Below are 57,671 nucleotides of genomic sequence, written 5' to 3'. Positions count from 1 at the left end.
GCCAGCACCAGGAAGGTGCCCAGCCTGTCCCACGGCAGGACCGTTTCGTACTCCTGCATCGAGGTCGTGGTGAGGCCGCCCGCGGCCCAGGCCAGGAAGGTGCCCGTGCCGATGCCGAGCACCGCGCCGAACAGTGAGATGACCACCGACTCCAGGCGGACCATCTGCCGGATCCCGGCGCGGTCGAGGCCGATGGCGCGCAGCATCCCGATCTCCCGGGTGCGTTCGAAGACCGACATGGCCAGGGTGTTCACGATGCCGAGGATCGCGATGGCAACGGCCATGCCGAGCAGCCCGTACATCATGCTGAGGACCGTGGTGACCGACTCATTGTTGTCCTTGACGAGCTGCTCCTGGTTTCGGACCTTCAGCAGCGGACTGTCGCCGAGTGCGGCACGGATCTTCCGCTCCAGGCCGCCGGCCCTACCCGGCTCGGCCTTGACCAGCAGCCTGTCGAGCTGCTTCGTCACGGAGTACGGGAGGACGTCGTCGAGCGTGCCCAGGGCCTCGTCGACGGTGCGGGTCTTGGCGTAGATACCGACGACCGTCAGCTTCTTGCTGTTTGTGTTCTTGCTCGCCGTGCTCGTCGTGTTCTTGTTGTTCGTCTTGTTCGCGTTGGGGGCGTTACCGCTGTCCATGCCGCCTCCCATCTCGGCGTCGAGGGTGGCGCCGACATGGAGCCCGGCTCGCTTGGCGAACTCGTCGGAGACCGCGATCCTCCCGGGGCCGATGTCGTGCGGCGAGCCGGCGCGGAAGTCGAGCCGTACGGCCTTGCCGAACGCCTTCGGGTCCGTGCCGGTGATGACGGCGGACTCCCCGTGGGTGTCGAACTGCGCCGTGGCGACGGGGGCGGCCGCGGCGACTCCGGGCACCCGGGCCAGCTCGCCGGTGGCATCCGCGTCGAGTCCGCGGGCGGTGCCGTAGTTGACCTTGTAGTCGGCGGTCAGGCCCTGGGTGGCCTCCTTGGCCATGGCCTGCTGGGAGGAGTGAGCGCCGACGGTCAGGCCCGTGATCAGGGCGAGCCCGATCATCAGGGCGGAGGCGGTGGCGGCGGTGCGGCGCGGGTTGCGCAGCGCGTTCTCCTTCGCCAGCTTGCCGCCCACGCCGAAGAAGCGCGTGGTGACCCGGCCGGCCAGGGTGATCAGCGGGCGGGAGAGCAGCGGAGCCAGCGCGATCACGCCGAGGAGGGTCAGCGCGGCGCCGAGCATCGCGACCATCAGGTTCGACGGGGCGCTGGTCTTGAGCGTGGAGACGTACAGCATCACCAGGACCCCGGCCCCGGTGAGCAGCGTGCCGAGCACATTGCGGACCCTCAGGGCGCGGGCGGGCGGGGCCTGGTCGACGCTGCTGAGCGCCGCCACGGGGGCGATCTTCGCGGCCTTGCGGGACGGCAGCCAAGCGGCCAGGACGGTGACGAGGACGCCGAGCGCGAGCGAGGCCAGCGGGGCCGCGGGCGTGATGACCAGCGGCCCGTCGGGCAGTGCGGCACCCGTCGTGTTGAGCAGCGGGCCCATGGCGGCGGCGATGCCGAGGCCGAGCGCGAACCCGCCGACGGAGGACACCAGGCCGAGCAGGGCGGCCTCGACGAGGACGGAGCGGACGACCTGGCGGCGCGAGGCACCCACCGCCCGCAGCAGCGCGATCTCCCGGCTGCGCTGGGCGATGAGCATGGTGAAGGTGTTGGCGATGAGGAACACGCCGACGAACAGCGCGACGCCGGCGAAGACCAGCAGCGTCTTGGTCAGGTATCCGGTGTTCTTGGCGATCTCGGCGGACTGCTCGGCAGCCAGCTCGGCACCGCTGGTGGCCCTGGCACCGTGGTCGGGGAGCAGCGCCTGCACCTGATCGGTCAGCGCGTACGCGTCGGTGCCGGGGTCGGCCGCGACCGCGATCTCGTCGAACCGGCCGGGGTGGTGGAAGAGCGTCTGTGCGGTCCGGGTGTCGAAGAGAGTGAGGGTGCCGCCGGCGGTGACCTGGGGGTTGTCGGTGGAGACGATGCCGACCAGCTTCTTGGCCAGGGCGGGCCCGTCGGTGGCGAAGCGGACGGTGTCGCCGATCCGGTAGCCGGCCTTCGCGGAGGTCTGCGCGTCCAGCGCCAGCTCATCTGCGGTGGCGGGGCCGCGGCCTTCCTTCAGCGGAAAGTGGCTGTCCTTCAACGGGGAGTGGCCATCCTCCAGCGGGAAGCCGCTGTCCTTGCCGTCCTTGCCGTCCTGGCCGGGCTGGTAATTGGTGGCCAGATTCTGCCGGTTGGTGTCGGCGTTGACCGGGCGGCCGTCCTTACCGGCCAGGGTGACCTGCCCGTGGACGAGGGGACGCACCGAGGCAACGCCGGGCAGCGCACGGATCTTCCGCACCAGCGCGCTGTCGAGGACGGAGTTCTGCCGGCCATCCACAGCGCCCGCCATACCGGGGGCAGCCGCATCGGGGGCAGCCGCATCCGTTGCGGTGGTGGCCGCCTCCGCCCGTACAGAGACGGCCACGCCCTTGAGGCTCTGGGCCGAGGCGTTGCGGAGGGCGTTCGCCGTGCTGTCGGCGAAGACGAGGGTTCCGGAGACGAAGGCGACACCGAGCAGGATCGCGAGCGCGGTCATGATCAATCGGGCTTTGTGCGCAAGGACGTTGCGCAGGGCGGTACGCAGCATGGCGGTATGTCAGTCCTGAGGTACGCGGTGGGGCGGGGAGCCTTGTGTGTGTGGGGGGGAGAGGTGCGCGGTGGGGGCAGGGAGCCACGTGGGAGGAGAAACCGTGCCGGAGGGGCGCGTCAGCTCGTCCGCCCCTTGGCGTCGAAGAGCCGCATACGGTCCAGCACGGTCTCGGGGGTGGGGGCGGGCAGATCGTCGGTGACGCGTCCGTCGGCGAGGAAGAGCACCCGGTCCGCGTAGGAGGCGGCCATCGGATCGTGGGTGACCATCACCACCGTCTGCCCCAACTCCCGTACGGAATCGCGCAGAAAGCCCAGGACCTCCGCGCCGGAACGGGAGTCGAGGTTGCCGGTCGGCTCGTCCGCGAAGATGATCTCCGGACGTCCGGAGAGCGCACGTGCCACCGCCACCCGCTGCTGCTGGCCGCCGGACAGCTCCGACGGACGGTGCCGCAACCGCCCGGACAGGCCGACCGTCCCCACGATCAGTTCCAGCCACTCCTGGTCGGGCTTACGGCCGGCGATATCCAGTGGCAGCGTGATGTTCTCCAGGGCATCCAGCGTGGGCAGCAGGTTGAACGACTGGAAGACGAAACCGATCTTCTCCCGCCGCAGCCTGGTCAGCTGACGGTCCTTCAGTCCGTGCAGTTCGACATCACCGATCCGGGCAGAGCCACCGGAGATGGCGTCGAGCCCCGCCATGCAGTGCATCAGCGTCGACTTGCCGGAACCGGACGGCCCCATGATCGCGGTGAACCGACCACGCCCGAACTCCACGTTCACCGAGTCAAGGGCGACCACGCGGGTCTCGCCCTCGCCGTAGACCTTGGTCAGTCCCGTCGCACGGGCGGCAACGGGGGCGGGGATGCGGAGGCGGGTGGTGGCAGTGGCAGACTGCGGCATAAGTGCTCCTGGAACGGGGTGCGAAACTCCCGACCATCGTGGCCGCGGCACACCCCCGGATCCGTCGCCCTCAGGTCGCGAATGCGCCCCCTGCCGATCGGCAGACCCGCGGCAGCCTCATCACCTTCACGGACCACGGCCCCCTCTACCCAAAGAGAGAGCCGACAGCTCTACCCGATCTACCCGAAGACCGCGCGGACGGCACCGTCCCGCAGTCCAGGCACCTCAGCCAGGCACTTCAGCCAGGCAGCCTCAGCCCATCAGCCCGGCCTGGTGCGCCAGCAGCCCCGCCTGTACCCGGCTGCCGCAACCCGTCTTCTCCAGAATCGACCTCACGTGGGTCTTGACCGTCCCCACACCGATGCCGAGCCGCCTGCCGATCTCCGGGTTCGACAGCCCCTCCCCCAGCATGACCAGCACCTCCCGCTCCCGGCCCGTCAGCCCCGCCACCCTGCTCTCCGGGGCGGCGTCACCGGCCCCGCCGCCGCTCAGCATCCGCCGGATCACGGCCCCGGTGACGCCCGGCGAGAGCACCGCGTCCCCTGCGGCCGCCGCCCACACCGCGCGGATCAGCTCCTGCGGCCCCTCGTCCTTCAGCAGGAAGCCGGTGGCACCGGCCCGCAGGGCCCGGGTGACGTTCTCGTCATCACCGAAGGTGGTGAGCATGACGACCTGCGGTTTGGGGTCGAGCGCGATCAGCGGTTCGATGGCCGCGAGCCCGTCGAGTACGGGCATACGGATGTCCAGGAGCACCACGTCGGGCCGGTGTTCGGCGGAGAGCCGGACGGCCTCGGCGCCGTTGACCGCCTCGCCCACCACCTCGATGCCCTCGGCGTGCCGCAGGATCAGCCGGATACCGTGCCGGATCATCTCCTCGTCATCGGCGAGGAGGACTCGTACACAGGGTGCCGGCCGGTGGTCCTGAGGCATCTCGTCCATGCGCCCAGGCTACGGGGAGCGTCCGAGTTCGGTGCGACAGGAAGCCCCGCCCATGCGCCACGGGGTTCAGCGCACGGACGGGACCAGTCAGAGGGCTATCCCACCCAACCGTCCATGACGCACCGCAGTCCAGACAGCTGTACGTCTTTCCGTCGTACGTGACGACGCTGCAAGAACCGCAGCTGGCGCAGCTTGAGTTTCGCAGGATGAGGGCGGATCGAATTGCCGTGCACAAACGCTTCATCACACTCACCTCTTTGAGTCACTCGTACTCGTGCGGTGCGCCTCCGTGCTGGTCCTGGGGCCATGCAACGCGGCAGTCCAGGCAGGTGAATCGCCAGAACATCTCCCCGGTATCGGGGTGCCGCGCTTCGGACAGGATGACATTGGCTTCAAAGCACTTGACGCACCGAACTGGTGGGTTTTTCGGGGCGTATGGGCGGTAGATGTCGCTCATGGCGTCACTCTGTCGGCACAGTCGCCCACTCCGCAACTGATGCTTAATCCTTTCTGTAGACGGAGAGTTGGTGCCCCGCCTCGGCCGACCGAACGTGCCATGACAGGGCGGGAACCTTGTGGCGGTCGCCCGGCCCGCTAACCGGGCGACCGCTTCGCGCTCCCACGTCTCCGCACTTGGGGGAAGGAGACGGAGCGCACCCCGGCCCGACTCTGCCGGGGGTTGCACCCCGACCGGCCGCCGAGGCCCTCAGTGGTATCAGCGGCCGGCCGGGAGATCAGGAGGTTGTCAGGTCGTCATCGCGTTACGCCCGCCCGTTTGCGCTCTTCCGGGCTGGCCAGCCGTAGGGCACTCGGCTTGGCGTCCCACTCGCGGCCACCGCCGGGCGGTCGGAGCTGGACTGCCCCGTGCCTGGTGTCCATGATCTCTCCGACCCGATCAGTCTGTGTGTCCATGAGCCACACGCCACGGCGGTAGGTCATCACGACGACTCCTCTCTGTAGCCATTCCGCTACCGGGAGGCCTCAGCGTGGCCTACAGTCGAGAGTCACTCAACGTGTCAGATGGGGAAGATAGGTTGGTGAAAGTCCCTTGAATCGCAAGGAGTTGGAGCCGGACAGCTCACCCCAGGCGGCCTATGGGGCACGTCTGCGCAGCTCGCGGGAGGCGCGCGGCTGGAAGCAGGAAGGCTTAGCCGACCAGATGGGATATTCCAGCTCGCATATTTCAGCGGTTGAAACTGGGCGGAAGATTGCAACTTTGCGGTTTTCGCGCAGTGCAGACCGTGTCTTCGGCACCGAGGGCACGGCAGACACGTTCGAGCGTCAGTGGCGCGAACTTCGGAACGGCAGCCTGTTGGAGGGCTTCCCGGAGTACGTGGGTTACGAAGGCCGGGCAGTGGAGATCCGACTGTTCGAAGTCGGGATCATCCCCGGCCTGTTGCAGACACCTGAATACGCACGGACGTTGGCGGGTGGAGACGTACAGCGCGGAGCCATCACGCCCGAACAAGCCGAGGATCGCGTCTCCTTCCTCGCGGAGAGGCAAGCCGCGCTGGTGCGACCCCGGCCCCCCATGGTGCTTGTGGTGATGGATGAAAGCTGCCTCCGTCATGCGGTTGGCGGCGCCAAGGTCATGGAAGCTCAGCTTCGGCGATTGGTCGAAGTCGCCTCCCTCCCCAACTGGGTACTACAGGTGTCGCCCTTCGAGATAGGAGCACGGCGAGCGTTCAACCTGCCGGTTAACCTCCTCACTCTGGCCGACCGATCCGTGGTCGCGTATGCCGAGTCACAGGCACGGGGGCATTTGGAGCGCGAAGCCACTGCCGTGCTGCCCATGCTGACGGCCTACCATCAGTTGCAGGCCGAAGCGTTGTCGCAGGCGACATCCGTGGCCATGATCGAGCAGGTACGAAAGGGCATCTCGTGACGACCGATTCCCCTCGCTGGTTCAAGTCCTCCTACAGCAGCAACGGCGGTAACTGCATCGAGGTTGCCGCCAATATCCCGGACGTCGTTCCCGTCCGGGACAGCAAGGACCCGAACGGCCCCCGCCTCACCCTGACTCACGAGGCGTTCGCCGGTCTCCTGCAGTTCGCCAAGACCCACGGCTGAGCCTCAGCCGTCCCGGCTCCCGAGCAGAGCCCCACCACTCCACCCGCTCGGAGTGGTGGGGCTTCCTCGTGTCCGCTCCGTCCTACGGGCGGGGCGGTTGGGTTGCCTTTTCGGTCACCATCGGGACCGTGAAGCGGTCGATCGCGATCAAGATGTCGGACCGGAAGCAGTAGCGGACGAGCTCCAGCCGCCCGCCCCTGGCCTTCCCGGCCCCCCACGGGTACGTGCAGTCCGTGGCGGAAGCCGGCCGCGGCGGCTCGCGCCCGGCGGCGGCCGCGCGCACCGTGACGTCGTCGCCGGACGTGGACCGCTGCACCTGCTCTCTCGTCATCCCCACTCGGGGCTCTTTGTGGCGCTGGTACTCGGGGGGCTGTGCGTTGACCACCAGCAAGACTCCGAACAGCATCATCACGCCCACCCCCGCCAGGCCCAGCAGCCCGGTGACGGCGCCGGCAACGCACCGCTGGACAGCGGAGAGCCCGCCGCCGGGCTCGTCGACGCCGTCTGCCGCCCCCTTGCCGGCCGGTCCCTTGCCCTCCGACACCGCGTCCGCCGTCTCCGCGCTGGGGCCAGGGCCGGAATCGGGACCGGAATCGGGACCGGAATCGGCGGGCATGTCGGCCGTTACGGCGAAGCCGCCGCCCGGCGTGCGCCCCGCCTCCAGGCCGCCGCCGAGCAGCGTCACCCGCTCCCGCAACCCGATCAGCCCGCGCCCGGTACCGAGCCCGGTCGCGGCGGCGGGCGGCACCGGCGGCACGCCGTTGCGTACCCGCACCACCACCCGTTCACCGGCGTGCGTGACGGCGACGATCACGTGGGCCCCGGCCGCGTACCGGTGCACGTTGGTGAGCGCCTCGCGCACCACCCGGTGCACCGCCCGCCGCACCCGGGCCGGCCGCGCGTCGAGATCCGGCCCCTCCCAGACCAGCTCTACGGGGATGCCACCGCCGCGCGACTCCTCGACCAGCGCCTCGACATCCGCGCGGGTACCCGTCGCGTCGGTCAGCGCATCGGTGCCGGTGTCCCGCTCCAACGGGCCGAGAACCCCGAGGACCTCCCGCAGCTCCTGCATGGCATCACGGGCGGCACGGCCCACCACGGCTGCCTCGTCCTGCAACCCGGGGGCCTCTTGGCGCAGCGCCATCTCCAGCCCGCCCGAGTGCAGGGACACCAGGCTCAGCCGGTGCCCGACCAGATCGTGCATCTCCGCAGCGATACGTGACCGCTCACGCACCCGTGCCTCGCTGTCCGCGAGTCGGCGTGCCTCCTCCGCGGCGGCCGTCCGCTCCCGCAGCGCCCGCACCAGCCGGTCCTGCTGGCCCCCGGCAGTGCCCGCCAGACCCGGCACCACGACCGTGGTCACCGCGAGCACCGCACCCAGAGCAAGACCGAAGGACCAGCTGCCCGGCCCCAGCACGGGGGTGAACACCGCGCACGTGACCATCGCCGAGGGGGCCGCCACCAGCAGCAGTCCCATCCGCCGCCGCGGCGTCTCCCGCTGCCGGGCCGCGGTGTAGGCGGCCACCGCGGTCAGCAGCGCCACCGCGGGGACCGCTCCCGTCAGCACCGCCAGCCCGACCACACTGGCCAGCGGGTAGCGGCGCCGTACCAGCATCAGTCCGGTACCGATGAGCCCCAGGGTCACCACCGCTGCCCAGCCCGCCCTCAGCCGGAGGTCGATCTCCGACTCACCCATGTAGACGAGCAGCACCAGCGCCGCGGCCAGCACCGCCTCACCCGCCGCCCGCCACAGCTGCCGCCCCCGCTCGTCAGGCCCCGCGAAGGGGCTGCGGGCCAGGTGGTTCTCGATTCGGTTCTCGATAACTGGCGGTGCGCTGGACGACATACCGCCGATTATCAAGGCCGCCGCACGGAGCCTCCCTGCACCTTGGGGACGACTCGCCTCTGCCCATGGACAGAGGCCCCGCGTCGGGTCAGTCAGACAGAAGCCCCTCGTCACAGGCCGCGCATCACAGGCCGCGCATCACAGGCCGCGCATCACAGGCCGCGCGTCACAGGCCCCGCGTCGGGTCAGCGGCCGGCCAGTGCCCGTTCCGGGCCGGGGTGACGGGCGGGCAGCGGCGGGTGACAGACAGCGGGTGGGGGGTCGCCGGCAAGGTAGGGGCGCAGAGCCTGCTGAGCGGCGAAGAAGGCCGCCTCGGCCGCCGCCGTGCCGAGCTGCGGTGCGACGGACAGGGAGACGGTCAGGGGTTCGGGCGTCGGCAGGGCCTCGGCGGACAGTCGCTCGGTGGACAGTCGCTGCACGCCCCTCGTGTCGAGCCCGGCAGCGGGTAAGCAGGTCACGCCCAGGCCGGCGGCGACCGCGGCCCGCAGTCCCGTCACGTCGGGGCCCTCGTAGGCGAGATGCCAGGGCTGGTCATGAGCGGCCAGCATGCCGAGGATGTGGCGGCGCAGGTTGCACGGCTCACCGCACAGCGCGATCGGTACGGAGTGGCCGGACGCGGACGCGGACGTGGACGTGGACGCGGCTGACGGGCCGGTGCCGTACCAGGCGAAGGGCAGGGTGCCCACGGGTTCGGAGTGGGGGTCTCCGGGGTCGCGGGACGGGCGCAGCAGCAGCGCGACGTCGATGTCGCCCTCCGCCACCCGGGCCGCCAGCGGTTCGCTCAGCTCGGTGTGCACGGTGGGGCGGGTCCACGGCATCAGGTCTGCCAAGGCGGAGAGAAGTCCCGGCAGGGCACCTTCGAGATAGGGCGAGACACCGATCCTGAGGCAGGTCTGCCGGCCGGCGGCGGTGATCCGGGCGGCGGCCTCGTCATTGAGTGCGACGATGCGGCAGGCATAGTGGTACAACTGCCTCCCCGCGTCGGTGAGTTCGAGGCGGCGGCCGGTACTGGCGAAGACGGGGCCGCCCAGAACCGCCTCCAGCCGCCGTATGTGCTGACTGACGGCGGGCTGGGTGAGCGATAACGCTTCCGCCGCCCGCCGGAAGCCTCCGGTACGCATGATGGTGATGAGCGTGCGGAGCTGACCGACGTCCAGATTGCGATACACCGGCGGCCCCGCCTCCTCGTAACTGATCATTGCCCTCATTGCCCTCATCCTCGCCGTCGGCACGACGATCCGCGTCGCCCTCGGCGCTTATGAGAACTTCTTTGCCTGCCCTTTCACTTTTCATATGGCTGGGCGATTGATTTCAGACAGGTGCAGAGTACACGTTTGCGCCTACGCCGCCCTGGGATGACGCCGTGATGCTGGATTTGGAGTGCGGAGGAAAATGGCCAAAAGTCGCCCGCGGCAGGGCGTCGAGAGGGCGTCGGGGGGGCGCCGAGAAGGCATTGAGAAGGCGTTGAGAAGGAGCCGTGGATGCAGTCGCGTGAGCACTTTTACTGATCGAACCGATAAGGAAGAAGAGTTTGCCGTGATCATCAGACCCCCCTTAGCCTGGCGGCGGTTTGCAAGAAATTCCAATTCCAAGTAATGCGCGAATACCGGAACTCATTCACGGCAATTTAACGGGGAAGGTTCAACCATGTCGCAGACGACGACTGCCACGACTGCCTCCAGCGCCTCCGCCGGCACCGAACTGTGGAACCCGGAAACCTATGACGCGCTGCGCAGGCAGCTCATCCCGTCCTTCGACCTGCTCTACGACAGTGCGGTCGGCGCCGTGGCCATGGCGGTGGGACCCGCGCCGCGCATTCTGGACCTGGGCGCGGGCACCGGTCTGCTCAGCGCCGCGCTACGCGAGCGCCTTCCCGGCGCGGAACTGCTGCTCCAGGACCGCTCGGAGCTGATGCTCGGCCAGGCACGGCAGCGCTTCGCCGCGGACGACCAGGTATCGGTACGGGTGGCCGACCACCTGGACGAACTGCCCGCCGGCCCCTTCGACGCCGTGGTCTCCGCGCTCTCCATTCACCATCTGACGCACGAGAACAAGCAGGATCTGTTCGCGCGCATCCGCACGGTCCTTCGCCCCGGCGGCATTTTCGTCAATGTCGAGCAGGTTCTGGCGCCGACCCCCGCGCTGGAGAAGATGTACGACCGGCAGCACGAGGCGCACGTACACGCCTCCGGAACTCCGGCCGAGGAATGGGCCGCCGGCCGCGAGCGCATGAAGCACGACATTCCCATCGATGTCGACACCCAGCTCCAGTGGCTGCGCGAAGCGGGCTTCAGCACCGTCGACTGCCTCGCCAAGGACTGGCGTTTCGCCACCTACGCCGGCTGGAACGCGGCATGAACCCGTACGGACCGGCCATGGAGCGGCCCGCGCACTCAACACACCCCGCGCAGTCATCACAGCCCGCGCACTCATTGAGGTGAAGCGTGCTCTACCAAGCCCTGTGCGACATCGCGGCGCGGCGGCCGGACGCCCGGGCCGTCACCACAACCGACGGCCCGGCGGTCAGCTACGCGGAACTGGTCGAGCTCGTCGACCGCACGGCCGCCGGGCTGCGCGGTCACGGCGTCGGCGCCGATGACGTCATCGCCTGCTCCCTGCGCAACAGCATCGGCTATGTCGCGCTCATCCTGGCCGTGGCCCGTACCGGCGCCCGGTACGTACCGCTGATGAGCAACTTCGACGCGGCCGACACCGCGACGGCGCTGCGCCTGACCCGGCCCCGGCTGATCGTGACCGACCCCGAACCCGGTCACGGATCCCACCCCGAACCCAGTCACGGACCCCACCCCGAACCCGGCCACGACCGCGAGTTCCCCGACGACGCCCCGCCCCGGGTCCGGCTCGACGCCCTCACCCGCGCCGAACCGTCTCCCCGCGAGCCCGCCGAGACGCACGCCGGCCTCTTCCGCGCACTGTGGACGTCCGGGTCGACGGGCTTTCCCAAGCAGATGGTCTGGCGGCAGGACCGCTTCCTGCGCGAGCGCCGCCGCTGGCTCGCGGACACCGGCATCACCGCCGAGGACGTCTTCTTCTGCCGCCATACCCTCGACGTGGCACACGCCACCGACCTGCACGTCTTCGCCGCCCTGCTGTCCGGCGCGGAGCTGGTGCTCGCGGACCCGCACGCCGCGCCCGGGGTGCTGCTACGGCAGATCGCGGAGTACCGCGCCACCGCGATGAGCGCGCTGCCCCGCCACTACGAGGAGTACGTACGGGCCGCGGCGGCCGACGGTCCGGCACCGGACCTGTCGCGGCTGCGCCGTCCGCTGTGCGGCGGCGCCTACCTCAGCTCGGCCCAACTGGACGACACTGCCAGGGTATTGGGCATCCACATCCGGCAGATCTACGGATCGACCGAGTTCGGCCTGGCCCTCGGCAATATGGCCGACGTCCTCCAGACGGGCATCGGCATGTTCCCCGTCGAGGGCGTGGGCACCCGGCTCGAACCCCTCTCCCGCGACACCCCCGGCCTCGGCGAGCTGGTGCTGATGTCGGACTGCACGAGCGAGGGGTACGTCGGAAGCGACGAGGCCAACGCCCGTACCTTCCGAGGCGCGGAGTTCTGGACCGGCGATGTCGCCCAGCGGGAGCCGGACGGGTCGCTGCGCATCCTGGGCCGGGTCACCGAGACCCTGGCGGCCTCCGGCGGGCCGCTGCCCGCGCCGATGCTGGACGAGGAGATCGCCGCCGGCTGCCCGGTGCTGGAGTCCGTGGCACTGCCCGCGCGCCCCGGTGAGTACAGCGACGAGGTCCTGCTGGCGGTTCACGGCGATCCGGGACGGCCCGAGGGCGAGGTCCGCAAGTCCGTCAAGGCGGTCGTGCGCGGCCATGGTCTGCGGGGCACCGTCCGCCTGACCGACGACATCCCGCACACGCCGGTCGGCAAGCCGGACAAACCGCTGCTGCGTGAGCGGTGGGAGCAGTGGGAGAACGAGGCCGAAGGGGACGAAGGGGAGTACGTGATCCGGAGCGATGAGAAGGACGGGCATGCCTGAACTCGCCCTGGATGACGGGCAGATACTCCACTTCGAGGACACCGGCAGCGGGCCGCCGCTCCTTCTCGTCCACGGTCTCGGCGCGCCCTCGGCCTTCTTCGCCCGTACCGTCGCCGACCTGGCCCGCGACCACCGCGTCCTCACCGTCGACCTGCGCGGCCACGGCGCCACCCCGCAGGGGACCGAGCCGGTCACCGTGGACCGCTGTGCGGCCGATCTCCACGCCCTCGTCGAGAAGCTGGACGTACGGGGGCTGACCCTGCTCGGATGGTCGCTCGGCGCCACCGTCGCCTACCACTACCTGGACCGGTACGGATCCGACCGGGTCTCCTCCCTGGTCTCGGTGGAGCAGACGCCGTACCTGCTCACCGAGGGCGGCTGGCAGCACGCGGCTTTCGGCTGCCTGGACGCCGCCGGCGCGGAAGACATCGGCCGTGCGCTCGGCTCACCGGACCGCGCCACGATCGCCGGTCTGGTCGGCAGCTTCTTCGCCCAAGGGGACTCCCCCGTAACGGCGTTGCTCGACGAGCTCACCGACGCCGCGGCCGCCTGCCATGCCGACGCCAAGCGGCAGCTGTGGCAGGACGCCCTGCGGCAGGACTGGCGCGGCCGACTGCCCTCGCTGGGGGTGCCGACGCTGTTCCTGCACGGCGCCCTGAGCCAGGTCTACCCGAGCCCCGTCGGGGCCTGGCTGGCGGACGCCGTGCCCGGGGCACGGCTGGAGATGTTCGAGCGCAGCGGCCACCTTCCGTTCCTGGAAGAACCCGAGAGGTTCCACCGCGTGATCCGCGCCTGGGTCACCCGATGACGGAGCGGAAACGGAGCGGAACAGGCGGCCCGAGGAGACGAGAGCGGAACAGGCGGCCGGCCCGATGACGAAAGCGGAACAACGGAAGCGGAACAACCGAAGCGGAGCGTTGAGGCGTTGATGACTACTGCTGCTGCACCCGCTGAGCAGGCCGCCGGCCGCCGGCTGTGCTGGATCTACCCGGACCGCGGCACCGAGCGGATGCGTACCAAGGAGTGGACGCACGTCTGGGGGATCTACGAGGAGGTGGCCCGGGAGCGCGGCTGGGCGCTGTCGCTGCACCAGCCGGACGAGGTGTCCGTGGACGCCTCCGCCGAGGGCGGCCCACGGGTCTTCCTGGACGGTGCGGCCGTCACCCCGCAGGACACCGTGTTCGTGACCTCGCTGTGGTCGCTGGCGCACCATGCCCCGGACGTCTGCAACCAGCTCTACCTCTACACCATCCTCGAAGCCGCCGGCTTCCACCTGCCCATTCCGCCCCGGCTGTCGTTCATCGCCAACGACAAGACCGCGACCATGCTGCACCTCGCGGACAGCCCGCTCCCCCAGGTGCCGACCGTGCGGATCGGGTCCGGCCGGGACTCGCCGGCCAGGACGTACGAGGCGGCGCTGAGCGGGCTGAGCTATCCGCTCATCGTCAAGCCCGCCTACTGGGGCATGGGCCAGGGCGTGTGCCTGGTGCGCAGCGCCGAGGAGCTGAAAGGGGTGGTCGGGCTCGCCGCCGGCGCGGAGACCGCTCTGGTGTGCCAGCCATATCTCGGCGAGGGCATCAACGACTTCCGGGTCTACGTCATCGACGGTAAGCCGCACACCGTGCTGCGGCGCATCCCTCAGGGCACCTCGCTGACCGCCAACCTCTCGGCGGGCGGCGGGATGCAGCATGTACCGCTGCCGCCCGAGCTCGCCGACGCCGTCGACTACGTCGCGGCCAGGATGCCCATGCCGTACCTCGCCGTCGACTTCCTCCACGACGGGGAGCGGTTCTGGCTGTCGGAGGTGGAGCCCGACGGCGCGGTCGCGTTCCCCGGCTCCGAGCAGGCGGCGCGCGAGCAGCGGGAGATCATCGCGGCGCGCTTCGACGCGTACGGCGCCGCGCACCAGGAATTCCTGCGCCGGAACCACAGCCACAGCCACAGCCACAGTCACAGCCAGAACCAGAACCAGAACCAGAACCAGGACCAGGACCAGGGCCAGAACCCGTACCAGAACCGGAATCAGGGGACGAGCACACGATGATCGGGCACATCCCCACAGACCTCCTGCTGGCGCACGCCAGAGATCTGGCCGCGGCCGGCGGTCCACCCGTACCCGAGTCCGCGCGGGAGGTGACCGACCTCGCCGTCACCGGCCCCGTGGAGATCTACGCCCACACCCGCGCGGCCGCCGCACAGGGCACCGGCAGCGTGCTGATGTCCAGCGGCGGCACGACGGGCAGGCCCAAACTGACCCATGTACCGCACGGCATGGGCCTGGAGCGCCTGCTGGACTTCTGGCGGCCGCTGCGGCCGGGCGACGTCCTGCTCAACCTCTTCAACGCGGGCCGCATGTGGGGCTCCCACTACTACATGCAGACACTGGCCGAGAAGAGCCACTGCACGGTCATCCCCTCCGGCCCCTACTCCCCCGAGGAAGTCGCCGGCTGGCTGGAGATGTTCGAGGAGGTCGGGGTGAACGCCCTCGCGGGCACCCCGACCGGACTCGCCGACTTCGCCCAGGGCGTCCTCGACGCCGGTACGAGCATCCCCGCACTCCCCGTACGCACCATCATCTGGATGGCCGAGCCGTGGACCGGCAACAAGCGCGACCTGGTCCGCGAGGCGTTCCCCGACGCCGGCCTGTGGGGCAACTACGGCTCGGTGGAAACCTGGGTGATGGCCGCCAACCAGCCCGGCTGCGACGAGACCACGCTGCATCTGCTGCCCAGCCAGATCATGGAGCCGGACGAGGACGGTGCCCTGCTGAGCCGGGTCGGCGACGGCTGGACCGTCCCCGTCGTGCGCTACCGCCTCGGCGACCGGGTCGCCCCGGCCACCTGCCGGTGCGGCCGCCCCGACGCGCTGACGGTGCTCGGCCGGGCCGACGACTCCCTCACCCTGCGCAGCGCGCTGTTCAAGGTGAGCGAGCTGATCGACCTGGTGCGCGAGGAACCGGGCGTCGTGGAAGCCCAGTTGAGGCTCACCCGCAGCACCGATTCGGCCAGGGCGGCCAGTGCGCTGACGCTGGACTTCACCGGCACCGCCGCCCCGGAGGCCGTACGCGCCCGCCTGACCGGCGAGTTCTACCACCTGGCGGCGGTGGCCCGGCAGTACCCGGACGCCCTGCGGGCACGCCGGGTGAGCCGGCTGGCCCGTATCGAGCGCACCAACAAGGTGCCCGCGATGGTGTGGCAGGAGAGCCCGGCGAACGAGAACCCGGCGAACGAGCGCACGGAGCACGAGCGCACGGAGCACGACGAGAAACCGCACGGCGACAGGAAGGGCGAGAACGCCGCATGAGCAAGGGCCGCATGAGTGAGGGCCGCATGAGCAAGATCCGAGGCAACCCCTGGGCCATCCTGGTCGTACTCTCCCTCGGCTTCTTCATGACGCTGCTGGACCTGACGATCGTCAATATCGCCATCCCCAGCATGATCGACAGTCTGCACGCCTCGTTCGACGAGGTGCTGTGGTCGATGAACGGCTACATCCTCGTGCTCGCCGCGCTGCTGATCACCGCGGGCCGGCTGGGTGACCTGCGCGGTCCGCGCCAGCTCTTCGCGGTCGGCGTCGCGCTGTTCACGGTCGCGAGCCTGGCGTGCGGTCTGGTGGACAGCCCCGCCGAGCTGATCACCGCCCGCGTGGTGCAGGGCCTGGGCGCGGCGCTGCTCGTCCCGCAGACCATGACCCTGATCGTCGGTGCCTTCCCCGCCGAGCGGCGCGGCGCGGCCCTGGGCGTGTGGGGTGCGGTGGCCGGTGTCGCCGCCGTGGCCGGCCCGGCGCTGGGCGGGCTCCTGGTCAGCGGGCTCGGCTGGCGCTGGATCTTCTTCGTCAACGTGCCGGTGGGCGCCCTCGTCCTGGCCGCGCTCTTCCTCGTCGTCCCGGACATCCGCCAAGGGGCCACCCACCGGCTCGACTTCACCGGTGTACTGGTGTCCTCGGCCGCGGTGTTCTGTCTCACCTTCGGCCTGACCGAGGGCGAGCGCTACCACTGGAACGGCTTCGTCTGGGCCCTGCTCGCCGCCGCCGTGGTCCTCTTCGCGGCCTTCGTCGTCCAGCAGCGGCGCCGCCAGGACAACGAGCCCCTGGTGCCCTTCGCCCTCTTCCGCAACCGCAACTTCACCGCGATGAACTTCGTCTCGGCCTCGGTCTCGGTCGGCGTCCTCGGCCTGATGCTGCTGCTCTCGCTCTACTTCCAGAACGTCCTGCACTTCAGCGCCCTGAAGGCGGGCCTCGCGCTCGCCCCCGCCTCTCTGGTCTCGATGGCCCTCGCGCCGTTCGCCGGACGGCTCACCGACAAGATCGACGGGAAGTACGTACTGTTCACGGGCATGCTGCTGACGGCCGTCGGCATGCTCTGGAACGCCCTCGTCATGGGCCCGGACACGGCATGGGCCGCGTTCCTCGCCCCGATGATCGTGGTCGGCATGGGCAACGGCTGCCTGATCGCCCCCATGGCGGCCGTGGCGATGCAGGGCGTGGACCCGAAGGTGGCAGGCGCGGCCTCGGGCGTGCTCAACACCGTGCGGCAGCTGGGCTCGGTCGTCGGCACCTCGGCGGTCGGCGCACTGGTACAGACGCAGACGGCGGGCGGCCACGGCGGAGTCACCGCGATGCGCACGTCGATGGCGCTCCCCATCGGCGTCATCGTCCTCGGCGCCATCGCCTGCGCAACGGCCCGCCGCAAGGACGCGCCCGCCGACCGGCCGGCGGTTCCCGCACAGACCGAGCAGGCGACGGTGGCTGACTGACCGGCTCGCGGCCGGCCACCGCGCCCGGCCACCGCGCCCGCCGCGAGCCCGCCCCGCTCAGCCGCCGTAACCCGAGGAGTCGTAACCCAAGGACCCGTAACCCAAGGAGCGGTAACCAAACGATCCGTACCCCAACGATCCGAGGAACTCCTCCAGGGCAGCCGTGACCTCCGACGGCCGCTCCAGCGGCGGCAGATGACCGGTATCGGGAAGCTCGAGGCGCCGGGCCCCGGCAATCCCCCGCGCCAGCAGCGCGGACACCTCCAGGATCTCCGGCACATCGGCCAGCCCGCTGATCACCAGCGTCGGGGTCGCCACCTCGGCCAGCCGTTCCTTCGCCGCCGGCCGCGACCGCGGTTCGACGGAGGGCGGCCCGCTCCACATCCGTTCCCGCGTCAGCCGGTTCATCGCCACGGCCGGCTCCCAGACCTCGGGACGGAGCGCCGTACGGTCCCTTCCCTCCCCCGCCACCAGGAACTCCGCCTCCGCCTCCGCGACGGCGTCCAGGTCGGCGGGATCGATCCACTCGGCGGCGCCCTCCTCGTAACGCCTCAGGCGCTCGGCCGGGACCGCGCCGTGCAGGCACTGCCGCGCCCGCTCCACCATCGAGTCGGGCCACCGATGCCCCGACAATCCGGCGGCGATCAGAACCAGCGCCGCGAACCGGTCCGGTGCCGTCAGCACGGCGTCCAGCGCGATCCGCCCGCCATCCGACGCCCCGACGACGGCGGCCCGACCGACACCCAGCTCATCCATCAGGTCGATCAGATCGCGATGGTGTACCACCTCACCGGCCGCGTCCGCGGACTCGCCCCGCCCCCGCCAGTCGTAACGGATCACCCGGTACCGCGCCGCCAGGGCCTCGAACTGCGCCTGCCACATACGCCGATCCGCACACCCGGCGTGTACGAACACGACGGGCTCCCCGCTCCCCGCCACCTCGTACACGATCCCCGCCCGCGTCGTCCGAGCCGCTACGACGCCCAATGCCGCCTCCCAGACATCCCGTACCGCTCCGTTCCGTGCGGTCTCTTCCGTCTCTTCCGTCTCTTCCGTGCGGTGGATCTACCCCTGGCGATGGGCGGGCCCCGGCGGTTTCTCTCCGGGTGAACGGCGTGGTGCACGTGGTGCGCCGCTCGGCACCGGTCCCTCCCCTGTGAGGACCGGTACCGAACGGCGCGTCCAGTTTGTGTGGCACTGGGCGTGATCCTGCCCGCTGAAGCGACCGCTGAGAAGGTTCCGGCTCCGGAACCAGGGCGTATCCACAGGTCAGCGAGCTAAGGTGAGTTTTCCGGTCCGGATGTCCACGTACTGGGGAAGTACTGGGTGCGGGGGAAGCAACCGAGTGCGGGGGAAGTAAGGAGTGGGCACCTTGAGTTCCGACTCAGGGGCACGTACAGCCTTCGCGGAACGTCTCGCGCTGCTGTACAAGGAAGCCGGCAACCCTCCCCTCAAGAAAGTGGCCGAGGCGGTCGTCCGGCTTCGGCGGGTCGACGAGCGAGGGCGGCCCGTACGGGTGTCCGTGCAGCGGATCAGTGACTGGCGGCGGGCCAAGAACGTGCCCGCGCAGTTCGCCGCCCTCGCGGCGGTGCTGCACGTCCTGATCCCCGAAGCCCGGCGCTTGCGGCCCGTACCGGTGGTCGCGGACCTGTACGACCTGGCCCAGTGGCAGCGCCTGTGGGAGCGAGCGGTCACCGGCCCGGCCGCCGCCGACCACGCCGTGGCGTCCACGCAGGGAGAGGAGCGCACCCCGGCCGAGGCCGCGGCCGTCCCCGGTGTGTGCCCGTACCGTGGGCTGGCTTCGTACCGCCAGCAGGACGCCCGGTGGTTCTTCGGCCGGGAGCGGAGCACGGCCGCCCTGGTCGCCCAACTCCGCGCGGCGGAAGAAGCGGAAGAAGCAGAGGAAGCGGAGGAATCGGAGGAATCACAAGGACCGGAGAAAGCCGGGAAATTCGATAGAGCAGAGGAAGCAGGGAAAGCGGAGAAAGCAGGCAGGGGAGAAGCCGGCACGACGGGCGGCCTGGTCATGCTCGTCGGCGCTTCCGGGGCGGGAAAGTCGTCCCTGCTGCACGCCGGCCTGGTGCCCGCGGTGGAGAAGGGCGCGCTGGGCGACGGGAACAGCCAGAAGGGGGAAGCCCGCAAAAGGGAAGTACTACAACTCGTACCGGGAGGCGATCCGCTCGCGGAGCTGACCCGCCGGATTCCCGAGCTAGCGGCCGTCCTCTCCGCCGCGAAGGGGGCGGCGGAGCAGGTGGCGGCAGCACAGGCACGGGTGGCGGCAGCACAGGCACGGGTGGCGGCAGCACAGGCACCGACAGCCGTGGACCCGAGAGCGACGGAAAAGACGGAAAAGGGGCCCGGCACCCCACACTTCGCGCAGGCGGTCCGGGAGGCCGTCACAGCATGGGCGCGACGAGAGACACCCTCCGCGCCCCGCCCGGTCGTGGTGGTGGATCAGTTCGAGGAGGCGTTCACCCTCTGCTCCGACGAGACGGCCCGGCGCACGTTCGTCCAGATCCTCCATGCCGCATGCACACCCGCCGTCCCCGCCAGCCCCGGCGACCCCGGCGACCCCGGCGACCCCGGCGACCCCGGCGGCCCCGGCGGCCCATCTCCAGCCAACGCCCCCGGCCCCGCCCCCGCCCTGGTCATCATCGGCATACGCGCCGACTTCTACGAACACTGCCTCGGGTACCCCGAACTCGCCGACGCGCTCCAGCACCGCCACATGGTGCTCGGCCCGCTGACCGCCACGGAGCTGCGCGAGGCGGTGACCGGCCCGGCCAAGGCCGTGGGCCTCGAACTCGAACCGGGACTGGCGGAACTGATCGTCCGGGAGGTGAGCGCCGACGGCCACGGCGGTGCGCACCACGCGGGGGTGCTGCCGCTCCTCTCCCACGCCCTGCTCGCCACCTGGCAGCGCCGGAAGGCGGGACGGCTGACGCTGTCCGGCTACCGCGCGGCGGGCGGAATCCAGGGGGCGGTGGCGGCGACCGCCGAGCGGGCCTGGTCCGGTCTCGACCCGACGGCCCGTACGGCCGCGCGGCTGCTCCTCCTCAGGCTGGTCCGGCTGGGCGAGGACACCCAGGCCACCCGTAGGCGGGGGACGCGGCGCCAACTGGCGGCCGAGTCGACAGACCCGGACAAGACGGAGGAATCACTCGAAGCCCTGGTCCACGCCCGGTTGGTGACGCTCGACGCGGAGGCCGTCGAGATCACTCATGAGGCGCTGCTCCACGCCTGGCCGCGCCTGCGCGACTGGATCGACGAGGACCGGAACGGCAATCTGCTGCGCCAGCGGCTGGAGGAGGACGGCCGGGCCTGGGAGACCTCGGACCGCGACCCGTCCCTCCTCTACCGGGGTTCCCGCCTGGACCAGGCCCGCACGTGGGCGGAGTCCGCCGGTGACACCCTCCTGACCCGCAGCGCGGTGGAGTTCCTGGCCGCTTCGGCCAGACTCCGCAAGCGCTCGGTCCGGCTCCGGCGGGGTGCGGTGGCGGCGCTGGTCGTCATGGCGCTGCTGGCCGTCGGTTCCGCGGTGGTCGCGTGGCAGCAGCGGGACGACACCGTCTTCCAGCAGGTGCTCTCCGAAGCCGATCGCGCCCAGTACACGGACCCGTCGCTGTCGGCCCAGCTCGACCTGGTGGCCCACCGCCTGCGGCCGGGCGACGAGGGCGCGAAGAACCGCTTGATCTCGATCGTGAACGCGCCCCTGGCCACACCGCTCCGGGGCCACACCGGCGCCGTCTACCTCACCTCGTTCAGCCCGGACGGACGAGTCCTGGCCACCGCCAGCTACGACCGGACCGTCCGCCTGTGGGACGTGGCGGACCCGACCCGGCCCAAACCCCTGGGCACCCCCCTCACCGGCCACACGAGCTGGGTGAGCACCGCCGTCTTCAGCCCGGACGGGCGCACCCTCGCCAGCGCCTCGGACGACGGCACGATCCGGCTCTGGGACGTACGCGATCCCCGCCACCCGCGGCCGCTCGGGGCTCCCCTGACCGGCCATCACGGCGCGGTCTACCTGCTCTCCTTCAGCCCGGACGGAGCGGCGCTGGCCTCCGCCGGCGACGATCGCACCGTCCGCCTGTGGGACGTACGCGACCCGCGCCGGCCGGCCGCGCGCGGCGCCCTGACCGGCCACACCGACGCCGTACGCTCGGTGGACTTCAGCCCCGACGGGCGGACGCTGGCAGCCGGCGGCGACGACCACACCATCCGGCTCTGGGACCTGACCGACCGGAGCCGCCCCACCCCCCTCGACACCGTCCTGACCGGCCACACGAGCACCGTGCACTCCGTCGCCTTCAGCCCCGACGGACGCACGCTCGCCAGCGGCAGCTCGGACAACACCATCCGGTTCTGGAACGTGGCCACCCCGCGGGACGCGGCGCCGCTCGGCCCGCCGCTCACCGGCCATACCGGCCCCGTGTGGTCGGTGGCCTTCAGCCCCGACGGCAGCATGCTCGCCGCCGGCAGCGCGGACAGCACGGCGAGCCTGTGGAACGTCAGCGATCCGGCCTACCCGTCGCAGGTCGGCGAGCCCCTCGCGGGCAGCAGCGGCGAGATGTTCGCCGTGGGCTTCAGCCCCGACGGCCGGACGCTCGCCACCGGGACCGGTGACAGCAAGATCCGCCTGTGGTCGATCCCGACGTCGAACATGGTCGGCCGGGTAGGGGCGTTCCGCCCGGACGGCCGGGTGCTCGCCACGGCCGCCCTCGACGGACGCGTCCGGCTGTGGGACGTGACGGATCCCGAGCAGCCCGCACCGATGGGCCGGCCGTTCATGCCCGGGGACGGCGGCCAGCGCGCGCAGGTGTTCTCCCCCGACGGACGCACCCTCGCCGTACTGACGGGAAACCGCGAGGTGCACCTGTGGAACGTCACCGACCCGGCCCAGCCCGTCTCCTACGGACCACCCCTCCGCCTCCGGACCCGGTTCATGGGAGCCGACGCACTCGCGTACAGCCCGGACGGACACACGCTGGCGACCGCCTACGACGACCGCACCATTCAGCTGTGGGACGTCACCGACCCCGCCCACGCCGTTCCGCTCGGCGCACCCCTCACCGGCCACAAGGGCTACGTCAACTCCCTGGTCTTCAGCCCGGACGGGCGCACGCTCGCCAGCGGCAGCGCCGACGCCACCATCCGGTTCTGGAACACCACCGACCCACGCCGCACCGTCCGGCTCGGCGCGCCGCTCACGGAGCACCTGGGCCCCGTCAACACGCTCGCCTACAGCCCGGACGGCCGCACCCTGGCCAGCGGCAGCGAGGACAACACCGTCCGCCTCTGGAACACGGCCGGCCTCAAGGATTCCAAGGAATCCAAGCCGACCCGGCTGGGTGCCCCGCTCACCGGCCACACCCAGGCGGTCGTGTCGCTGACATTCAGCGACGACGGCCACACCCTGGCGAGCGGCGGCGACGACAGCACGGTCCGATTCTGGAACGTCACGGTCCCGTCCCGGGCCGCCGCGATCGGCCAATCGACCAGTCCCAACGCCAAAACGGGCAACTTCCTCTCCTTCAGCCCCGAAAGCCACCTGCTCGGAGTGTCGAGCGGCGCCGGCACCGTCCGGCTGTGGAACCTGGACGCCGACACCGCGATCCGCCGCATCTGCTCAACCACCCGAGGGGTCCTGACACCCGAGAAATGGCACGAGTACCTGCCCCATCTCCCGTACGAACCGCCATGCGGCACGTAACGGCCTACGCCCGCACCGGAAACATCCGGAAACATTACGTGACTCCGATCACAACTCCTGGTTCCAATCTGGCAGTTGGCTCCCACCTGACCGTCAGCCTTGATAGGCTTGGGTCCAGCCCGATCGCTGGTGCATCCCCCGTCGCCAGCGATCGGGCACTTTTGTTCTCTACTCAACCGTTCTCTGCTCAACCTTTGTTCGCTCAACTTTCGCTCTTTGCAAAGAAACTGCTCCCGGCTCAGAAAATGAACGAAATCCGCCATGACCTGCATGAGCTGCATGAGCTGCGTGAGCGGCATGACCTGCATGAGATGCACGAGCCGCACGAGCCGCACGAGCTGAGGTTCACCACTCCCCCGGAAAGGTGGTGAGTGCCGTGCGCCGGCGCATCATCATCATCACCGCCGTCCACGCGCCCTCCGCGCACTTCCTGGCGGAGGCCTACACGTCGCTCTGCCACCAAGAACTCCCGGACGGCTGGGACTGGCACTGGCTCATCCAGGAAGACGGAACCACCGACGCCGTCGCGCCCCACGTCCCCGATGACGACCGCGTGACCTTCCGCCAGGGCCGACCCGGCGGCCCCGGCGTCGCCCGCACCCTCGCCCTCGCCCACGCCGACGGCGAGTACGTAAAAGTCCTGGACGCCGACGACCAGCTCACGCCCGGCACACTCGCCCGCGACCTGGCCGCCCTCGAAGCCGACCCGAGCATCGGCTGGGCGACCTCCCGGGCCCTCGACCTCCTGCCCGACGGCACCACCACCGGCTTCCCCGGCGACCCCGCCCCGGGCCCGATCGAGCGCGGAACCGTCCTCGACTCCTGGAAGACGAACGACTTCCGCGCCCCGGTCCACCCAGCGACCCTCTTCATCCGCCGCGACCTGCTCCTCGCCCTCGGCGGCTGGATGGCCCTCCCGGCCTCCGAAGACACCGGACTGCTCCTCGCCCTCAACGCCACCAGCCGCGGCTGGTTCTCCCCCGAGGTCGGCCTCCTCTACCGCAAATGGCCCGGCCAGGCCACCGGCCAGCCCTCCCACACCGACACCACCGAACACACCGCCCGCATGACCATCGCCGAGGCCCGCGCCCGCCAGCTCGCCCACCTCAACTGGCGCTACCCAGCCGCCGATTGAGTCACTATCCGACGACTACTGAGGACTACTGACGACGCCCCCGTCCACCCCGACCGCCCCGTCCGCCCCGTCCGCCCTGTCCACTCCGTCCGACGGACTTCGCGCGGTGCAAAACTGCCGCCATGACTATGCACCTCATCTCCGTCATCGGCAGCAGCCCCGGTGTCGGCAAGTCCACCCTGTGCCGTGCGGTGGCCGAGTGGCTCACCCGCGTCGGCGCATCGGTCGACCACTTCGAGGAGGCCGACATTCTCACGCGGCCGGCCTTCCAGCCCGTTGCGGAGGAGTTCGCCGGTGGGGCCGGAACCGTTCGGCCCGCGACACTGGTTGAGTGCACTCGCGCCTACGTCGCGGAGTCAATCACGGCGGGCAAGGACTACTTGATAACCGATGCCCTTCTGCCCTTTATTCCGTCTCTTGTGGCATGGGGCCACGACGAGAAAACTCTCGTACGCGTCATGGGAGAACTGGCCCGGGCCGTGGAGCCGGCCCAGGTCACCGTGGTGTACGTCCACGACAATCCGGAATCCGCACTGCGGCGCGCAGTCGAGCGAGAAGGCGATGCCTGGGAAGACTGGTACGTACGGAAACTTGCCGGCTCGCCTGGCACCCGAGCTGTTCACGACCTCTCGTCGGCCGCCGCCCATCTCCGCTCCGAGGCCGAACTGACCAGTCGTCTCCTCAAACAGACCCCCTGGCACGTTCTGAGCGTGGATGTGGAAACACTCAACGCGCAGGAGACATACGCCCACACCCAGCGCCACCTGATAGAGGTGCTGAAGTTGTCAGAACGCCCTTCAACGTAGCAGTCACCGTAGCCGCAGGGCCCCCGCCGAATGGTGGCGGTGGCCGTGCGGCTGGGGTGCCGGAATTCTCAGGCGGAGAACTCTCCGCCCTTGACGGCGGCGACGAACGACGACCAGCCGTCCGCCGCGAAGACCAACGCCGGACCGTGCGGGGCCTTGCTGTCTCGAACCGGGACCATCCCGGGGAAGTCGTCGGCGACCTCAATGCAGTTGCCACCATTGTTGCTGTAGGACGACTTGAACCAGCTAGCGCCCTCCAGATGCAATGCCATCGCCGTGGCAGGGTGAGTCTTCATTCTGTGGTCTCTCTCGATAGTTGGTGCAGAAATTTCGGGGTGTCACTGGGAGGCAGCGCGGCAGCGACCATGGCGTCGAACATGCGGGAGAACCGCCCGACGTCGCGCGGTTTATCTGTGACAGCGACGGTGCTCCATGCCGTGTCCGTCTGGACTGTGGTCGGCAGACCGTCACCGAGAATCATGATGTTGACATCGTGGAAAGCAACGTAACCACTTCCCGCCCGAGGGAGAACTTGTATGGTCACGTTCTCTCGGGCGGCCCATTCGGCCAGGGCGGCATACTGCTCCCGCATGACGTCTGGCCCTCCAATGGGGTAGCGGAGGGCTGGCTCGTACAAGACAGCCCACACTTTTTGGGGGTCGTCGTCGCGTGTCATGCCCTCCTTTCTCTTCATGCGGATCTGCACGCTTTGCTGCCCGAACTCCGTGGTCGTCTCGTCGATGGGCTTGTGAAGGTCGTGCACAGCTTGCGCATACGCCTCGGTCTGGAGCAGCCCAGGAACGGCGGTCGGATGAAACATACGGATTTCCCTGGCCGCGGACTCGACGCCAAGGAATCGGGGCATGCCCGACAGCATGGTGGTCCCGATCCCCGTCCACCATTCGCGGCTGGCCCCCTCCCGCTGGAGAGCCACCAGCCTGTCCACTTGCTCTTCATCGGTGATGCCATAGCGCTCCAACAGCTCTCGCAGGTGCCCCGCCTGTCGAAAGGACTTCCAACCAGTCTCGACGCGCTGAAGCGTGCTCTCGTCGAAGGGCATGCCCTCTACTGACTCCGCGATCGTCAGACCGGCCGCCCTGCGGAGCTGGCGTAGTTCGTGTCCGAGTCCGATCCGCCTGGCGGTTGGCTGTGGTCGTGCGGCCATGCGCTCTCCATTCTGACGCAGTCGTGCGCCACTGACTGCCTTGTGTTCAGCCTGGCATCCGTTGTGCGCGGAGCGGAAGCTATGCGCATGGCTTGGCATGTGCCACTTCCGATGCTGAGGCTGATTTCCAGCAGATTCTCTTGCGCCCAACTGTGCAACAGGACACGGTGGTTGAGCCACGGAAGCGCCATCTTCAGCACTAGACACGACGGCAGCGCCATGGCGAACGGGAAGGCCAGACGCACTGGCCGCAAGGACACCTGCCACGTAAGGACCCCCGCGACGGGCGAACGTCCGGGGGCGTGGCCCTCAACCCCTGGGAGGTTGACGACATGCGCAAACATAGCGCGTGGGTCTTCGAATCTCTGTTGCGTGCGCTACTGGTGGTGGGCTGATGCCCCGCAACTGCCGCCCCGTACACCTGAAGGAACCGGCGACTGGGCCGGATCCCCAGCCATTTGCCGGGTGCGACGTGTGCGACGCCCTTGCCCGGCAGCGTGCGAAAGCCAACGCCGTAGGAGACAAGTCCAAGGCGACCGACTGCACCATCGAAATCCGCAACCACCCCCACCCCAAGGGAGTGGGCTGATGGTGACCAAGGCGCGCGCAGCCGCCCAGGCCGGCACGTGGAAACGGCTGCGCTACCGGGCCGAGCAAGCGTGGAACCGTCACGTGAGATACCGGGAGTTGTACCGGCAGCTTGATCGTATGCGGGCGGAGATCCAGGACCGTACCGCGTGGGTGGATGAGCTGACCGAGGAGGACCTCGCGGAGATGCTGCATGGTCTCACCGAGTGCATCGACGCCATGGGGGAGGCAACGGGCAGCGACGGCCCGGGCCGTATGGCGGACACGTCATGAGGGCGCGCTACCGATTCGCCGAGTGGACCCTGACAGTCATACCGGGCATGGCACTGCGCTACGTCGGCAAGTGTCTGACATGTGCGGAACACTCCGTCGACACCGCCGACGCGGACGACGGGCAGGTGTGGTGTCTGAGGCACGCACGCGGGCGCCACCGGCCACGCCAGCTATGAGATGGCGGCGTTCCAGTTCTTCGACGCCACCCTGACTGACCCGGCGGCGGGCGGTATCCCGCAAGGGTGATCAGGGCCGACCGCCACAAGTTCCCGTCCCTGCCGCCCTGGCACGTTCGGCCGGCAGGGACGGGGTTCCATCGCAAGACTCCGACCGACCTACGAGAGGAAAGACACGCGATGTTCAACCATGCAGACCGATTCCCCACCGGCAGCCCCCTGCCGCAAGGCCACCTGACCCCGGCCCCCTGGGCACTGCGGCGACTCGCCCCGTACCCGTCTGTCGAGGTGCCGTCGTATACCCGAGTCGAGCTGGACGCCGCCACGCAGACCGCCTGCTACCTCGACGCCCAGGGGACGGTCGTCATGGCGCCCGGTCATGGCACCTCGTCCGGCACCAACCCTCCCACCGGCACCACCGGCCAGGGTGACCGCAACAGCGACTCGCCCGACAGCGACACGGGGAACGACGCCGACCAGTGACCACCGATCCCCGCCCGGTACTGGTCGTCACGAACCTTGACGACCCAACCGCGGATCTTGTGATTGCCGAGCTGCACGGCCGGGGTGTCCCGGTCGTGCGGCTCGACTCCGGAGACTTCCCCGCGACCCTGTCGTGCTCCGCCTACATCGGCGGAGACTCGGCACAGTGGGGCGGAAGCGTGGCGACCCCGACCCGCATCGCCGACCTCGGCAACGTACGCGCCCTTTACTACCGGCGCCCCTCCGGGTTCGCCTTCCCGCACCTCGACCCACAAGACGCGAGGTTCGCCGCCGTCCAAGCTCGGTACGGACTCGGCGGCGTCCTCGCGTCTCTGCCCCATTGCCTGTACGTCAACCACCCCAACCACATCGGCGACGCCGAATACAAACCCGCCGGCCTCGCCGCCGCGGCAGCGTGCGGCTTCACCCTGCCGCCCACTCTGATCACGAACCGCCCCGACGACGCCCGAGCCTTCATCAAGAAACACGGGCCGGTCATCTTCAAACCGCTGTCCGTGCCGCTCTACCTCGTCGACGGCACCTCGCAGACGGTGCCTGTCGAGGAAGTCGACGCCGACGAGATCGACGACAGCATCGCCGGCACCATGCACCTGTTTCAGGCACGCGTCGACAAAGTCGCCGACATCCGCGTGACCGTGATCGGCGACCGCATATTCGCAGTGCGCATCGACTCCGGCCTACTCGACTGGCGCACCGACTACAGCACCCACGCCTACACCCCCGTCACACCACCGCCGGACGTCGAACGCGCCCTGCTGGCCTATCTGCTGCACTTCGGGCTCGTCTTCGGCGCATTCGACTTCACCCTGTCCGCATCCGGCGAGTGGACATTCATCGAGTGCAACCCGTCAGGACAGTGGGCATGGCTGGAGCCACCGACCGGCCTACCCATGACCGCGGCCCTCGCCGATCTCTTGGAACGAGGCACCCATGACCGACCCTGACATCGACCTCGCTGCCGCCAAGCTACGGCAGCAGCTCGCCGACCACCTCGCCGCCGGCGGTTGGCTGCGCTCCCCCACATGGCGCGCCGCCGTCGAGGCCATCCCCCGGCATGTCTTCGTCCCCCGCTTCTACGCGGAGACCGACGCCCCCGGACTGACCACGTGGAAACCCGTCACGCCTCAGCTCGTCGGCGTCGACAAGTGGCTGCGGCAGGCATACGCCGACGAGACCCTGATCACGCAGTTTGGCGGGCGGGAAATCGACTGGGCCGATCCGCAGCCCATCAGCAACGCGCGCCCGACATCGTCCTCGACGCTCCCCGCCCTGGTCGTGCGGATGCTGGAAGACCTCGACGTGAATGAGGACACGACCGTGCTGGAAATCGGGACCGGCACCGGGTACTCGACCGCACTGCTGTGCCACCGCCTCGGCGCCCATCGCGTCACATCCATCGAGACCGATCCCGCCGTCGCTGCCCGCGCCCGAGGGCATCTCGCCCATTGTGGATACCGCCCCAGACTGCTGACCTGCGACGGCCTACTCGGCTACCCCGAGGCCGGACCGTACGACCGCGTGATCGCCACCATGGGCGTGCGCAGCATCCCCTCGGCATGGATCAAGCAGACCCGCCCCGGCGGGCTCATCGTGGCCACCCTCCGCGGCTGGATGCGGTCCCTCGGGCTCGTCCGACTCACCGTCGACGACAACGGCACCGCACAAGGGCACTTCCTCTCCGGCGATCCGAGTTTCATGATCGCCCGACAGCAGGATGCCCCCGAAAGCCTCGGCATGATCCCCGCCCCGGACGAGGGCGAGACCCGCGCCACCGCACACGGCCCCGAGCTGCTGACGATGGCCGACAGTGGGTTCGTGGCGCAGCTCGCCATGCCGAATGCCCGCTTCTTCTCGATGCCGGCGGATGACGGCACCGTGAGCACGTACGTGCTCGACGCCACGAACGACGCGTTCGCCACCCTCACACCCTCGGGCGACGAGTGGACCGTACGGCAGGGCGGACCGGTCAACCTGTGGGACGACGTCGAGCGATCCCTCGCACTCTGGCAGGCAGCGGACTCGCCCGCCCCGTCCGAGTTCGGCGTCACCGTCACCCCCGACGCACAACGGGTATGGCTCGGCTCATCCGACGGGCCAAGTTGGCACCTGCCTGGGTGAGCCATGCACTGACGGTCGCGGTAACACGGCGGCGCCCCCGCCGGGTTCTCTGACGCTGTTGGCCGTTCCAACTCCGCACGTAGGGCAGGGCCACCGACGAAATGCGTCGCTGCAGGGTGACGGTAAGGCGCAGGCAGTGCGTCAGCTACCGGTCCGTTGGCCCGGTTGTTCTCGCGCATATCGGGTAGGCGAGCCGGTTCGCCCACCCCGCCCCCACACACCACCGGACATGCGGGCCCGCATCCGGCGGGTCTCAGAGGGACAAGAAGGTCTCGGTGAATACCCGACAAAGGCGGTGCGGAGAATGTCGGGTGAGGAGGATCGGTGCCGACGCACGATGGGGGCATGGATGACACGACCTTGGTATCCCGCTTCCTCCGCGACGGCTTCGTGAAGTTGGAGGGCGCCGTCGCACCGCGCGTGGCCGCGGACTGCGCGCGGCTGCTGTGGCGAGAGACGAGCTGCGACCCGGACGATCCGGCGACCTGGACGCAGCCCGTGCACTGGGTGGCCGGCATGGCGCAGGGGCCGTTCGCCGCCGCACCCAACTCCCCCTCCCTGCATCACGCGTACGACCTCCTCGTCGGGGCGGGACGCTGGGAGCCGCGCTACTCGCTGGGCACGTTCCCGCTGCGTTTCCCGCACGAGGAGGAGCCGGACGACGCGGGCTGGCACATCGAGGGGAGCTACCTTCCGGAGGGCGAGAGCTGGTACTTCACCAATCTGCGCTCCCGGGGCCGGGCCTTGCTGATGCTGTTCCTGTTCAGCGAGGTCGGTGAGGAGGACGCCCCGACCCGGATCCGGGTCGGCTCACACCTCGACGTGCCGAAGGTGCTGGAGAAGTACGGGGAGGACGGGGCGAGCGGGCTGGCCCTTGCGCCCGACCTGGTGGCGGCGTCCGACCACCGGCCAGTCGCCCTCGCCACCGGGGCCCCGGGCGACGTCTTCCTGTGCCATCCGTTCCTGGTGCACGCGGCACAACCGCACCATGGGGTGCGGCCGCGCTTCATGGCCCAGCCACCGCTGATGCCGGCCGCACCGTACGAACTGGAGCGCGCCGACGGCGCCTACTCCCCCGTGGAGATCGCGATCCGTCGGGGCCTGGGACAGGACGCCCCGGTCACCAGCCTTCGCGAGAAGCGCTCAACCTGAGCACTGCGATAGGCAGCGAGAAGACTGTCCGCGCTGTCACCCTCGGAGAGAGCCATACCGACAGTTGACCTCGCCGAGCTCCTCAGCGCGACACAAGGAAGTGGACCTCACGGGGCCTGACCTCCAGGTCGCTCAAGCCGTCGGGGGTCGCACCCATCTCGCGGGCGACGTCGGACGCCGCCCGGAATGCCTCCTCGGACTCGAACGTGCCGGTGGTGACGACGGCCTCGCCGTCCGGCGTGACCCAGACCCCGACGGAGAGAAAGCCCGGCTGCCGCCGCGCCGCCTCGGCGACCTGGTGGCACTCGCCGACGAACTCCTCGACGTGCTCGGCGGCCGGGTAGTGGAAGGCAACGAAACCGAATGACATGACGTGTCCCCTCTCGGGTTATACGATGCCGTACAAGGTGAGGCTAGACCTGTTGTACGTAGCCGTACAACAGGTCTGACTGGGTGAGGTGGGCCACAGATGGGCGCATTGCGCACCCCGCGCGAGAAGTGGGTCGAAGAGGGACTTCGGGTGCTGGCCGCGGGCGGAGTGGAGGCGGTGCGGGTCGAGGCGCTCGCCAAGGCGCTGGGGGTGACCAAGGGGGGCTTCTACGGGTACTTCGCCGACCGTGACGCTCTGCTGGCCGAGATGCTGGACACCTGGGAGCGCGAGAGCGTGGACGCCGTAGTGGACCGGGTCGAGCGGGAGGGCGGCGACGCACGGAACAAGGTCCGCCTGGCCGGGCGGCTCACCTTCTCCAGCGATCGCCTGCTGCCCATCGATCTGGCCATCCGCGAATGGGCCCGCCGTGACCACGCCGTCGCAGAGCGACTGCGCCGCGTGGACAACAAGCGCATTCAGCTGGCCCGCGACGCGATCGGCACTTTCTGCGCCGACCCCGACGAGGTCGAGGCTCGCGCCCTGCTCGCCTTCTGCGTGGCCATCGGCAGTCACTTCCTCGCCGCCGACCACCCCGGCCGCACCCGCGCCCCGGTCATCGCCCGCGCCGCCGACATCATCCTCGACGTCCCGCATGACGACCACGGCGCCTGATCCCTTATCCCTTCCCGGGCCCCTGTATCCCTTCCCGGGCCCCTTATCCCTTCCCGGGCTCCTGGCAGCCGCCGAGAACGCCGGGGGCATTCCCGGGGCCGGCATGAATTCCCGGACTCTGCCGAGTGCTTCATCTGACGATCGGCGCCAGATGAAGCACTCGGCAACAGTGAGCCACCTTGCCGACTCGCTCGCGGAATCGCGGTCAGCAACTGGTCATGGTGGTCTCAGTCCATGCGCTTGCCGTCGGCGAGACGGCCGTTGCCGGCACCGGCGTAGAACTGCGGAACGCCGTCACCGCGGATACCCACCACATCGGCCCTGCCGTCACCGTTGAAGTCCCCGCCCAGCAGTGCCTTACGGCTGCCCCAGGAGGTGTCCTTCCACAACGGCCTGTGCGTCCGCTCCAGCTCGCCCGGTCCCGAGCCGGGGTACAGGCGGAAGCTCCCGTCCTGGTGGATCCCGGCGAGATCGGTGTGACGCGTTTTCAGCAGCATGTTGCCCACCAGCGGGAGGTCGAAGTCCCCGGCGACCAGGTGCTTCATCCGCTTCCAGGAGGTGTCGTGCCACAGGGTGCGGCGCTCGGAGAAGGCGGCCAGGGTGCCGTCGGCCCGGGTGGGGTAGAAGTACAGCCCACCGTCCCGGGCGATGGCCACCAGGCCGTCCCGGCCGCTGCGGTCATCGCGCATGGCAGCGAAAGTCCGCACGTTCTTCCAGGAGTTGTCGGGCCAGATGCGGCCCCGCGCCTGTACGTGCCCCTCGCGGGTGCCGGTGTACCCGCGCAGCCGGCCATCGCGCTGCAGCCCGATCACATCGCCGATGCCGTCGCCGTTGAAGTCTCCACCGACGATCCGCCGCATCCCGCCCCAGGTCTTGTCGTGCCACAAGGCCCGGCCGTACTCCAAGGTGCCGTCCTTCTTGGCGTAGAAGGCGTGCAGGGAGCCGTCCTTGCGCACCGCCGCGATGTCGGTACGGCCGTCACCGTTGAAGTCCGCCGAGGTGACGAGATCGGTTACGTCGTCGAACAGGCGAGGCTTCGGCTTCGGCTTGGGCTCGGGGCCTGCCGCAGGCTTCGGCTGGGGGCCCGCCGCGGGCTTCGGCTCGGTGGGGGCCTTCTGCGGGCCTCGTACATCGAGGTAGTTGCGGTCGACGTGGATGGTGACGCCGCCGTGGGTCTCCTTGAGCGGCTTGTTGTTCTCGTCCGTGCCCTTGTACTGGTGGGCGCGCTGCCCGTCCCACTGGCCCCGGTCCAGACCCATCGACGCGTCGGAGACGTCGGCCTTGCCGTTCCAGTTGGCGGTCCAGATCACATCGGGCATCGTGTAACGGCCCTTGGCGAACTCGGACTTCAGGGCGCGGACGCCGGAGGAGGCGTTGACGTACGCGCCCGAGCGGTACCCCAGCTCGTGCAGGCGCTCGGTCCAGGCCGACAGGTACGCGCGCACCGGGCCGTCGAAGACGTTGCGGTCCTTGACGTCGTAGTTCTCGACGTCGTTGTACAGGGCGGCGCCCGGCCCCAGGCCGAGGCCCTTCGCGGCCTGCGCCGCGCCGTTCGCCGCCTCCCGGCCCTGGCGTGCGGCGCCGGCCTCGTCCTTGATCAGGCGGTTGGCGGGGTTCACCGCCCGGTGCCAGGGCTGCGGACCGACCCAGATCGGCATGAGGTGCCAGCCGTCCGCCGCCTGCTGGCGTATCCACTCCGCGGTGAGCTGGGGCTGTGCGCAGGCCCGTGCGCTGCCGCCGATGTAGACCCCCACCGCGCGGTACGGCGACGCCTTGCGCCACGCCTTCATCTGGGGCGCGCTCGGGGCCTGGCAGGCATCGAACCCTTCGCCCTGGTACGCCCCCGGCACCACCTGGGACGTGGGCGGCTTCGGCGGCGTGTACGGGGCCGGGGCCGGGGCCGGGGCCGCGCGCTTGCGGCGCTTGTTGGACGAGTCCCGGGTGGCGGACTCCAGTACGCCTTCGGCCACGGTGGCATCGTCCGCGTACGAGACGGTGGCCATCAGACCGAGCTCTTCGAGCGCATAGCGGATTTCGCCACTGGGGGCGTCGGGGCGCTCCTGCGGGAGTTCGGTGCCCGAGGACACCACCACCGTGGGGATGTCGGCGCGCTGCGCCGCGCCTGCCAGCGGCTCCAGGTGGACGGTCCCGGTCCGTTCGCCGACGGCGCCGCCCGTGCAGCGCGCCTGGTCACCGACGCGGCCGAGGTAGAGCGCGGCCCGGTCCAGGCGCAGGCACTCCTCGGGGGAGCGCTCCAGGTCGACGACCTGCCAGCCGTCGGGGACGGCCAGCTTCCAGCCGCCGTAGCTGACGGACCCGGCAGAACCGGACGAGCCCGGAGAGCCAGAAGAACCGGCGGAGGGCTCGTCCGCCGCTGCCGCGACGGGGGTGGCCAGGGAGAGGAGCGCGGCGGCGGCGACGGTTCCGCCGACGAGCCCGTTGAGCCGGGGGAGTTGACGGTGCGGGGGTATGAAGGAGGGCATGGGGAGATTGAAATGCGCATGCAGCGGAATTTCTGTGCACCAAAGCCCTTATCCGGTGGACTCTGGACTTGTACCGACGAAACGGAACAACCCGTTGGTAACCGCTGTTGCGCAACAAAGGATGACGACGTCATCAACTTCGGGCCACAGGGCCCACATCCCCTGCCTCCGTCGGGCTACGGGACCCCCATCCCCTACCTCCGGTCGAACGGCAGATCAAGCATGCGGATGGCGTTGCCGCGCAGCAGCTTGTAGGCGATGTCCTCGGGGAGGTGGCCCACGTGGTCGGCCGCCACCTCCTTCGTGTGCGGCCAGGTGGAGTCGACGTGCGGGTAGTCGGTCTCGAACGTCGCGTTGTCGACGCCCACCGTCTCGATCGCGTCGATCCCGTGCTTGTCACGGAAGAAGCAGCAGAAGATCTGCCGGTAGTAGTACGTGGACGGCGGCTCGGGGATCAGGTCCTGCACCCCGCCCCAGGCCCGGTGCTCCTCCCAGACGTCGTCGGCCCGCTCCAGGGCGTACGGGATCCAGCCCATCTGCCCCTCGCTGTAGGCGAGCTTCAGCCGTGGGAACTTCACCAGTACGCCGCTGAAGAGGAAGTCCATCATCGAGGCCATCGCATTGTTGAAGCTCAGCGACGCCTGCACGGCGGGCGGCGCGTCCGGTGACGCCGCCGGCATCTGCGACGAGGATCCGATGTGCATGTTCACCACCGTGCCCGTCTCCTCGCACGCGGCGAAGAACGGGTCCCAGTACCCGGAGTGGATGGACGGCAGCCCCAGGTAGGTGGGGATCTCGCTGAAGGTCACCGCCCGTACGCCGCGCGCGGCGTTACGCCGGATCTCGGCCACCGCCAAGTCGATGTCCCACAGGGGAATCAGGCACAGCGGAATCAGCCGGCCGCCGCTGTCCCCGCACCACTCCTCCACCATCCAGTCGTTGTACGCCCGGACGCAGGCGAGCCCGACCTCCTTGTCGTCGGCCTCGGCGAAGGTCTGCCCGCAGAAGCGCGGGAACGTCGGGAAGCACAGCGACGCCTCGACATGGTTGAGGTCCATGTCCGCCAGCCGGGCCTTCGGGTCCCAGCAGCCGCGACGCATCTGCTCACGCGTGATGCCGTCGAGGGTCATCTCGTCGCGGGAGAAGCCGACGGCGGCGATGATGCGCTTGTACGGGAACAGCTGCCCCTCGTACTCCCACCAGTCCGTGAGCTGACCCTCCGGATCCGTGGTGAACCGGTACTTCCCGCCGATGTACTCCAGCTCACCGATACCGGCGGTGAGGGGCTTCGGCCCCTTGTCGCGGTACTTCCGCGGCAACCAGGCCTCGAAGAGGTGCGCGGGCTCGATCACGTGATCGTCCACACTGATGACCTTGGGAAGCTCCGCCGTGCTGCGCTCGTCGCTGATCACGCTCTCCCCCACCTCTCCGCCACCTCTCCGCCGGTGTGCCACGCCAGGTCCCCACCACCCGCTCAACTGACGGGGCGTCAGTTATGACGTTATGGGCTCGCCCTCGCGGCGACAAGAGGCCGAGTGCAGCGGAGGTACAGCGGAAGTACAGCGGAAGTACAGCGGAGGTACAGCGGGGAGGTACAAACGCCGCCTTGTAGCCGGGCGTACGGCCCACCCAGCGGTACACCAGCCGCTGCCAACGGGGCGGACGCACTCAGTGCCGCCAACGGGGCGGGCGCACTCGGTGCTGCCCCACGGCGCTGTCCGAGACGAAAGTCTCCAAAAGTCCGACCAAGGTATCGTCCACCGGCCGACCAAGGTACCGTCCGCCGGCCGTCCCGCCCTCAGGAAGAGATCAGGCCAGTAAAGTCCCGGCTGTGCCCGACTCCGTGACCGCTTCCGCGCCCGTCCGGCGGAGTCCACGGGACTGGACCGTGGACACCGCTCTCTTCCTCGCCGCGGTGGCCTACGGCGTCGCGACCGCGAGGAGCAGGGGGCAGACAGGCCCCGAACTGCTCGGCCTGAACTGGCTGTACTGGCTGTACATCGAGCAGACAGCCGCGATGTTCGGCTGCGTCCTGCTGTGGCTGCGCCGGCGCAAGCCGGTCGAGGTCGCCCTGGCGCTGATCGTCCTGTCGGTGCCGTTCGAGATGGCCTCGGGCGCCATGCTCGTCGCGCTGTTCTCCGTCGCCGTACACCGCACACCGCGGACCACCGCGACGGTCTACGCGGTGAGCCTGGTAACGGTGGTCTCCGATGCCTTCATCCGCCCCGCCGCCGTCCTTCCGGCCCTGCTGTTCTACCTGCTCTTCGGGGCCATCGCCCAAGGCAGCGCGGTCGGTTGGGGCCTCTTCATCCGCCACCGCCGACAACTCCTCGAACGGGTCGCGGCGGAGGCCGGGCTCCGCGCCGAACAGGCCCAGCTGCGGGCCCGTGAGGAGGTCGCCCGGGAGATGCACGATGTCCTCGGTCACCGGCTGTCGCTGCTGGCCCTGCACGCCGGCGCGCTGGAGTACCGGCCCGACGCCCCCAGCGAGGACGTCGCCCGGGCGGCGGGGGTGATCCGGCAGAGCGCGCACCAGGCGCTGCAGGACCTGCGCGAGGTCCTGACGGTGCTGCGGGCGCCGGACGGTGAACTGCCCCAGCCGACCCTGGCCGATGTGCACCGACTTGTCGCAGAGTCGTGTGCGGCGGGGATGCCGGTACGGCTGCTCAAGGAGATCCCGGAAGCCGTACCGGAGCTGACCGGCCGTACCGCCTACCGGGTCGTCCAAGAAGCGCTCACCAACGTCCGCAAGCACGCCCCCGGGGCGACGGCGTGCGTCCAGGTGACGGGCACGGCCGATGAGGGGCTCGGCGTCGAGATCACCAACACCGCGCCCGGCCCCGGGCAGGCCGGCCGGCCGGACGCGTCCCCGGGGCAGGGCCTGGCGGGGCTGGCCGAGCGGGTGTCACTGACCGGCGGACGGCTGGAGTACGGCCCGGCCGGCGACGGAGGCTGGGAGGTCAGGGCGCGGCTGCCGTGGCCGCGGGAGCCCTGGCCAGACCCCTCTTGATGAACACGACTGATACATACAGCGCGTTCTGTCTGCGCATGCCCTCTACGGACGAGCTTTTCGATGTCTGCGATGTCTGCGATGCCTTCGGGGCCTTCGGGGCCAAGGGGGCCGGTCGCGGCGTACCGATCTACGAATGGGAGTGACCTAGCTGTGCCGGATGAGCCGAACCCCAAGGCCGACGAGCCCACCATGATCTCCGAGCCGCTCTGGGGCCAAGTGCTGGTGGTCCTCGTGTTCGGGTTGATCGGAGCGGGGATCTTCTGGCTGATCAAGCTGCTCGCGAAGTGGCTGGTGACGCTGCCCTGGGCGCCCATGCAAGGCCCGGCCAAGCTCGTGGCGTCGATTCCGGAGCCCGGGCTCACCATCGGGGCCATCGCGGTGGGCGGGGTCCTCGGCCTGATCGCGGGCGCGCTCGTCAAGTTCCACGAGCTGTCGGTCAGCGTCTCCGGCAGCGAGGTCGTCCTCACCCGGAAGGGAGAGCCGCGCACGTTCGCGGGGGACGACGTCGCCCTGGCCTTCCGCGACGGCAAGCACCTCGTCCTGCTCGGCCACCGCACCGAGGAGCTCGCCCGGGAGGAGTGCGACCAGGACCGTCGCCGCCTCGCCGAGGCCTTCACCGCACACGGCTACTCCTGGGCCGACGAGGACCCGTACCAGAAGGAGTTCCAGCTGTGGGTGCCGGACAGCAAGAAGCTCCCCTCGCACGCGCATGTCCTGCTGAAGGCCCGCCAGGAGCTGCTGAAGAATCCCGGATCGGCCGACCAGCTCCGGGAGTTGCGCGGCGAGCTGGTGGAGGCCGGTGTGGTCGTGCGCGACAAGGACAAGCGGCAGTACTGGCGGCTGCTGCGCGGCTGACGCAGTGGCGGACGGTGGGCCGCACCGATGGCGGACCTCAGGCGCCGGCGCCAGGTCACCGCCCTCCGGCCCGGGTCGCCATAGGCTCCTTCGCGACCCGGCGAACGCCGCCTGTCGGGACAGCCCTTAGTCTGACGGCATGACCACAGCCGAGTCCTCCACCGCCGAGTCCTCCACGGTCACTACGGTCAATGTGCTGATCGCCGACGACGACCCGCTGGTCCGCGTCGGGCTGTCGGTGATGCTGGGCGGCGCCGGAAACCTGCGCGTCGTCGCCGAGGCCGGTGACGGCGCCGAGGCGATCAGACTGGCCCGGCAGCACCGCCCCGATGTGGTCCTGATGGACATCCGGATGCCGGTCATGGACGGGCTGACCGCCACGGAAACCCTGCGCGCCATGAGCGACGCACCGGAAGTCCTCGTCCTGACGACGTTCGACGCCGACCACTACGTACTGCGCGCACTACGTGCCGGCGCTGCGGGCTTCGCGCTGAAGGACACCCCGCCGCCGGAGATCGTCGCGGCCATCCACCGGGTGGCACAGGGCCATCCGGTGCTCTCCCCGACCGTCACCCAGCGGCTGATCGACCAGGTCGTCTCCCTGCAGGACCACGCGCGGCGCCGCCAGGAGGCCGAGGCGCAGCTGGCGTTGCTCAACGACCGGGAGCGCGCGGTCGCCCTCGCCATCGGCCAGGGCAAGGCCAACGCGGAGATCGGCGCGGCGCTCTACCTCGGGGTCTCCACGGTCAAGACGCACGTCTCCAACATCCTGACCAAACTCGGCCTCAACAACCGGGTCCAGGTCGCCCTTCTGGTGCACGACGCAGGGCAGCTCGCAAACGACCGATGAGTCCGGGCGGCCGCCAGTCCCGGAATCTCCTGCGCGGCCGGGTCAAGGCCGCCCGCCCGGCAGTCGACGCGCCCTCGCCCGCAGCGGCGACCGGGCCGGTGATGCGCCAGGCCGGTAATGCGCTAGGCCCGGTAATGCGCCAGGCCGGTAATGCGCTAGGCCCGGTAATGCGCCAGGCCGGTAATGCGCCAGGTCAGAGATCGATCATCCCAGAGACCGATATCGATAAAATGTGCTATCAATCAACTGGGAAGGTGTGGCATGGACTGGTGGTGGATGTTGGTCCCCCTCGTCATCATGGGCGGGGGCTGGCTGAGCGACAACGTCCGGAGTGCGCTGAAGACCCGGCACAAGCGCAAACTGGCCCTGCTCAAGGCCACCGAACAACACCAGCTCGCACTGGACACGGCGAACCGCCCGCCCGAGCCGGTCTGCGGCTGCACTCACCACCTCGCCAAGCACGACAAGGCCGGCCGCTGCCATGAGGTGGTCGAGGCGCCGACCGCCTGGGACGCCGAGCGCAAACCGCTGCGTTACGAGCCCCGCCCGTGCAACTGCCAGCAGTACATCGGTCCCGAACCACTGGGCACGGTCTTCGCGGCGGAGATCGTTGACCCACGCTGATGACTGTCTTCTACATGCCAGACGCGCCTTACAGGTGAACGATGGCGCGTCAATCGCCTCGCGTGAGCGCAAACCCGTTGGAGCAGTGGGGAGTTGGACGTCGACTGGCCGGAAACCGCCTTACGTCGCCTACGCCGGCCGCCTAGCGTTGACTCCGTGACCAGATTTCGAATCCGGTCACAGAGTCAAGAGAGGTCAAGAGAGAAATCCTCAACGGCCTTGACGGCCTTGACGGCCTGACGGCCTGACGGCCTTAGCAGGCAAGGCAAGACACACGGCAACGGGGACGACCTGTCCAGGCAAAGGCTCAAAGGGGGACGGTCCGTGGTACGCGCGGAACGCGCCGAACGCATCCTCACGGCAGCGGCCGATCTGCTGCTCGCCTGGGGCTACCGGCGGGTGACGATCGACGAGATCGCCCATCGCGCCAAAGTCGGCAAGGGAACCGTCTATCTGCACTGGAAGACCAAGGAATCACTGTTCCTGGCCGTGCTGATCAAAGAGCAACTCCAGAGCCAGTACAGCCAGTTGGAGATGATGCGGAACGACCCGCTGGAGATCCTGCCCAGCCGGCGGGCCGGCGGCCTCTTCCGCGAGTTCCTGAGCCGCCCCGTGCTGCGCGCCCTGTACACCGACGACTCCGACCTCCTCGGCCGGCTCAACGACACCGCGAAGAAGGAATTCGCGCACCTGATGGCCGAGGGCGACCAGATGGCACGCCGCCAACTCGAAGTACTCCGCGAGCACGGCCTGTTGCACGTCGACGCCGACGTCCGCCACCAGCAGTACTCCCTGATGGCGATCATCACCGGCTTCTTCACCGCCGAGGGCCTGCTCGCGGAGCGTGCCCCCGACACCCCGGAAGTACGGGCCGAGCTGCTCGCCCGCACGGTGCACAGCGCGCTGGAGACCTCGGCCCCCGATTCCGCACGTGCCACCGCGGCAGCCGCAGCCGCCCCCGAAATCATCCGGCTCTACGAGCACTTGGCCGATCTCAGCGCGCAGGAGATGAACCGTCAGCTCCGCGGCTGAGCCGGATCTCCGGGGCTGAGGCCAGATCTCCACGGCTGAGAACAGCCCGCGCGATCCGGCCCGAGCCCCACCCGAGTCCCACCCCAAGCTCCACCCGAGCCCCACCCCCGACTCTCCCTGTCACCCACTCCCACCGGAGGAGGACGCACGATGTCGGCATCACCCTCGCCGCTCACCGAGCACGTCGGGAAACACCCGGACGAGCCCAACATGATGGACCCGTCACTGCTCAACGACCCGTTCACCGGCTACGGCAGGCTGCGCGAGCAGGGCCCGATCGTCCGCGGGCGGTTCTTCGACGACGCACCCGTGTGGTTCGTGACCCGCTTCGAAGAGGTCCGCCAGATCCTGCGCGACCCGCGGTTCGTGAACGACCCGGCGGCGCCGGCCCTGAACCGCGCAGCCGAGGAGTCCCCCGTATTCCGCTTCCTGGAGCAGATGGGCTTCCCCGAGCACCTCCGCCCGTACATGACCGGGTCGATCCTCAACCAGGACGCCCCCGACCACACCCGGCTCCGCCGCCTCGTCTCCCGCGCCTTCACCGCACGGAAGATCACCGACCTGCGGCCACGCGTCGAGCAGATAGCCGACGAGCTGCTGACCCGGCTTCCCGAGCACGCCGAGGACGGTGTCGTCGACCTGATCAAACACTTCGCCTACCCGCTGCCGATCACGGTCATCTGCGAACTGGTCGGCATCGCCGAGGCGGATCGCCCGCAGTGGCGGAAGTGGGGCTCCGACCTGGTCTCCCTGGAGCCGGACCGGCTCGGCACCACGTTCCCCGAGATGATCGACCACATCCACGAGCTGATCCGCGAGCGGCGTGACTCCCTCACCGACGACCTGCTCAGCGAGCTGATCCGGACCCATGACGACGACGGCAGCCGGCTGAGCGACGTCGAGATGGTCACCATGGTCCTCACGCTGGTCCTGGCCGGCCACGAGACCACCGCCCACCTCATAAGCAACGGCACCCAGGCCCTGCTCACCCACCCCGACCAGCTGCGCCTCCTCAAGGACGACCCGGCTCTGATGCCGCGTGCCGTCCACGAGCTGATGCGCTGGTGCGGACCGGTGCAGATGGTCCAGCTGCGCTACGCCACCGAGGACGTCGAGGTCGCCGGCACCATGATCCACAAGGGCGACAACGTCCAGCTCATCCTGGTCTCGGCGAACCGCGACCCCCGCCACTACACCGACCCGGAACGCCTCGACCTGACCCGGCACCCGGCCGGGCGCGCCGAGAACCATGTGGGCTTCGGCCACGGCGCGCACTACTGTCTGGGCGCCGGCCTCGCCCGGCAGGAGGCCGAGATCGCCTTCAGCAGACTGCTCACCCACTACCCCGACGTCTCCCTGGGCGTCCCGCCCGAAGGTCTGGAGCGGCCGCCGCTGCCGGGCAACTGGCGGCTGGCGTCCCTGCCACTACGGCTGCACTGACCACTGCGCTGACCACTGCACTGGCCACTGCACCGACGGCTGAATCGACCGCTGAGCTGCCCCCCCCCGGTGATCGGCCCCGATGACCGGGGGGGGGGTCGGTCACCGGGTCGGTCACCGGATCGGTCACCGGGCCAGTCACCGGATCATTCACCGGGCCGGTCACCGGGCCCGGCTCGCCCGCAACGAGTACATCAGCGGGATCCGCGGCCGATCGCCCGGGAAGCGGTAGTAGCCGTCGTCATCGCGTCGCAGCGCACCGAACCGCTGGAACAGCGTCATGTCGTGTTCGTGCAGGAAATCGATGCGCAGACCGGCCCCGGCCAACGCGGAGACGACGTCCCCGAGCGGATGCTGCCACTCGACGCTGCGGTTGTTGACCGTCGGCGCGTCGAAGTCCGTGTACGTGCCGGGCGTATCGCCGACCCAGGCGTCCCGGCTGAAGTAGTCGTGGACGATGCGCGTGCCGGTCTGGTCGTCCAGGGCATCGGTCAGCGGATGGAATTCGGCGAGGTAGAGAAAGCCACCGGGGGCGACGAGCGAGGCGGCGATATCGGCCCAGCGCTCGAGGTCCGGAAGCCAGTTCAGCGCCCCGAGGCCGGTGTAGACGATGTCGTACGCATCGTCCGGGACGGCCTCGGCGGCGTCATACACATCCGCGGCGACGAACGCCGCCCGGTCCGGACCGTAGCCGAACTCGGCGGCCAGTTCGCGGGCGGTCTCGACGGCCCGCTCGGAGAAGTCCAGGCCGACGACGCGGGCGGCACCGCGGTGGACCCAGGACAGGGTGTCCTGGCCGAAGTGGCACTGGAGGTGGAGCAGGGACCGGCCGGTGACCTCGCCGATCTCCGCGACCTCGAAGTCGCGGATCACGTCCCGGGCCCGGCGGAATCCGTCCTGGTCATAAAAGTCGCTGGCGGTGTGGATAGCGACGCGCTCGTCCCACCTGGCGCGATTCGCTTCCCGCCAGTCGTCGGGGCCGGTATGTCCTCGCATACGGCGAAGTTATCCACAGACTGGTGCCCCTCACCAACGCTTTTCCCGCGCCGGCCGCAGAATGGGCCCATGACTGACGAGACGACCGCCGGCCCTGGCCCCGGCCCCGGCCACCGCTCCACCGACCCGACCCCTCCGACGACCGGCCCTGCCCGCTCCTCCAGCGTGGCGACGGGCCCGGCCGCCCCCATAGCGGGCGCCGCAGCGGCCGCGACGGCCGAGAGCACAGACGCGGGAGTTTCCGAGGGCATGCCCGACTTGCCCGACTTGCCTGACCTGCCCGACTGGGAGAAGCGCTTCCGTGCCCCACGGATCGGGCTGCCGGAGTGGGCCGAAGACGCCCCCGCCCGCTCCCTGTTCGTCTCGAACGCCACCGGCACCTTCGAGCTCTACGCCTGGGACCGCGAGACGGGCGGACAGCGGCAGGTCACGGACCGGCCCAACGGCACGACGGACGGCACACTGTCCCCCGACGGCGAGTGGATCTGGTGGTTCTCGGACACCGACGGTGACGAGTTCGGCATCTGGATGCGCCAGCCCTTCGCGGGCGGCCCGGACGAGCCCGCCGCCCCGGACCTCGCCCCCTCCTACCCGGGCGGCCTGGCGATCAGCCGGGACGGCACGTCGGTCATCGGCCGCTCCACCGACGAGGACGGCTCGACGATTCACCTCGTCCGCCCGGGACAGCAGCCTGTGGAGATCTACCGCCACCGCGAGTCCGCAGGCGTCGGCGACCTTTCGCACGACGGCTCGCTGATCGCCATCGATCACACCGAGCACGGCGACGCGATGCACTCCGCGATCCGCATCGTCCGCCCCGACGGCTCCACGGTCGCGGAGCTGGACGACACCAACGGCGGCACGGAAGAGCTGGGCCTGGCGGTGATGGGCTTCGCTCCCGTGGACGGTGACTCCCGTCTCCTGGTGGGGCACCAGCGCCGAGGCCGCTGGGAACCGATGATCTGGGACCCGCTGACCGGTGTGGAAACGCCGCTGGAGATCGACCTTCCCGGCGATGTGGGCGCCGACTGGTACCCGGACGGCTCGGCCCTGCTGGTGGAGCACGAGTACCAGGCGCGCACCGAACTGTGGCGTTACGAGCTGGACGGTGCGGCTGACGGCCCCGCTCTCGTCCGGGTCGACACCCCGGCCGGTACGGTCTCGGGCGCAGCGGCCCGGCCGGACGGAACGGTGGAGTTCCTGTGGTCGTCGGCCGCCCAGCCCCCGGAGGTGCGCTCGACGAACGGCAAGGTCGTTCTGGACCCGCCCGGGATGACGGCACCCGGCTCGGTGCCGGTGCGTGACGCCTGGGTGGACGGTCCCGGCGGCCGGATCCACGCCCTGGTCCAGCAGCCGGCGGGCGAAGGCCCCTTCCCCACCCTCTTCGACGTACACGGCGGCCCGACCCACCACGACAGCGACGCCTTCGCCTCGTCACCGGCCGCCTGGGTGGACCACGGCTTCGCCGTCATCCGCGTCAACTACCGCGGCTCGACCGGCTACGGCCGGGCCTGGACGGATGCGCTCAAGCACCGCGTCGGCCTGATCGAGCTGGAGGACGTCGCCGCGGTGCGGGAGTGGGCGGTCGAGTCCGGTCTCGCCGACCCCGAGCGGCTGGTGCTGGCGGGCGGTTCCTGGGGCGGCTACCTGACCCTGCTGGGGCTCGGCACACAGCCGGACGCCTGGACGCTGGGCCTGGCCGCGGTCCCGGTCGCCGACTACGTCACGGCGTACAACGACGAAATGGAAGCGCTCAAGGCGATGGACCGCACCCTGCTGGGCGGCACCCCCGAGGAGGTCCCCGAGCGGTTCGAAGCCTCGTCCCCGCTGACATACGTGGACGCCGTACGGGCACCGGTCTACATCTCCGCCGGCGTCAACGACCCCCGCTGCCCGATCCAGCAGGTCGAGAACTACGTCAAGCGCCTTGAGGACCGCGGCCACCCCCACGAGGTCTACCGCTACGACGCCGGCCACGGCTCCCTCGTCGTGGAGGAGCGCATCAAGCAGCTCCGCCTGGAACTCGACTTCGTCCAGCGCCACATGCCCATACCGGCACAGAACCAACAAAACCCACAGAACTGAACCAGCAGGACTGAACCAGCAGAGCTCAACCAGCAGAGCTGAACCGCAGGGCCAAGGCACCACAGGCGGCCAGGCAACCCGCGAGGTTGGCCGGTCAGAGCGCCAGGCGGCCAGGCCGCCAGGTGCTCAGGCGGCAGGCGGTCGGGCCGTAGGCGCTCAGGCCGCAGGTGGTCGGGCCGCAGGTGGTCGGGCCGCAGGTGGTCAGCCGGCGGCGTGGTGGGACAGGGCTGCGTGCGGGTCCGTGCCCTCGCTGGTGTGGTCGGTGTGGACGGTCGCGGCGGTGAGCCGGGGGAGCGCGTGGATGAGGGCATGTTCGGCGGCGACGGCGAGCGCATGGGCCTGCACCACGGTCAGCTCCGCGTCGACGACGATGTCGGCCTCGGCCCGCAGGGTATGGCCTATCCAGCGCATACGGACCTGCCCGACGCCGCGAACGCCGTCCACCGCACGCAGGGTGGCTTCCGCCGTGTCGATGAACTGGGGATCGACCGAGTCCATCAGGCGCCGGTAGACCTCCCGGGCGGCATCGCGCAGGACCATCAGGATGGCGACGGTGATCAGCAGACCGACAACCGGGTCGGCCAAGCGCCAGCCGAGCGCCGTACCGCCCGCACTGAGAAGAACGGCGAAGGAGGTGAACCCGTCGGTACGGGCATGCAGGCCGTCGGCGACCAACGCCGCGGAGCCGATCCTGCGGCCCGTGCGAATGCGGTAGCGAGCCACCCACTCGTTACCGATGAACCCGGCCACCGCGGCCATGGCGACGGCCCATAGGTGGGTGACGTCCCGAGGGTGCAGCAACCGATCGATGGCCTCGTAGGCGGCCAGGAAGGAGGAGACGGCGATGGTCAGCACGATGGCGATACCCGCGAGGTCCTCGGCGCGGCCGTAGCCGTAGGTGTAGCGGCGGTTGGCCGCCCGTCGGCCGAGGACGAAGGCGATGCCGAGCGGGACGGCGGTCAGGGCGTCGGCACCGTTGTGGATCGTGTCACCGAGCAGCGCCACTGATCCGGACAGCACCACGATCACCGCCTGGATCACAGCGGTCAGCCCGAGGACACCCAGCGACAGCCACAACGCCCGCATTCCGGCCCGCGAGCCCTCCATCGCCGCATCGACCGTATCCACCACCGCGTGCCCATGCGGCGTCACCACATGCCTGTCTCGCACACGCCCGACTCGGCGCCACCACCGGACCCACCGGCCGGAACGGTGCGGGACACGCAGGTGGTCATGCTGGTCATGACCATGCGGGCACGGGCCATTGCCTGCCATACGACCTACCGTGGCACGCCGATCCGATTGCGGCTACCAAGCTCATACACCCGAAAACCAGGTGCGACACCGCCGCACCACTACAGACAGCGCGACACCATCGCACGACCGCAATCACTGCGACGCCATCGCACATCTGCAATCACTGCGACGCCATCGCACATCTGCAAACACTGCGACGCCGTCGCATCACTACAAGCGGTGCGACGCTTTCGCACCGCTGCAAAAAAGCAGAAACAGGGGGTGGGGAGGGGCGGGAGGGGGCGGGGGGGCGGGGGGACCCCCCAGAGGCGAGGTCGCCGCTCCAGTCTTCCCCCAGTCCCACCCCGACCCGCCCCACCCCCAGCCCAGCCCCACCCAACCCCGCCCTGCTCAGCCCCGTGCGCTCAGGCGTCGGCTGCGGCGTCGCTGCGGTCCTGACGCTTGTCTCCCGCAGCTGCGGCATTACTGGGGGCGTTACCGGGGGCGCTGCGGAGGCTCTGTTCCTCTCGCATATCGTCCAGCGGCTCCTCACGCATATCGTCCAGCGGCGCGATGCCCAGTGCCGCGTCCCTGGCGGCTTCGGATTCGCGGCGGAAGAGGCGGAACCACATGAAGACGACGAAGCCGGCGAAGACGAACCATTCGCCGGTGTAGCCGAGGTTCTGGAATGCCTTGAGGTCCAGACCGCTGCCCTCGGCGGCGGCCGGAGGGACGGCGCGCAGCGGGGGCTGGGCATCGGTGAGCGTGATCCATGCGTCGTAGACGTCGTACGGCACGACGTTGACCAGCGACGCCGCGCTGATCATGCCGAGCTGCCCCGGCGGCAGCCCGCCGCCCGCGTGGACGCCGTCGGTGCCCTGGTTCTCGGACGCCTGCAGCGCCCCGGTGACCGTCACCTCGCCCTTGGGCGGCGCGGGCACCTTCGCCGTATCGGCTACGGCATCGGCGTCGCCGGGCAGCCAGCCGCGTACGACCGGAAGGGCCTTGCCGCTGTCCGTACGCAACAGGTTGAGGACGTAGAAGCCCTGCCGATCACCGTGCCCGTCCTTCAAAGTGCGGGCCGGTACGAGCAGTTGGTGTCCGGTGTCGTAGTGTCCGCGAGCGCTGGCCTGGCGGCCGGAGGTGACCTTGTCGACGGGCAACAGGCTGTCGACGGGCCGGGCGGCCGCGGTCTTGGCCCGGGCGGAGCGGTCCGCCTGCTGCTGGTGACTGTCGACCCGGTCCTCGAAGCGGCCCAGCTGCCAGCTGCCCATGAAGACGCAGAAGGGAATCGCCAGTACGGCGAAGACGTTGATCCCCCACCACCGCGGGGTCAGCAGGAACCGGTACACACCATCAACGGTACGGGGCCCCCACGGCGGGTCCGCACCGCCCCCTCCCGGGCCGCCGAGCACCAACGCGCAACCAAACGCGCAACCATCGGCCGCCAACGCGCAGCCGCCGACAGTCAACGCGTCATCACCGATCGCCAACGCGCAGCGGCAGCCGGCCGCCGGCGCGCAGCGGACGTCACTCGGCTGTCAGTGCCGCGCGAACGTCACTCGGTCGTCAGTGCCGCAGCGGACGTCACTCGGTTGTCAGTGCCTTTGTGCGGTAAACCGTTCCGGCGCACGCGTCGGCGATCTTGGCGTCGGCCGCGGCAGGCTCGCCGGCCTCGGGCGTGTGACTGAGTACGATCCCGCCGGACGCGGCCCCGCCCGTCTCGGACCCCGTATCGCCGCCCGCCTGACCGGTGCTCGTGTCGGGCGGCGGGGCTCCGCTGTCCGCGGTCTGGTCCGGGCTCTTGGTCGGCTGGGGCGTCGGCGAGGGCTTCGGAGCGACGCATCCCGTGGGGCCGCCGCCGGCCTCCGGGATCCAGGCGAACTGGACCTCGTACGCCTCACCCGGCTTGAGAACCAGCTGGTCAGGGGCGACGGCCGGATCGGGCAGCCCGGTCGCGTCGTCGCCCGAGGTGTGGTCGACGACGTGGATGCGGTCGGCATGCGTGGTGCCCTGTGCCACCACACCGACGGCGCCGCCGCCCTCGACGGAGCAGGCCGCATTGGAGGTGTTGACCACCCGGAACGAGCCGTAGACACGGCCCGAGGAGTCCGCCGGCCGGACCGTGCTGCTGCCCTTCCCGAGCTGATCGCGGCTGCAGACCGGCGAGGCGACCTCCATGGTGTTGTCCGGCGCGGGGGTGCCGCCGACCCCGGGCACGGCCTCGGCGCTCTGGCCAGGGAGGTGCCGCTCGGCCTCCTTGCCCTTCTCCGGGTGCTTGACGTCGTCGGGCTTGGCGGGGCCGGTGCCGGGCGCCGGCCGCGGACCGGCCTGCTCGGTGCCCTCGCCGTGTGCGCCGTCGGTACCGGCGTGCGCCCGCTGGCTGCTCGCGGTGTTGGCGGAACGGTCCGTGGAGCCGCCCGTGCTCTCCGCCACGTGGACCATGGCGGGGATGGAGGTGCCGCCGAACAGCAGCGCGGCTGCCGCACCGACGACGACATGCCGGCGGCGCTGCCGGCGGGCGGGAACGGCACGGTGCAGCCGTTCCAGTGCGTCGGGTGAGGGCTCGAGGTCGCCGACGCGGGCCTGGAGCAGCTGTCTCAGCTCGTCCTCGCCGCCGGAATCACCGCCGAAGCCTCCGGTGGGGTGGCCACGGCCGTTGCGGCCACCGTCGTCACCATCGCCGCTGCCGCCACCGCCGACGACGGTGCCGAAGCCGCCGAACGCGACATCGGCCCGTTCATCACGCTCGTGCACGTCATGCCCGTGCACGTCAGACCCATGCACGTCAGGCCGACGCACATCCCGTTCGTACGCAACGTCCTCGTACGCATCACGCTCATGCGCATCACGCTCACGCGCATCGTGATCACGCGTATCACCGCCGGACACATCACTGTCGGACGCATCGCGGCCACACCCATCGCCAGACACATCGAGCGGGTCGTCCCGACCGGACTTCTGGCCACTCATTCCGCCCATGCCGTTCATGCCGCTCACGCCGCTCATGCCGGAGCCTCCATCGCGACGCGGAGCGCCGCGATGCCGCGCGACCCGTACGCCTTGACCGAGCCGAGCGATATCCCCAGCGTCTCGGCGACCTGCGCCTCAGTCATATCGGCGAAGTAGCGCAGTACCAGCACCTCACGCTGCCGGCGCTGCAGCCCACGCATCGCCTTGATCAGCTGGTCGCGCTCCAGCAGGTCGTACGCGCCCTCCTCGGCGCTCGCCATGTCGGGCATCGGCTTCGAGAGCAGCTTGAGCCCGAGGATGCGGCGCCGCAGCGCGGAGCGCGAGAGGTTGACGACGGTCTGCCGGAGGTAGGCGAGGGTCTTCTCGGGGTCGCGGACGCGCCCGCGCGCGGAGTGCACACGGATGAAGGCCTCCTGGACGACGTCCTCACAGGAGGCGGTGTCGTCGAGGAGCAGTGCGGCGAGGCCGAGCAGGGAACGGTAGTGCGCGCGGTAGGTCTCGGTGAGGTGGTCGACTGTGGTGCCCGCTGCCATCGCTTCGTCAGTGTCCCCACGCTGAGAAGGAAGCTGCGCGGGGCGCGTGGCGGACCAGGGGGCGATCACTGGCATGCCCCCGGGTGCGCGGGGTGGCTGCGGGCACACTGCCGCGCCGGCTGCGCCCGCTGGGGCGATCGTGAATCCGAGTACCTCTGCCACGCCTGTTGGACACGCTTCCCCCCATAAGGGTTGTACGCGTAAGGCACCGCTTGCGACGATGCGTTAAACGCCCTCATGCGTACCAGCTCTTCCTGAATGCCCTATTCGTCCCGACACGCTTACCCACGACACCCGAGGGCTCGCCATCGACCCGCGGACATTCCGAGCCACCCTGAGGGCGGCCACAAAGACGCTCCCGGCCCGACTGCCGGTTGCAGCACGACGGGGGGCGAATGGTCGAACAGAACGTCATCCCAGATCAAGAGGTATCAGTCGGCAACTCGCTTACAGGATCTTCACACATCCTGCAACATACCTCCCAGGGGGTGGACCCGCGACGCCCCCTCACACCAAGCCGCTCCTCAGACAGGCACCGAGGTGCTCCCCATACAGGCGCCAACCCGGCTCCCCTACGGCGGCCCCTCCGCCGCGCCCTACCCCCACAGCTCCGCCGCCACCAGCTCGCCGATCTGCACCGTGTTCAAGGCCGCCCCCTTGCGCAGATTGTCCCCGCACACGAACAGCTGCAGCACCCGCGGATCGTCCATCGAGCGCCGCACCCGCCCGACCCACGTCGGATCGGTCCCGACCACATCGGACGGCGTGGGGAACTCCCCGTCCGCCGGGGCGTCACACAGCACCACCCCCGGCGCCGCCGCCAGGATCTCGTGTGCGCCGCCGACCGTGACCTCGTTCTCGAACCGCGCGTGTACGGCCATCGAGTGGGCAGTGAGCACCGGCACCCGTACACAGGTCGCGGTGACCGGGAGCTCCGGCAGCCCCAGGATCTTGCGGGACTCGTGGCGGACCTTGAGCTCCTCCGAGGACCAGCCGTCCTCCTGGAGCGAGCCGGCCCAGGGCACCACGTTCAGCGCGATCGGCGCCGGGAACGGCCCCAGAGTGTCCCCGACAGCGCGCCGTATGTCGCCGGGCGTCGCCCCCAGCTCCGTACCGCACACCGCGGAGAGCTGTGCGCGCAAGGTGTCCACACCGGCCCGCCCCTCGGCGGAGACGGCCTGGTACGAGGAGACGATCAGCTCGCTCAGCCCGTACTCGGCGTGCAGCGCGCCCATCGCGACGATCATCGACGCCGTGGTGCAGGTGGGGTTGGCGATGATGCCGCGCGGACGCACCCGCGCGGCATGGGCGTTGACCTCGGGAACGACCAGCGGCACGTCCGGATCCAGACGGAAAGCGCCCGAATTGTCCACGACCACCGCGCCCTTGGAGACCGCCACCGGCGCCCACTGCGCGGAGACCTCGTCCGGCACGTCGAACATCGCGACGTCGATCCCGTCGAAGGCCTCCTCGCTCAGCGCGACGACCTCGACCTGCTCACCCCGCACGGTCAGCTTGCGGCCGGCCGAACGGGGAGAGGCGATCAGCCGGATCTCGCCCCAGATATCGGCGCGCTCGGACAGGATGCCGAGCAGCACCGTGCCGACGGCACCGGTGGCACCTACGACGGCGAGCCGCGGCTTCCGGGCCGTACGGGCGTCCGCCCCCGCCGTGTCAGCGAGGGACGGACGGCCCGCCTCGGCCGGAATCATCGTCCGGTGCCGCCATAGACCACGGCTTCGTCGCTCTCCGAGTCGAGACCGAAGGCGGTGTGCACGGCGCGCACGGCCTCGTTGACGTCATCGGCACGGGTCACGACCGAGATGCGGATCTCGGAGGTCGAGATGAGCTCGATGTTCACGCCGGCGTTCGACAGCGCCTCGAAGAACGTCGCGGTGACGCCCGGGTTGGTCTTCATGCCCGCGCCGACCAGGGAGATCTTGGCGATCTGGTCGTCGTAGCGCAGCGAGTCGAAGCCGACCACGGCACGGGTCTTCTCCAGAGCCGCCACGGCCTTGCGGCCCTCGCTCTTGGGCAGCGTGAAGGAGATATCGGTCAGACCGGTCGACGCGGACGACACGTTCTGCACGACCATGTCGATGTTCGCGTCGGAGTCCGCGATCGCACGGAAGATGAGCGCGGCCTCGCCCGGCTTGTCCGGGACCCCGACGACCGTGACCTTCGCCTCGGAGGTGTCGTGTGCGACGCCCGAGATGATTGCCTGCTCCATCGGCTGGTCCCCTTGCGGTTCGTTGCTGACCCACGTGCCCCTGAGCCCCGAGAACGAGGACCGGACATGGATCGGGATGTTGTAACGGCGTGCGTACTCGACGCAGCGGTGCAGCAGCACCTTGGAACCGGAGCTGGCGAGCTCCAGCATGTCCTCGAAGGAGATCCAGTCGATCTTCCGGGCCTTCTTCACGACCCGCGGGTCGGCGGTGAAGACACCGTCCACATCGGTGTAGATCTCACAGACGTCGGCGTCCAGGGCGGCGGCCAGCGCCACCGCGGTGGTGTCCGAGCCACCGCGCCCCAGGGTCGTAATGTCCTTCTTGTCCTGCGACACACCCTGGAAGCCGGCGACGATGGCGATATTGCCCTCGTCGACCGAGGCCCGGATACGGCCCGGCGTGACGTCGATGATCCGCGCCTTGTTGTGCGCGGAGTCGGTGATCACACCCGCCTGGCTGCCGGTGAAGGACTGCGCCTCGTGACCGAGGTTTTTGATCGCCATCGCCAGCAGGGCCATGGAGATCCGCTCTCCGGCGGTCAGCAGCATGTCGAACTCGCGCCCCGACGGGATCGGGGACACTTCCTGCGCGAGATCGATCAGCTCGTCCGTCGTGTCGCCCATCGCCGAGACCACCACGACAACCTGGTTGCCGTTCTTCTTGGCCTCGACGATTCGCTTGGCGACGCGCTTGATGCCCTCGGCATCCGCAACGGATGAGCCGCCGTACTTCTGCACGACAAGGCCCACGTGCGCTCCTCGCAACTGTCTCTTCGGGAGGTTTCTCCCGGACCCCCGGATACGGGGGTACTGCGGTCGGCTCAGTCTATCGAGCGGCCGGAATCAGCCCTCCGGATGTCGCATGCTGAGACAAACGCTCACCTCGCGAAATCGGCGGGAGGCACCCTGCGCGCCCCGCCCCGCTCAGTGTCGCCCCTGCCCGTTCCAGACCACAGAACACGGAAACGTAACCCAGCTCACAACACCGCCACCATGCTCCCTGGCTGCGCGCCGCTTCTCGAGGCACACAGACTGCCAGGCCGGGATTCCGCCGCCTGGGGCACGTCCGGTTCCGTAAGCTTGCTCGTCTGCGAACAGTTGCGAACAGTACGGGACAGCTCACCAGGACGGAGTGGCACATCGTGGACGAGCGGTTGCGCGAGCTGGCCAAGAATTCACCCAACTTCGGCCCCCTCCTCCCGCTCCAGCCGCTCCTGGCGATCTACGGTGCCCAAGCCGAGGCGACCGTCTTCGTCAACCCCGACGCCTCCCTCATCCAGTGCGACCAGTTCGGCGAGGTCCTGGCAGAGGAGCTGGTCAGCCGCATCGGACTGCGCGTCGGCGGTACGCACCAGGTCGACCGGCTGAGGGCACTCACCGACGCCAGGGTCCTCATCCCCGAGACCCGCGGCTACTTCGACCAGATCCGGCTGGACCGCAACCGCGCCGCCCACCGCCACCTCTTCGACACCACCCGCGCCCTCGCAGCCGTCCGCACCTGCTACAAGCTGGGCATCTGGTTCCACGACGCGATCACCGACAGGCGCACGGTCGCCGAGTTCGTACCGCCCACCGAGCCGGAAGCCGAGGCCCAGGTCACCGACCCGGCCGAGCTCGCCGAGCTCCGCGAAGCCCTGGACGGCCACCGCAAGGCCCTCACCGAGGCCCGGACGCGGCTCACCGAATACAAGGACCAGCTCGAAGCCGAGCGGCAGGCCCGCATCGAGGCCGAGAACCTGATCATCAACGCCGCCGCCGTCAAGGCAGACGCTTCCCGGATCGATCTGCTGACCCCCGAGGTCGACGCACTACGCACCGTCCAGCGCACCGCGTACGAAACCGCCCGCACTTCTCCCCGCCGCATCGACGAGGCCGCCCGCGACGCCATCGTCCACCGCGCCCAGCGCCCCGCCCCGCTCAACGAGGTCCAGGCCCGCGAGACCATCGACGGGATGCTGCGCGCCGCCGACTGGGTCGTACAGGACCGCGACCAGGTCGCCCCGGACGCAGGCCAGGGCGTCGCGGTCCGTGAATTCACCGTCGCCACCGGTCGCGCCGACTACGTGCTGTACGTGGACGGCAAGATCGTCGGCGTGATCGAGGCCAAGCGGGAAGGCGATCACCTCAGCAGCGCCCTCATCCAGAACGACCGCTACGCGGCCGGGGTCCTCAAAGAACACAGCCTGGCCGTCTGGCGCCGGGACGAGCCCTTCGCCTTCCGTTACGCCACCACGGGCGCCGAGACGTACCTCCTCAACCGCCTCGACCCTTACGCCCGCTCCCGCGAGGTCTTCGCCTTCCACCGCCCTGAAACCGTCGCCCGGTGGATGGACCAGGCCGACACCGCCCCGGACGCCCCCACCTGGCGCGCCGCCCTGCGCCGCATCCCGGACCTGGAGCCCAACGGGCTGCGGCTCGCGCAGATCAGCGCGATCACCGGGCTGGAGGACTCCCTCGCCCACGACAAGCCCCGCGCGCTGATCCAGATGGCCACCGGCGCCGGCAAGACCTACACGGCGGTCGCCCAGTCGTACCGCCTGATGAAGTACGCGGATGCCCGCCGCGTCCTCTTCCTCGTCGACCGCAACAACCTCGGCCGCCAGACGGTCGACGAGTTCGAGCGCTTCACCACCCCCGACGACGGGCGGAAGCTCAAGGACCTCTACAACATCGACCGCCTCGGCGCGGCCGGTCTCCAGGAGACGTCATCGGTGGTCGTCTCGACCATCCAGAAGATGTACCGGCTGCTCTCCGGCGAGCAGCTCACCGACGACGACGCGGCCGACGACGCCGCCGACAGCACCTCGTACTCCTTCGACGACGAGGACAGCTACGAGACGTCCCAGCCCATCGAGGTCCGCTACAACCCCGACGTGCCGATCGAGTTCTTCGACCTGATCATCGTCGACGAGTGCCACCGCTCCATCTACGGCAAGTGGCGCGGCGTCCTGGAGTACTTCGACGCACACATCGTGGGTCTGACCGCCACACCGACCCTGCAGACCCTGGGCTTCTTCCAGCACAACCTGGTCTCGGAGTACACCCAGGCGCAGGCCGTCGCCGACGGCGTCAACGTCGACTTCGACCTGGTACGGCTCAACACCGACCTCCGCGAGAACGGCGGCGCCACCATAGAGTCCGGCATCACCGTCAAGGTCCGGGACCGCAAGACGCGCCGCCAGCGCTACCAGGAACTCGACGACGACTACAGCTACACCACCCGGCAGATCGGCCGCTCCGTGGTGACCGTGGACGAGATCCGCGCCGTCCTGACCACGTACAAGAACAACTGGAAGCGCTGGTTCCCCGACCGCGCCGAGATCCCCAAGACGCTGATCTTCGCGGTCGGCGAGAACCACGCGGAGGACGTGCTCGCCCAGGTCAAGGAGGTCTTCGGGCGCGGCGACAGCTTTGCCAAGAAGATCACCTACAAGAGCCGCCAGCAGGGCGAGAACCCTGACGACCTCATCCGCGATCTCCGCACCTCTGCGCAGCTCCGCGTCGCCGTCACCGTCGACATGATCGCAACAGGTACGGACGTACGAGCCCTGGAGTGCGTCATCTTCCTGCGCGACGTCCGCAGCGCGGTCCTCTTCGAGCAGATGAAGGGCCGCGGCGCCCGCACCATCGACGCGACCGAACTGCGCGAGGTCACCCCCGACGCCGCCACCACGGTGCGCAAGAACCGCTTCCTCCTGATCGACCCCGTCGGCGTCACCGACTCCCCCCGCCTCGACGCCCGCCCGCTGGTCCCGGCCGAGGGCGACCGCCGGCTCTCCCTGTCCAAGCTCCTCGACAAGACCGGTACGAAGACGATCGGCGCCGGCGAAGCGGAGGTCCTGGCCGGCCGGCTCGCCCGGCTGAACCAGCAGCTCACCGACGAGGATCGTCAGCTGCTCGCGTCCGTCGCGGGCGGCCGGAGCCTGTCGGAGATCGCCGGCGGGATCATGCGGGCCGCCGACCCCGACCGCCAGGAGCGCCTGACGGACGAGGAAGGCCCGGCCGCCGCGCGGAAGGCGATCGAGGACGCGATCGCCCCGCTGACCGGCAGCCCGGAGCTGCGCCGCCAGATTCTGGACCTCCGCCGGGACAAGGACTACGTGATAGACGAGTTCACGTCCGTGACGGTGACGGACATCAAGGAGACCTCACGCGAGGAACGTGCGGAGGAGCACCTCGCCGCCTGGCGCCGGCTTCTGGAAGACGAGCGGGACCAGATCACGGCGGTGTCCATCGCCCTGAACAGCCCGCGCAAGGTCACCCCTACGGAGGCCTACGCGTCCCTGAACGAACTGGCCGCCCGCATCCAGCGCCCCCAGTACGCGTGGACACCGGACATCCTGTGGGGCTACTACGAGGACCTGGGGAAGGCCACCGCCCGCCCGGGCAAGGAGGCGGGTGTCCCGGACCTGATCTCGCTGATCCGCTACGAGCTCGGCGTGGACGAGGAACTGAAGCCGTACCGGACGACGGTCGAGGAACGCTTCGAGGCGTGGCTGCTCCGGCAGCGGCAGGCGGGGGCGGAGTTCACGGACGGGCAGTTGCGGTGGCTGGAGGCCATACGCGACGCAGTGGTGAGTGCCGTGGGGATCACCAAAGACGAGTTCCAGCGCGAACCGCTGCGCGGGCTCGGCGGTGGGCGCGGGTTCCAGAGGGCGTTTGAAGGCCGCGATGTGCGGGTGCTGTTGGATGAGCTGAATCGGGAACTGGCGTGAGTGAGCGGGAACTTCCGGCGGGGTGGGTACGGGTCCGGCTGGACGAGATCGCCGAGGTACGGCTCGGCCGCCAGCGTTCGCCGAAAAACCACTCCGGCGACCAGATGCGGCCCTACCTGCGAGCTGCCAATGTCGGCTGGCAGGGCCTGAAGCTCGACGACGTCAAGGAAATGAACTTCACCGACGCCGAGGTCGGCACCTACCGCCTCGAACCCGGCGACATTGTCCTCAGCGAAGCGTCGGGCAGCGTCGGCGAGGTCGGCAAACCCGCCCTCTGGAACGGCCAGATCGCCGACTGCTGCTTCCAGAACACGCTTATCCGAGTGCGCCCGGTGCAGGTCGAGCCGCGCTATCTGTTGCACCTGCTCCGCTATGAGGCACTGCGCGGCGCCTTCGCCGAGGGAGCGCGCGGAGTCGGCATCCACCACCTTGGGGCGGCCAAGCTGTCGGCTTGGCCGGTCGTTCTGCCGCCGCTGGCGGAGCAGCGGCGAATCGTCGAGGCGCTCGAAGAGCACCTCTCGCGGCTGGACGCCGCAGCCGGATCCCTCGCTGCGAGTCGGCAACGCATCAAGCGGATGCGAACGCGGCTCATCATCGACGCCACCGCGCCCGATGGCGTCTCCATGACGGCAACAACACTAGGCGCCATCGCCAAGACCGTCAGAAACGGGTTGTTCGTCTCCAGGCCAAGCAGCGAACCGTCAGGGGTGCCCATCCTTCGAATCGGAGCAGTCAGGTCGCTCCGGCTCAATGTCGCAGACGTGC

Annotated in this window: 47 protein-coding genes (2 of these 47 only partly in view); 28 read left to right on the top strand and 19 right to left on the bottom strand. The window is 69.7% G+C overall.

Features of this window, described 5'->3' with window-relative positions; all coding sequences use genetic code 11:
- The 4 genes from ACFY12_RS24165 to ACFY12_RS24150 form a co-directional block, all read right to left on the bottom strand.
- On the bottom strand, positions 1-2,642 hold the 5' portion of the coding sequence (locus ACFY12_RS24165) for an ABC transporter permease (RefSeq protein WP_390717968.1). 85 nt of this gene lie to the left of the window's left edge; the window shows 2,642 of its 2,727 coding nt (coding positions 1-2,642); the start codon lies at positions 2,640-2,642; the stop codon falls past the left edge of the window.
- A 119-nt stretch (positions 2,643-2,761) separates the two neighbouring features.
- Positions 2,762-3,544: an ABC transporter ATP-binding protein gene (locus tag ACFY12_RS24160; RefSeq protein WP_390717967.1), complete on the bottom strand. Its 783-nt coding sequence runs from the start codon at positions 3,542-3,544 to the stop codon at positions 2,762-2,764.
- Positions 3,545-3,796: 252 nt separating this feature from the next.
- Entirely contained in the window at positions 3,797-4,483 is a 687-nt protein-coding gene (locus ACFY12_RS24155; protein WP_390717966.1) for a response regulator, read from the bottom strand.
- 262 nt (positions 4,484-4,745) lie between these two features.
- A complete protein-coding gene (locus ACFY12_RS24150; RefSeq protein ID WP_390717965.1) occupies positions 4,746-4,940 on the bottom strand; it encodes a hypothetical protein in 195 nt (64 codons plus the stop codon).
- A gap of 591 nt (positions 4,941-5,531) precedes the next feature.
- Here ACFY12_RS24150 and ACFY12_RS24145 point away from each other — a divergent pair.
- Both ACFY12_RS24145 and ACFY12_RS24140 read left to right on the top strand, forming a co-directional pair.
- Positions 5,532-6,368, top strand: coding sequence for a Scr1 family TA system antitoxin-like transcriptional regulator (locus ACFY12_RS24145; protein WP_390717964.1), 837 nt, complete (start codon positions 5,532-5,534; stop codon positions 6,366-6,368).
- Positions 6,365-6,553: a DUF397 domain-containing protein gene (locus ACFY12_RS24140; protein WP_390717963.1), complete on the top strand. Its 189-nt coding sequence runs from the start codon at positions 6,365-6,367 to the stop codon at positions 6,551-6,553. The genes ACFY12_RS24145 and ACFY12_RS24140 overlap by 4 nt, the downstream gene beginning before the upstream one ends.
- 82 nt (positions 6,554-6,635) lie before the next feature.
- On the opposite strand, the gene ACFY12_RS24135 is transcribed toward ACFY12_RS24140, so the two are convergent.
- Together ACFY12_RS24135 and ACFY12_RS24130 are read right to left on the bottom strand one after the other, a co-directional pair.
- Complete coding sequence (locus tag ACFY12_RS24135; protein WP_390717962.1) at positions 6,636-8,399, bottom strand: sensor histidine kinase; 1,764 nt, start codon at positions 8,397-8,399, stop codon at positions 6,636-6,638.
- A gap of 185 nt (positions 8,400-8,584) precedes the next feature.
- Positions 8,585-9,607 (bottom strand): LysR family transcriptional regulator, encoded by a 1,023-nt coding sequence (locus tag ACFY12_RS24130; RefSeq protein WP_390717961.1) that lies wholly within the window; start codon positions 9,605-9,607, stop codon positions 8,585-8,587.
- A 439-nt stretch (positions 9,608-10,046) separates the two neighbouring features.
- Between ACFY12_RS24130 and ACFY12_RS24125 the strand changes: the two genes are divergently transcribed.
- The 6 genes from ACFY12_RS24125 to ACFY12_RS24100 all read left to right on the top strand — a co-directional run bounded on the left by ACFY12_RS24125 (position 10,047) and on the right by ACFY12_RS24100 (position 17,169).
- Positions 10,047-10,757 (top strand): class I SAM-dependent methyltransferase, encoded by a 711-nt coding sequence (locus tag ACFY12_RS24125; RefSeq protein ID WP_390717960.1) that lies wholly within the window; start codon positions 10,047-10,049, stop codon positions 10,755-10,757.
- Between the two features lie 86 nt (positions 10,758-10,843).
- On the top strand, positions 10,844-12,415 hold the full coding sequence (locus ACFY12_RS24120) for an AMP-binding protein (protein ID WP_390717959.1): 1,572 nt from the start codon (positions 10,844-10,846) through the stop codon (positions 12,413-12,415).
- On the top strand, positions 12,408-13,223 hold the full coding sequence (locus ACFY12_RS24115) for an alpha/beta fold hydrolase (RefSeq protein WP_390717958.1): 816 nt from the start codon (positions 12,408-12,410) through the stop codon (positions 13,221-13,223). Before ACFY12_RS24120 ends, ACFY12_RS24115 begins: the two co-directional genes overlap by 8 nt.
- Before the next feature lie 120 nt (positions 13,224-13,343).
- A complete protein-coding gene (locus ACFY12_RS24110) occupies positions 13,344-14,459 on the top strand; it encodes a RimK family alpha-L-glutamate ligase (RefSeq protein WP_390717957.1) in 1,116 nt (371 codons plus the stop codon).
- Complete coding sequence (locus ACFY12_RS24105) at positions 14,456-15,718, top strand: AMP-binding protein (RefSeq protein ID WP_390717956.1); 1,263 nt, start codon at positions 14,456-14,458, stop codon at positions 15,716-15,718. The genes ACFY12_RS24110 and ACFY12_RS24105 overlap by 4 nt, the downstream gene beginning before the upstream one ends.
- A gap of 26 nt (positions 15,719-15,744) precedes the next feature.
- Entirely contained in the window at positions 15,745-17,169 is a 1,425-nt protein-coding gene (locus ACFY12_RS24100; RefSeq protein ID WP_390717955.1) for a DHA2 family efflux MFS transporter permease subunit, read from the top strand.
- A gap of 57 nt (positions 17,170-17,226) precedes the next feature.
- Here the strand turns inward: ACFY12_RS24100 and ACFY12_RS24095 are convergent, their stop codons facing one another.
- Positions 17,227-18,084, bottom strand: coding sequence for an alpha/beta fold hydrolase (locus ACFY12_RS24095; RefSeq protein ID WP_390717954.1), 858 nt, complete (start codon positions 18,082-18,084; stop codon positions 17,227-17,229).
- A 448-nt stretch (positions 18,085-18,532) separates the two neighbouring features.
- Between ACFY12_RS24095 and ACFY12_RS24090 the strand changes: the two genes are divergently transcribed.
- The 4 genes from ACFY12_RS24090 (at position 18,533) to ACFY12_RS24075 (ending at position 24,823) form a co-directional block, all read left to right on the top strand.
- The gene (locus ACFY12_RS24090; protein ID WP_390717953.1) at positions 18,533-22,882 is read left to right on the top strand and encodes a hypothetical protein; all 4,350 of its coding nucleotides are present in this window, start codon (positions 18,533-18,535) and stop codon (positions 22,880-22,882) included.
- Between the two features lie 38 nt (positions 22,883-22,920).
- Positions 22,921-23,253, top strand: coding sequence for a hypothetical protein (locus tag ACFY12_RS24085; RefSeq protein ID WP_390717952.1), 333 nt, complete (start codon positions 22,921-22,923; stop codon positions 23,251-23,253).
- A 5-nt stretch (positions 23,254-23,258) separates the two neighbouring features.
- On the top strand, positions 23,259-24,017 hold the full coding sequence (locus ACFY12_RS24080; protein WP_390717951.1) for a glycosyltransferase family 2 protein: 759 nt from the start codon (positions 23,259-23,261) through the stop codon (positions 24,015-24,017).
- A 122-nt stretch (positions 24,018-24,139) separates the two neighbouring features.
- Positions 24,140-24,823, top strand: a complete 684-nt coding sequence (locus ACFY12_RS24075; RefSeq protein ID WP_390717950.1) for a hypothetical protein — start codon at positions 24,140-24,142, stop codon at positions 24,821-24,823.
- A gap of 68 nt (positions 24,824-24,891) precedes the next feature.
- Here ACFY12_RS24075 and ACFY12_RS24070 read toward each other — a convergent pair whose 3' ends face one another.
- Both ACFY12_RS24070 and ACFY12_RS24065 read right to left on the bottom strand, forming a co-directional pair.
- Entirely contained in the window at positions 24,892-25,119 is a 228-nt protein-coding gene (locus tag ACFY12_RS24070; protein WP_390717949.1) for a DUF397 domain-containing protein, read from the bottom strand.
- Positions 25,116-25,988 (bottom strand): helix-turn-helix domain-containing protein, encoded by an 873-nt coding sequence (locus tag ACFY12_RS24065; protein WP_390717948.1) that lies wholly within the window; start codon positions 25,986-25,988, stop codon positions 25,116-25,118. The genes ACFY12_RS24070 and ACFY12_RS24065 overlap by 4 nt, the downstream gene beginning before the upstream one ends.
- A gap of 588 nt (positions 25,989-26,576) precedes the next feature.
- On the opposite strand from ACFY12_RS24065, the gene ACFY12_RS24060 reads away from it, so the two are divergent.
- The 5 genes from ACFY12_RS24060 (at position 26,577) to ACFY12_RS24040 (ending at position 30,799) form a co-directional block, all read left to right on the top strand.
- Positions 26,577-26,849, top strand: a complete 273-nt coding sequence (locus ACFY12_RS24060; protein WP_390717947.1) for a hypothetical protein — start codon at positions 26,577-26,579, stop codon at positions 26,847-26,849.
- 356 nt (positions 26,850-27,205) lie between these two features.
- Positions 27,206-27,508, top strand: coding sequence for a putative ATP-grasp-modified RiPP (gene tgmA, locus ACFY12_RS24055; RefSeq protein WP_390717946.1), 303 nt, complete (start codon positions 27,206-27,208; stop codon positions 27,506-27,508).
- A complete protein-coding gene (gene tgmB, locus ACFY12_RS24050; protein WP_390717945.1) occupies positions 27,505-28,473 on the top strand; it encodes an ATP-grasp ribosomal peptide maturase in 969 nt (322 codons plus the stop codon). Before tgmA ends, tgmB begins: the two co-directional genes overlap by 4 nt.
- The gene (gene tgmC, locus ACFY12_RS24045) at positions 28,460-29,647 is read left to right on the top strand and encodes an ATP-grasp peptide maturase system methyltransferase (protein ID WP_390717944.1); all 1,188 of its coding nucleotides are present in this window, start codon (positions 28,460-28,462) and stop codon (positions 29,645-29,647) included. Before tgmB ends, tgmC begins: the two co-directional genes overlap by 14 nt.
- Positions 29,648-29,992: 345 nt before the next feature.
- Positions 29,993-30,799 (top strand): phytanoyl-CoA dioxygenase family protein, encoded by an 807-nt coding sequence (locus ACFY12_RS24040; RefSeq protein ID WP_390717943.1) that lies wholly within the window; start codon positions 29,993-29,995, stop codon positions 30,797-30,799.
- An 82-nt stretch (positions 30,800-30,881) separates the two neighbouring features.
- On the opposite strand, the gene ACFY12_RS24035 is transcribed toward ACFY12_RS24040, so the two are convergent.
- Positions 30,882-31,169, bottom strand: a complete 288-nt coding sequence (locus tag ACFY12_RS24035; RefSeq protein WP_390717942.1) for a putative quinol monooxygenase — start codon at positions 31,167-31,169, stop codon at positions 30,882-30,884.
- 99 nt (positions 31,170-31,268) lie between these two features.
- Here ACFY12_RS24035 and ACFY12_RS24030 point away from each other — a divergent pair, with 99 nt between their 5' ends.
- Positions 31,269-31,841 carry a TetR/AcrR family transcriptional regulator gene (locus tag ACFY12_RS24030; RefSeq protein WP_390717941.1) on the top strand — a complete coding sequence of 191 codons (573 nt, stop codon included), beginning with the start codon at positions 31,269-31,271 and terminating at the stop codon, positions 31,839-31,841.
- Positions 31,842-32,068: 227 nt separating this feature from the next.
- On the opposite strand, the gene ACFY12_RS24025 is transcribed toward ACFY12_RS24030, so the two are convergent.
- Both ACFY12_RS24025 and ACFY12_RS24020 read right to left on the bottom strand, forming a co-directional pair.
- Positions 32,069-34,324 carry a glycoside hydrolase domain-containing protein gene (locus ACFY12_RS24025; protein ID WP_390717940.1) on the bottom strand — a complete coding sequence of 752 codons (2,256 nt, stop codon included), beginning with the start codon at positions 34,322-34,324 and terminating at the stop codon, positions 32,069-32,071.
- A gap of 194 nt (positions 34,325-34,518) precedes the next feature.
- Positions 34,519-35,736, bottom strand: a complete 1,218-nt coding sequence (locus ACFY12_RS24020; protein ID WP_390717939.1) for an amidohydrolase family protein — start codon at positions 35,734-35,736, stop codon at positions 34,519-34,521.
- A 419-nt stretch (positions 35,737-36,155) separates the two neighbouring features.
- Between ACFY12_RS24020 and ACFY12_RS24015 the strand changes: the two genes are divergently transcribed.
- From ACFY12_RS24015 to ACFY12_RS23985, 7 genes are all read left to right on the top strand, one after another.
- Entirely contained in the window at positions 36,156-37,334 is a 1,179-nt protein-coding gene (locus tag ACFY12_RS24015; RefSeq protein WP_390717938.1) for a sensor histidine kinase, read from the top strand.
- Entirely contained in the window at positions 37,334-37,480 is a 147-nt protein-coding gene (locus ACFY12_RS24010; RefSeq protein WP_390717937.1) for a hypothetical protein, read from the top strand. The genes ACFY12_RS24015 and ACFY12_RS24010 overlap by 1 nt, the downstream gene beginning before the upstream one ends.
- Before the next feature lie 7 nt (positions 37,481-37,487).
- A complete protein-coding gene (locus ACFY12_RS24005) occupies positions 37,488-38,192 on the top strand; it encodes a hypothetical protein (RefSeq protein WP_390717936.1) in 705 nt (234 codons plus the stop codon).
- A gap of 139 nt (positions 38,193-38,331) precedes the next feature.
- Entirely contained in the window at positions 38,332-39,042 is a 711-nt protein-coding gene (locus tag ACFY12_RS24000; protein WP_390717935.1) for a response regulator, read from the top strand.
- Between the two features lie 261 nt (positions 39,043-39,303).
- Entirely contained in the window at positions 39,304-39,666 is a 363-nt protein-coding gene (locus ACFY12_RS23995) for a hypothetical protein (protein ID WP_390717934.1), read from the top strand.
- Between the two features lie 324 nt (positions 39,667-39,990).
- Positions 39,991-40,698: a TetR/AcrR family transcriptional regulator gene (locus ACFY12_RS23990; RefSeq protein WP_390717933.1), complete on the top strand. Its 708-nt coding sequence runs from the start codon at positions 39,991-39,993 to the stop codon at positions 40,696-40,698.
- 150 nt (positions 40,699-40,848) lie between these two features.
- The gene (locus tag ACFY12_RS23985) at positions 40,849-42,138 is read left to right on the top strand and encodes a cytochrome P450 (RefSeq protein ID WP_390717932.1); all 1,290 of its coding nucleotides are present in this window, start codon (positions 40,849-40,851) and stop codon (positions 42,136-42,138) included.
- Positions 42,139-42,300: 162 nt separating this feature from the next.
- On the opposite strand, the gene ACFY12_RS23980 is transcribed toward ACFY12_RS23985, so the two are convergent.
- Positions 42,301-43,134: a class I SAM-dependent methyltransferase gene (locus ACFY12_RS23980; RefSeq protein ID WP_390717931.1), complete on the bottom strand. Its 834-nt coding sequence runs from the start codon at positions 43,132-43,134 to the stop codon at positions 42,301-42,303.
- Positions 43,135-43,383: 249 nt separating this feature from the next.
- Here ACFY12_RS23980 and ACFY12_RS23975 point away from each other — a divergent pair, with 249 nt between their 5' ends.
- Positions 43,384-45,219 (top strand): S9 family peptidase, encoded by a 1,836-nt coding sequence (locus ACFY12_RS23975; protein WP_390718214.1) that lies wholly within the window; start codon positions 43,384-43,386, stop codon positions 45,217-45,219.
- A 201-nt stretch (positions 45,220-45,420) separates the two neighbouring features.
- Here ACFY12_RS23975 and ACFY12_RS23970 read toward each other — a convergent pair whose 3' ends face one another.
- From ACFY12_RS23970 to ACFY12_RS23945, 6 genes are all read right to left on the bottom strand, one after another.
- Positions 45,421-46,494, bottom strand: coding sequence for a cation diffusion facilitator family transporter (locus ACFY12_RS23970; protein WP_390717930.1), 1,074 nt, complete (start codon positions 46,492-46,494; stop codon positions 45,421-45,423).
- Between the two features lie 386 nt (positions 46,495-46,880).
- Positions 46,881-47,807, bottom strand: a complete 927-nt coding sequence (locus ACFY12_RS23965) for an SURF1 family protein (RefSeq protein ID WP_390717929.1) — start codon at positions 47,805-47,807, stop codon at positions 46,881-46,883.
- 235 nt (positions 47,808-48,042) lie between these two features.
- A complete protein-coding gene (locus ACFY12_RS23960; RefSeq protein ID WP_390717928.1) occupies positions 48,043-49,212 on the bottom strand; it encodes a hypothetical protein in 1,170 nt (389 codons plus the stop codon).
- Between the two features lie 248 nt (positions 49,213-49,460).
- Positions 49,461-50,123 (bottom strand): SigE family RNA polymerase sigma factor, encoded by a 663-nt coding sequence (locus ACFY12_RS23955; RefSeq protein WP_390717927.1) that lies wholly within the window; start codon positions 50,121-50,123, stop codon positions 49,461-49,463.
- A 434-nt stretch (positions 50,124-50,557) separates the two neighbouring features.
- Positions 50,558-51,673 carry an aspartate-semialdehyde dehydrogenase gene (locus ACFY12_RS23950; protein WP_390717926.1) on the bottom strand — a complete coding sequence of 372 codons (1,116 nt, stop codon included), beginning with the start codon at positions 51,671-51,673 and terminating at the stop codon, positions 50,558-50,560.
- Positions 51,670-52,941: an aspartate kinase gene (locus ACFY12_RS23945; RefSeq protein WP_390717925.1), complete on the bottom strand. Its 1,272-nt coding sequence runs from the start codon at positions 52,939-52,941 to the stop codon at positions 51,670-51,672. Before ACFY12_RS23945 ends, ACFY12_RS23950 begins: the two co-directional genes overlap by 4 nt.
- 392 nt (positions 52,942-53,333) lie before the next feature.
- Between ACFY12_RS23945 and ACFY12_RS23940 the strand changes: the two genes are divergently transcribed.
- Complete coding sequence (locus ACFY12_RS23940) at positions 53,334-56,906, top strand: DEAD/DEAH box helicase family protein (RefSeq protein WP_390717924.1); 3,573 nt, start codon at positions 53,334-53,336, stop codon at positions 56,904-56,906.
- Positions 56,903-57,671, top strand: the 5' portion of a protein-coding gene (locus ACFY12_RS23935; RefSeq protein WP_390717923.1) for a restriction endonuclease subunit S. 689 nt of this gene lie beyond the right edge of the window; 769 of the gene's 1,458 nt are visible here — the first part of the coding sequence; the start codon lies at positions 56,903-56,905; its stop codon lies off the right edge, out of view. The genes ACFY12_RS23940 and ACFY12_RS23935 overlap by 4 nt, the downstream gene beginning before the upstream one ends.

This window comes from Streptomyces sp. NPDC001339 (genome assembly GCF_042895955.1).
GTDB lineage: Bacteria > Actinomycetota > Actinomycetes > Streptomycetales > Streptomycetaceae > Streptomyces.
Note: the sequence above shows the minus strand (reverse complement) of the source record. Positions and strands in the feature narration are given on the sequence as shown.

Coding starts and splice junctions, on each gene's coding strand:
- ACFY12_RS24110 (WP_390717957.1), top strand. CDS start 13,344: ATGACTACTGCTGCTGCACCCGCTGAGCAGGCCGCCGGCCGCCGGCTG.
- tgmA (WP_390717946.1), top strand. CDS start 27,206: ATGTTCAACCATGCAGACCGATTCCCCACCGGCAGCCCCCTGCCGCAA.
- ACFY12_RS24040 (WP_390717943.1), top strand. CDS start 29,993: ATGGATGACACGACCTTGGTATCCCGCTTCCTCCGCGACGGCTTCGTG.
- tgmC (WP_390717944.1), top strand. CDS start 28,460: ATGACCGACCCTGACATCGACCTCGCTGCCGCCAAGCTACGGCAGCAG.
- ACFY12_RS24155 (WP_390717966.1), bottom strand. CDS start 4,483: ATGGACGAGATGCCTCAGGACCACCGGCCGGCACCCTGTGTACGAGTC.
- ACFY12_RS24065 (WP_390717948.1), bottom strand. CDS start 25,988: ATGGCCGCACGACCACAGCCAACCGCCAGGCGGATCGGACTCGGACAC.
- ACFY12_RS24100 (WP_390717955.1), top strand. CDS start 15,745: ATGAGCAAGATCCGAGGCAACCCCTGGGCCATCCTGGTCGTACTCTCC.
- ACFY12_RS24130 (WP_390717961.1), bottom strand. CDS start 9,607: ATGAGGGCAATGATCAGTTACGAGGAGGCGGGGCCGCCGGTGTATCGC.
- ACFY12_RS24115 (WP_390717958.1), top strand. CDS start 12,408: ATGCCTGAACTCGCCCTGGATGACGGGCAGATACTCCACTTCGAGGAC.
- ACFY12_RS23950 (WP_390717926.1), bottom strand. CDS start 51,673: ATGATTCCGGCCGAGGCGGGCCGTCCGTCCCTCGCTGACACGGCGGGG.
- ACFY12_RS24150 (WP_390717965.1), bottom strand. CDS start 4,940: ATGAGCGACATCTACCGCCCATACGCCCCGAAAAACCCACCAGTTCGG.
- ACFY12_RS24000 (WP_390717935.1), top strand. CDS start 38,332: ATGACCACAGCCGAGTCCTCCACCGCCGAGTCCTCCACGGTCACTACG.
- ACFY12_RS24160 (WP_390717967.1), bottom strand. CDS start 3,544: ATGCCGCAGTCTGCCACTGCCACCACCCGCCTCCGCATCCCCGCCCCC.
- ACFY12_RS23970 (WP_390717930.1), bottom strand. CDS start 46,494: ATGGCAGGCAATGGCCCGTGCCCGCATGGTCATGACCAGCATGACCAC.
- ACFY12_RS23985 (WP_390717932.1), top strand. CDS start 40,849: ATGTCGGCATCACCCTCGCCGCTCACCGAGCACGTCGGGAAACACCCG.
- ACFY12_RS24070 (WP_390717949.1), bottom strand. CDS start 25,119: ATGAAGACTCACCCTGCCACGGCGATGGCATTGCATCTGGAGGGCGCT.
- ACFY12_RS24035 (WP_390717942.1), bottom strand. CDS start 31,169: ATGTCATTCGGTTTCGTTGCCTTCCACTACCCGGCCGCCGAGCACGTC.
- ACFY12_RS24025 (WP_390717940.1), bottom strand. CDS start 34,324: ATGCCCTCCTTCATACCCCCGCACCGTCAACTCCCCCGGCTCAACGGG.
- ACFY12_RS24105 (WP_390717956.1), top strand. CDS start 14,456: ATGATCGGGCACATCCCCACAGACCTCCTGCTGGCGCACGCCAGAGAT.
- ACFY12_RS23975 (WP_390718214.1), top strand. CDS start 43,384: ATGCCCGACTTGCCCGACTTGCCTGACCTGCCCGACTGGGAGAAGCGC.
- ACFY12_RS24135 (WP_390717962.1), bottom strand. CDS start 8,399: ATGTCGTCCAGCGCACCGCCAGTTATCGAGAACCGAATCGAGAACCAC.
- ACFY12_RS23980 (WP_390717931.1), bottom strand. CDS start 43,134: ATGCGAGGACATACCGGCCCCGACGACTGGCGGGAAGCGAATCGCGCC.
- ACFY12_RS23995 (WP_390717934.1), top strand. CDS start 39,304: ATGGACTGGTGGTGGATGTTGGTCCCCCTCGTCATCATGGGCGGGGGC.
- ACFY12_RS24010 (WP_390717937.1), top strand. CDS start 37,334: ATGAACACGACTGATACATACAGCGCGTTCTGTCTGCGCATGCCCTCT.
- ACFY12_RS24030 (WP_390717941.1), top strand. CDS start 31,269: ATGGGCGCATTGCGCACCCCGCGCGAGAAGTGGGTCGAAGAGGGACTT.
- ACFY12_RS24075 (WP_390717950.1), top strand. CDS start 24,140: ATGACTATGCACCTCATCTCCGTCATCGGCAGCAGCCCCGGTGTCGGC.
- ACFY12_RS24060 (WP_390717947.1), top strand. CDS start 26,577: ATGGTGACCAAGGCGCGCGCAGCCGCCCAGGCCGGCACGTGGAAACGG.
- ACFY12_RS24125 (WP_390717960.1), top strand. CDS start 10,047: ATGTCGCAGACGACGACTGCCACGACTGCCTCCAGCGCCTCCGCCGGC.